The sequence below is a fragment of the Mesorhizobium sp. M0060 genome, assembly GCF_040323155.1.
In the GTDB taxonomy this organism is placed as follows: Bacteria; Pseudomonadota; Alphaproteobacteria; order Rhizobiales; family Rhizobiaceae; genus Mesorhizobium.
On record NZ_JAMYUP010000032.1, the window covers coordinates 1 to 55522 of the forward strand.

The following is a 55522-nucleotide window of genomic DNA, read 5'->3' on the forward strand; positions in this document are numbered from 1 at the left end:
GAAGAGGGGAGTTGGACGAAGCGAGACGTCATACTAGATTAGTCCATCACCGATCCCGAACTCGCGGAGTAACGACCCATGGCCGAAATCGTCGCCATCAAGCCGGCCCTTGCCGAAGGGCCGGTCGTCTCCGGGCTGGACAACGGCGTGCTGCGCCTGACGCTCGCCAATCCGCCGGCCAACGCTCTTTCGCTTGCAATGATGGCGGCGCTGACGGCGGAACTCGACCGCGCCGAGGCCGACAAATCCCTCCGCGTCATAGTGCTTGGGGCGGCCGGCAAAGTGTTCTGCGCCGGGCACGACCTCAAGGAGTTGAGCACGCACCGCGCCGATCCTGATCGCGGCAGGGCTTTCTTCGAAGAGACGTTTTCCGCCTGCGCCGCGCTGATGCAGGCGATCGTTCGCCACCCAAGACCGGTGATCGCCGAAGTCGATGGTCTGGCGACGGCGGCCGGGTTGCAGCTGGTCGCCAGCTGCGATCTCGCCATCGCCTCGCACGAGGCGACCTTCTGCACGCCTGGCGTCAATATCGGCCTGTTCTGCTCGACGCCGATGGTGGCGCTGTCGCGCAACGTCTCGCGCAAGCACGCCATGGAGATGCTTTTGACCGGCGAGACGATCGATGCGGCAACCGCCAAGGAATTCGGCTTGGTCAACCGCGTCGTGCCGCGCGAATATCTGAATCAGATTGTCACCAAATACGCGCAAACCATTGCGTCCAAATCGTCCTTGGTCGTCAAGATCGGCAAGGAAGCCTTTTATGAGCAGGCCGAGATGGGGCTGGCCGACGCCTATGATTACACTGGGCGCGTCATGGTCGAGAACATGCTGGCGCGCGATGCGGAAGAGGGCATCGGCGCCTTCGTCGGCAAGCGCAAGCCGGAATGGCCGGAGGAATAGGAGGCGGATATGGAACCGCGCATCTCCATCATCACCATCGCCACGGACGATCTCGACCGCGCCGTGCGCTTCTACGAGGCGATGGGCCTGAAGCGCCATGCCGGGATCACCGAGGGCGTTGCCTTCTTCCAGATGGGCGGCGCCATTCTCGGCCTGTTCCCGCGGCAAAGCGCCGAAGAGGATTCAGGCGTGACCTTCAGCAAGGCACCTTCGGCCGTCTACCTCGCCTACAACACCCGCTCCGACGCCGAGGTCGACGAAGTGCTGGCGATGGCCGAGAAGGCCGGCGGCCGTATCGTCAAGCCGGCTGGCCGCGCATTCTGGGGCGGTTGGTACGGCTATTTCGCCGATGCGGACGGGCATGTCTGGGAAGTGGCGCACAATCCGGCTTTTCCGATCGCCGAAGACGGATCGATTTCCCTGCCGGGCTGACGACGTTCTCCCTGGCCCATTGCAAGCCACTTGCTCGGCTGTTGGCACCTCACTCTGAAGCGCTGTATGACGAGGCATGAACCACGACAGCTACGACAATGCCTACATCGCCGGCATCCTCAATTCGGTGAAGACCATCGCCATGGTCGGCGCGTCCGCCAATGACGTGCGGCCGAGCTATTTCGTGCTGAAATATCTGCTCGGCAAAGGGTTTTCGGTGTTTCCGATCAATCCCGGCCAGGCCGGCAAGGAGATCCTCGGCCAGATGACCTATGCCAGGCTCGCCGATGTTCCCCAGCCGATCGACATGGTCGACGTTTTTCGCGCTTCCGCTGCCGTACCGGGCATTGTCGACGACGTGTTGCGGCTCGATCCGCTGCCGAAAGTCATCTGGATGCAGCTTGGCATACGCCATGACCAGGCGGCCGCGTGCGCCGAAGCCGCCGGCATCAAAGTGGTGATGAACCGGTGCCCCAAGATCGAATATGGCAAGCTGTCTGGCGAGATCGGCTGGACCGGCGTCAATTCCGGCGTTTTGTCGTCGAAGAAGCCGCTGATGCGGCCGGGGTTCCAGAGCTTCGGCGTTCGCCAGAAATAGAAACGCAATTAATTTCCGGCTCTGTCGGCATTTTCCGGCTAGCCCATTCGCAGATCACGCGCGGAGGGGCATTTTCTTCTTTGCATTCGGAGCTGAGCTCCGCCAAGAATGCGCCGCGCTTTTCAGAAGGTTTAAAAGGGAAGGTTTTCGATGGCCCGCACGCCCGGTTTCAACACGCTCGCCGTCCATGCCGGCGCCAAGCCGGATCCGGCGACCGGCGCGCGAGCGACGCCGATCTACCAGACCACCTCCTTCGTCTTCGACGATGCCGACCATGCCGCCTCGCTGTTCGGGCTGAAGGCGTTCGGCAACATCTACACCCGCATCATGAACCCGACGCAGGCGGTGCTGGAAGAGCGCATCGCCGCGCTTGAAGGCGGTACGGCAGGCCTTGCCGTCGCCTCCGGCCATGCCGCGCAGGTGCTGGTCTTCCACAACCTGATGCAGCCGGGGGACAATTTCGTTTCCGCGACAAAGCTTTACGGCGGCTCGATCAACCAGTTTGGCCACGCCTTCAAAAATTTCGGCTGGCAGGTGCGCTGGGCCGACACCAACGATATCTCGACCTTCGAGAGCCAGATCGACGACAAGACCAAGGCGATCTTCATCGAAAGCCTGGCCAATCCGGGCGGCGTCTTCGTTGACATCGAGAAGATCGGCGACATTGCCCGCCAGCACGGCCTGCCGCTGATCGTCGACAACACGCTGGCCTCGCCCTATCTGCTGCGGCCGATCGAGCATGGCGCCGACATCGTCGTGCATTCGCTGACCAAGTTCATCGGCGGCCACGGCAATTCGATCGGCGGCGCCATCGTCGACGGCGGCACCTTCGACTGGTCGAAGTCGGGCAAATATCCGATGCTGTCGCAGCCGCGCCCCGAATATGGCGGCCTCGTCCTTCACGAGACCTTCGGCAATTTCGCCTTCGCCATCGCCGCCCGCGTGCTCGGCCTGCGCGACATCGGCGCGGCGATTTCGCCGTTCAACGCGTTCCTGATCCTGACCGGCCTGGAAACCCTGCCGCTCAGGATGCAGCGCCATTGTGACAATGCAGTCACCGTGGCCGGCTGGCTCTCCAACCATCCCAAGGTTGCCTGGGTGTCCTATCCCGGCCTGCCCAGCGACAAAAACAATGCGCTGCAGAAGAAGTACTCGCCGCTCGGCGCTGGCGCGGTGTTCACCTTCGGCCTAAAGGGCGGCTATGCGGCGGGCATCAAATTCGTCGAGGCGCTCGAGCTGTTCTCGCACCTGGCCAATGTCGGCGACACCAAGTCGCTGGTCATCCACCCGGCATCGACCACGCATCGCCAGCTTTCCGACGAGCAGAAGATTAACGCCGGGGCAGGTCCGGACACCGTCAGGCTTTCGGTCGGCATCGAGGACGTTAACGACATCGTCGCCGATCTGGAACAGGCCCTCGTCAAGGTTTGATGGCCATGACCACGCCGAAATTTCTTTCCGTCGGCGTCGACACCGTCGAACCGGAACTTGGCGCACCGGCGCCGGATCGCCTGATTTCGGGCGATCCGAAATTCCGCACCTGGAACGTCGAGGAACAGGACGGCGGCCTCTATGCCGGTGTCTGGGAAGCAACGCCCGGCAAATGGCGCATCGAATATGACGAGTGGGAGTTTTGCCACATACTGTCGGGCGTTTCAGTGATCGCCGAGAAGGGTGGCGAGGCGCGCACCGTCAGGGCCGGCGACAGTTTTGTGCTCAGGCCGGGCTTTAGAGGAAGCTGGGAAGTGCTTGAAACGACGCGCAAGGAGTATGTGATCAAGCTTTGATCTCGCATCGCGCCGGACTTTACAAAAGGCGATCGATGTCCGTGTCGGAAAATCCGTATCCGCTCATCATGTCGCGGTGCCATGAAACTTCCCAGCAAATCATGACTGCCTCCGCTTCAGCGCTCAGACTAAGGCCTCATTCAGGGTGAATGTGACCGTCACGTTCGATCCGTTTCCGGCCGCGGGCCGGTGTAGCGGAGAATCCAGAGCCCCTGGTTCTTGTCACTTATGTAAATGAAGCCGCGCCGGTCCACGACCACGTCCTCGGTCTGAACAACCAGCTTGTCTTCCGGCATAGGGCCGTAGCGTCGGACTGGCTCCGGCGGGATGAAGTAGCCGACCTCGCGCGGAAGCCGAGTATTCGAGACGTCGTAGACCCTGAGCCCAGCGTTGAAGTGCGCGATGTAGAACAGATCGCCTTGTTTCTGGACATCGGGATGATGCTGGTGGTGGTTGATGTTGTGCGGCCCGCGCCAGCCGCCACGAGTTGTGAAATCCGAATAGGGAGCGCCTTCGGGTGGCACGGGTTTCGGGCACCAGCGACAGCAGGAAGGGTTCACTGGAATCGGAAATATCGACGATCGACGCGTGATGCATCGGACCACGTCCATAGGTGACGTTCTCCGAATTGGCGAAGGCAATGCCGCGCTCTGGAATCGGCAGCACGCTATGCACACCGAAGCGCGAATGAAACGGAGGGCTGAAGCTCAGGCCGCCGACCTGCCTCGGCTGGGAGACGTCGCTGATATCGAGCACAATGATACCCGCCGCACCATAAGGCAAATAGACAAGATCGCCGGTGACATAAGGCGGGCCGTGCAGCGAGACATCCTCGCCCGTGCTGGCGCAGAAGGCGCCGCACATGCATTGCGGCTTCAGTCGCAACCGGTAGCGATCGGCGGTCTCCTGGTCGGCGGTGGGCTTCGCGGCTGCAAAGCTCTCGCCGCCGGCCTCGTGCTGGCCCGGCACCCACCAGCGTCCGGCTTCGCGCGGACTCGAGCGATCCGAAACATCGAGGATGACGTAGATGTTGCCCCTGTAACCCGGCATGCCGGCGGCAAGGTGGACATAACGTCCACCGGGATAGAGGTTGCGATGCGTGCCGTTTCCGCCGGTACGGTAGTGACTGAGTTGTTTCGGATTGATGGGGTCGGCGATATCCCAGATCAGAACGCCTTCGCCAAACGGTGCGTCGGGGTCACCGCCGAAATGAGCAAAGGGCTTTTCGAGGGCGGTCACCATCGTGTCGCCGGACAAATCTATTTGTAGAGTCCAGGTATTCGTGCCGCGATAGGGCACGAACTTGACCGTCTCGGGCTTGGCCGGGTCGGTCACATCCACGATGCTCCAGCCGGAGTGCCAGAAATGCCCAGTGTAGAGATACCAACGTTCGCCAACCTGCCTGATCGCCATTTTGAAGGCTGGGCGATGATCGAGATCGGTATAGCCCACTGCTTCGACATTGTGGGCGAAAGCGCCAGGGGGCGCTGGCGACGAAGCTGGAACGGGTTGGGCAAGCGCCTCGCAGACAAGACCGGATTGAGATGCCGCCGCGATCGTCGCACCGATGAGTGGCACTTTCAGCATCTGGCGGCGTGAAATCTCGGAATCTTTCAAAGCGCGTCTCCCGGATTTTGCAGCTTTCCGGATTTTGCAGATTCCGATACTTTCCGTCCAATATCGTTTGAGCCATGAGTAATTCTATTTGGGAAATTAAAGGCTGAAGATGAACCACAAGCTGATGCGGTCCTTCCTGGCCGTCGCCGAAGAGCTGCATTTCGGGCGCGCGGCGGCGCGCTTGCATATCTCACAGCCGCCCCTGACAAAGCAGATCCAGCAACTGGAACAGGCGATGGGTGTGCGCTTGCTGGAGCGCACCAAGCGCAAGGTCGAACTGACTGCGGCGGGGCGTGTGTTCCTTGATGAGGTTAGGGCCGTGCTTCAGCAGACAGAGCAGGCGGTGGAGCTTGCTCGCAAAGCCGATCGTGGCGAAACCGGCCATCTTGCTGTCGGATTCATCGACGCGGCTATCTACAGCGTGGTGCCTTCTGTCGTCCAACGCTTCACCAAGCGCTATCCCGAGGTCGAGTTGAGCCTGACCGATCTGCGCATTCCCAATCAGGTCAGGGCAGTGGCCGAACGCCAGCTCGATATCGGTTTTGTTCATCCTCCCGTCGTTCACGAGGCATTGAGGGTCGAAAGCATACTGGTCGAACCCCTGATCGTCGCCTTGCCGGAAACGCATCGGCTGGCCTCGGAAGCAGAGGTCGCGCTGGCCGACCTGGCCTCCGAAGCGTTGATTCAGTTCCCGCGCAGCATCAGTCCATCCCTCTATGACGAGATCGTCGGGCTGTGACGTTCATCCGGGTTCAGCCCGAGGATCGTTCGAGAAGCAACGCCCAAGCAGACAATTATCGGACTTGTATCCGTCGGGCTGGGCGTCTCGCTGCTGCCCGCCTGTCTGCAAAATTTGCGCCGGAGCGGCGTCGTTTATCGCCCTATCCAGGGACGAACCTTGTCCATCGACACTTCAATCATCTACCGGCGTGAACAACCCTCGCCGGTGCTGAAGGCCTTCCTCGACATCGTCCGCGAGACGACGCAAACAGATTCAAATCCGGTCTCTCTTCAAGCTTCATGACCGAATTTCTATCGCCATCCGGAGATTGTTATGTGTGAGGTCCTGCTTCCGGTTAGCTTCATCGTTCGATCAGCGATTTTGGCACTCGCGACCTTGAGATGTTGCCTATTTGACCGGAATTCGCCGGAGCAGGCTTTCGAAGCCTGTCGTCGGAAGCCGTCCTCAGATTCTGACAGCAAGCGTTTCCAGCCCGTGGAAATGATACGTGTCGCGGAAGCGCGGCTGTTCCGCAAGACGAAGCCGCGGTAGCCGCTCGAACAAGGTTTTCAGCGACACCTGCAATTCGAGCCGAGCGAGCGGTGCGCCGATGCAGAAATGAATGCCGGCGCCGAACGACACGTTCTTCTGGTCCGCGCGGTCCGGCCTGAAGGCGAAGGGCTCGGTAAACGCAGAAGGGTCATGATTGGCCATGCCAAGCAGCAGCCCGATCGTCTCGCCCGGTGGGACGATGATCCCCGGCCCGGCCTCGACCGCGTGATAGGCGTAGCGCGTGAACATGTGCAGCGGCGCGTCGAAGCGCAGGCATTCTTCGACAGTCGCTGCGGTGGCCTCCGGCGAGGCGAAGAAGCGGCGCGGGTCGCCGCCTTGCGCAAGGATCGAACGCACCGCATTGCCGGTCTGGTGGACAGTTGCTTCATGGCCGGCATTGAGCAAAAGAATGGCCGAGGACACCAACTCGTCCTCCGAGAGTTTTTGGCCGTCCTCCTGTGCCGCAATCAGCAGGGACAGAAGATCCTCGCCGGGCCTCTTCCGCCGCTCAGCGACGTAGCCGCGCAGGAAATCGGAAAAGTCGCGTGCGGCCCGGTTGGCCGTCTCCTCCGTCGCGCGGGTGCGTCCATGCATGTACATGGTGACCATTTGATGCGACCAGTCGAGCAGTTGCGGTCCCATTTCGACCGGCACGCCGAGCATTTCGGCTATGATGGTGATCGGCAGGGGAGCGGCGAAGGCCGGCAGCAGGTCGACTTCTCCTGGCTCGAAACGGTCGATCAGTTCGTTGGCCAGCGCTTCGACACGCGGCCTGAGCCGCTCGACCTGGCGCGAGACGAAGGCGCGGTTGACCAGCGTTCTCAGTCGCGTGTGGACAGGCGGCTCCAATTCCAGCATCGAATTGGCTTCGACGCCGTCGAAAGCGCTGAGATGCGTACGGTTCTGGCCGATGCCTCGGCTGTCCGGAATGCCGGCCGGGTTCTGGCGGCCGAAGCGGCGATCGCGCAGCAGCCGGTTGACGTCGTCGAAGCCGCCAAAGCACCAGAAGCCAAACTCCTCCCAGAAGAAGACATTCGATGCGCCATGCAGGAAGGCGTAGGCCTCGTATGGATGCTGGAAGAAAGCAGGCTCGTGCGGATCGAGCCGCAGGCTGCGCGTGGCTGGATCAAAGGCAAGGCAGGGTGGTTTCAATTCGGTCATGCCAGACCATTAGCGCGGCTTGCCAGTCTGGTGCCAGACCGTATGTTGGCCCTCCCGTGAGGTGAGCAGCGGAAGCGGTTGCGGAAGGACGGTTTTCATGAATGTGATCGTGGTCGGTGCAGGCATTGCCGGGCTTTCCACGGCGTGGTCTCTGGTCAAGGCCGGTCACCTCGTCTCGATCGTCGAGCAGGGACCGATCCCCAATCCGCTTGCCGCGTCCGGCGACCATCATCGCATCATCCGCCGCGCCTATCGCGCCGGAACGGGCTATGGCCGGCTGATCACCGAAGCCTATGAAGCGTGGGACGAGATGTGGGCCGATCTCGGCGAAAGCCATCTCGACCCGCGCGGCTTCATCTGTATTTCGCGCGAGCCGGGCGACGAGGCCGAGGAATACCGCGAAGGGCTGGAGGAGGGGAACTATCCGTTCGAGCTGCTCGAGCCGGACGCCGCGGTCGAACGCTGGCCGTTCCTGCAGCCCGGTTCGTTCCGCTATGCGTATTTTTCGCCGGACGGTGGCGCGTTGCACTGCCGCAAGATCGCCTCGGGCCTCGCCAGATGGCTGCGCGCGAACGGCGCCAATGTCTACGAAAACAGCAAGGTGGCCGAGATCGACGCCGAGGCCGGACATATCGTGCTTGCGAGCGGCGAAACGATGCAGGCCGACCGGATCGTCGTCGCTGCCGGCGCCTGGGTGCTAAAACTATTCCCGGAGCTCGATGGGGAACTGAAAACCTGGCGCACCGCGCTCGCCTATGTCGAGCCGCCGGCGGATCTGAAAGAGGCGTGGCGGGCTGCACCAGTTGTTCTCGACATTGGCGGCAGTGTCGACGGCTACGTGATCCCGCCCTCCGGCGGCGCCGGCATGAAATTCGGCTCAGGCCTGCACAGGGTGCCAACCAGCGACGCCGACTGGAACCGCCAGCCGGTGCCGGGCGAAGGCGAGGCGATCCGCAACCTGTTTTCGCCGCCGATCGCGCACATTGAGGAGTACAGGGTCACCGAAGTGGTCACCTGCGCCTACACCTTTACCGCCGACGAGAAGTTCCTCGCGCATCAGAAAGACAAATGCCTGATCGTCTCGGCCTGCTCCGGCCACGGCTACAAGTTCGGCGCGGCGGTCGGCCGGCGCGTTGCGGCTTGCGTCGGCAATGGCGATGTCGCCGGCCTGAAGAAGTGGCTCAGGGCCGAACTGGCCTGAGCGGCTAATGTTGGCAATGCCTCGGAATATGCACGCGCCGCCAGCTGGATGAGCCTTCCCTGACCACCACGCGTCGGGCCACCGTCCGGTAGGAAGCGGGCACGTCGATGATGCGCCGTTGCTCGGGTCGCACGAGAACCTCTTCGGCGACGCTCTCATACTCGGCGGGGAGGACGACGCGCCGCCGGCGTTCCGGCTGCACCACAACGATTTCGGCCACGCGTTCATAACGCGCCTTGTGCCTGACCTTGCACAGCACCTTGCGGCCATTGATGATGCGCCATTCCCAGGAATAACCGCCGTCATCGACCCTCACGGTGCGACAGATGGTTCGGGTGATGGCGGGCACGATCTCGTAGCTGACGCGCGCCGGCGCGATCTGCACCACGCGCTCGCGCGTTCCGTAGATCGGTGCAACATACTCGACCTGCTGGCCGGCGGGACTGACGAGCACATCCTCATAGACCGTGTCGTAGACGGCCGGCCGGTTGAGCTGCTCGTAGCATTCGACCGCGCGTCCGCCGGCCGCCGTTTCGGACGCCATGCCGAGAACGGCGACGCCTGTAATAGCCAAGGAAGCTGTTTTCCTGATCATTGCACTCCCCCTGTTTGAACTGCGTGGAGCGGGTTCAACGTTGGATTGTAGGGCAAGCCGTGACAGGAAAAAGCGGTTTTACCGCTTTTCGTTAAGCGATGCGGTTAAGAAATCGCTAAACAACGGCCAGGCATGAGCGCCCTTCCGGCGGTAGCAGAGGGCTGCCGGCGCGGCGACGGGCGAAACTTGCTTTGGAAGCCTTGATTCGACTTAACCGGATGGCTAGGAGAGGCGGCCTTGCGCTAGGGTGAGCCGGCATCCTATTTACAGAACAACGATCCAGAACCGATTCTGCCCGATTGCAAATCTCCGGCGCCGGAATCCCATCCTCAAAAAGGGATAGTCCATGAAGAACCCCGTCGAAACCTACATGAACCTCGTTCCGATGGTGGTCGAACAGACCAATCGCGGCGAGCGGGCCTACGACATTTTCTCGCGGCTCCTCAAGGAGCGCATCATTTTCATCACCGGCCCGGTCGAGGACGGCATGGCGACGCTGGTCTGCGCGCAGCTGCTGTTCCTCGAGGCGGAGAATCCGAAGAAGGAAATCAACCTCTATATCAACTCGCCCGGCGGCGTCGTCACCTCCGGCATGGCGATCTACGACACCATGCAGTTCATCAAGCCTGCCGTGTCGACGCTCTGCATCGGCCAGGCCGCATCGATGGGTTCGCTGCTTCTCACCGCAGGCGAAAAGGGCATGCGCTTTGCCACGCCGAACGCTCGCATCATGGTCCACCAGCCTTCCGGCGGCTTCCAGGGCCAGGCTTCCGACATCGAGCGCCATGCGCAGGACATCATCAAGCTGAAGCGCCGCCTCAACGAGGTTTACGTCAAGCACACCGGCAAGAGCTACGATGAGATTGAAAAAACGCTCGACCGTGACCATTTCATGACTGCCGACGAGGCCAAGGATTTCGGCCTCATCGACAAAGTCATTTCGTCACGTGAACCGGTCGAAGGCATTGCCCTATAGGCCCGCGGTGGCCCCGCGGTGGCAGTGAGTGGCGGGATCACGCGCTTTTGGCGCGGCTTGCGGCATTTCGGCCACAATTGGCTGTTCCCTCGACGGGTGCAATTGCCTACGTTAAGGCTATGTTGATTTTCGACGGCTTAGCTTTGCGTGGGGTTGTTCGAATCGTTGCCCCGTTTTCCGATTTGTGTTTCGTACGGAATGCGTTGCGAGAGCCGGAACACTGGCGGCGGCGGATTCCCGCGATAGATTGAATTATGCGCCCTTTCAACCAGACCATCGGCGGGCGGCCATGAAAGGACATGAAAATGAGCAAGGTCGGCAGCAACAGCGGCGATTCCAAGAACACGCTTTATTGCTCGTTTTGCGGCAAAAGCCAGCATGAAGTGCGCAAGCTGATCGCCGGGCCGACGGTGTTCATCTGCGACGAATGCGTCGAACTGTGCATGGACATCATCCGCGAGGAGAACAAGACCTCGATGGTGAAGTCGCGCGAGGGCGTGCCGACACCGCAGGAGATCCTCAAGGTTCTCGACGACTACGTCATCGGCCAGCCCTACGCCAAGCGCGTGCTGTCGGTGGCCGTCCACAACCACTACAAGCGCCTCGCCCATGCCGGCAAGAACAACGACGTCGAGCTGGCGAAGTCGAACATCCTCCTGATCGGCCCGACCGGCTGCGGCAAGACGCTGCTTGCGCAGACGCTGGCCCGCATCATCGACGTCCCCTTCACCATGGCCGACGCGACGACGTTGACCGAGGCCGGCTATGTCGGCGAGGATGTTGAGAACATCATCCTGAAGCTGTTGCAGTCGGCCGACTACAATGTCGAGCGTGCCCAGCGCGGCATCGTCTATATCGACGAGATCGACAAGATCTCGCGCAAGTCGGACAACCCCTCAATCACCCGCGACGTGTCGGGCGAGGGCGTGCAGCAGGCCTTGCTGAAGATCATGGAAGGCACCGTCGCCTCGGTGCCGCCGCAGGGCGGCAGGAAGCATCCGCAGCAGGAATTCCTGCAGGTCGACACCGCCAACATCCTGTTCATCTGCGGCGGCGCATTCGCCGGGCTGGACAAGATCATCTCGGATCGCGGCCGCAAGACCTCGATCGGCTTCGGCGCCATTGTCGCTTCGCCCGAGGATCGCCGCACCGGCGATGTTTTCCGCCTGGTCGAGCCTGAGGATCTCTTGAAGTTCGGGCTCATTCCCGAGTTCGTCGGCCGTCTGCCTGTCCTGGCGACGCTCGAGGATCTCGACGAACCGGCGCTGATCCAGATCCTGACCGAGCCGAAGAACGCGCTGGTCAAGCAGTACCAGCGGCTGTTCGAGATGGAGAATGTCGACCTGACCTTCCACGAGAACGCGCTGTCGGCGATCGCCAAGCGCGCCATCGACCGCAAGACCGGCGCGCGCGGCCTGCGTTCGATCATGGAAGCGATCCTTCTCGACACCATGTTCGAACTGCCGGCGCTGGAAGGCGTGCGCGAAGTGGTTATTTCGGAAGAGGTGGTGTCAGGCAACGCCAGGCCGCTCTACATCTATTCCGAGCAGAAGGAAAAGAAAGGCAACGTCAGCGCCTGACGTGAGCCGGCAATGGATTTTTCTGAAACGGCGCCGCAGGGCGCCGTTTTGCTGTCGCACACCGCGTAACGGCGCCGCGTAATGGCTGCAGATTGGAGGGACGGACCGTGTTGACCCTTGATCTTTACCCCCCGTGCCTCCAACTAAAGGCAGAAGGCCGTGGTGCCGAATTCTGTGCTGTAAAACTCCCGTCACAAACGGTGGTAGGCGGAACGATCCCCGGTCGTTAATATGAGATTCGCGGTTGGCCCATTGGCGGCCGCGACATGAAAGGTTGGACAATGGCCAAAGTATCCAAGGCTCCCAGCGACGGCGTTTTCGCAGTCCTCCCACTGCGCGACATCGTGGTGTTCCCGCATATGATCGTTCCGCTCTTTGTCGGGCGTGAAAAGTCGATCAAGGCGCTGGAAGAAGTGATGGGTCAGGAAAAGCAGATCCTGCTCGCGACCCAGATGAATGCCGCCGACGACGATCCAGAGCCCGATGCCATCTTTGATATCGGCACGCTCGCCAATGTGCTGCAATTGCTGAAACTGCCGGACGGCACCGTAAAGGTGCTGGTCGAAGGCGCCTCGCGTGCGAAAATCGTCGCGTTCACCGACCGTCCCGACTTCCATGAGGCCCGTGCTGCGGCGCTGGTCGAACCGGAGGAGGAAGAGGTCGAGGTCGAGGCGCTGGCCCGTTCCGTCGTCACCGACTTCGAGAACTACGTCAAGCTGAACAAGAAGATCTCGCCCGAAGTGGTGGGTGCCGCCAGCCAGATCGACGACTATTCCAAGCTCGCCGACACGGTCGCTTCGCATCTTGCCATCAAGATCCCCGAGAAGCAGGAGATGCTCGCCACGCTGTCCGTCAAGGAACGGCTGGAAAAGGCGATGGGCTTCATGGAAGCCGAAATCTCGGTGCTGCAGGTGGAGAAGCGCATCCGCTCGCGCGTCAAGCGCCAGATGGAGAAGACGCAGCGCGAATACTACCTCAACGAGCAGATGAAGGCGATCCAGAAGGAGCTCGGCGAAGGCGAGGACGGCCGCGACGAGGCCGCCGAGATCGAGGCGCGCATCAAGAAAACCAAGCTCTCCAAGGAGGCCCGCGAAAAGGCGGAAGCCGAACTGAAGAAGCTGCGGACGATGTCGCCGATGTCGGCTGAATCGACCGTCGTGCGCAACTATCTCGACTGGCTGCTGTCGATCCCGTGGGGTAAGAACTCCAAGGTCAAGCAGGATCTGGCCTTTGCCCAGAATGTGCTCGATACCGATCATTTCGGGCTCGACAAGGTCAAGGACCGCATTGTCGAATACCTCGCCGTGCAGAGCCGCCAGAAGAAGCTGAAGGGGCCGATCCTGTGCCTCGTCGGACCTCCCGGCGTCGGCAAGACCTCGCTCGGCAAGTCGATCGCCAAGGCGACCGGCCGCGAGTTCATCCGCATGGCGCTGGGCGGCGTGCGCGACGAGGCCGAGATCCGCGGTCACAGGCGCACCTATATTGGCTCGATGCCCGGCAAGGTCATCCAGTCGATGAAAAAGGCGAAGAAATCCAATCCGCTCTTCCTGCTCGACGAGATCGACAAGATGGGCCAGGATTTCCGCGGCGATCCGTCATCGGCTTTGCTTGAGGTGCTCGATCCCGAGCAGAATTCGACGTTCATGGACCATTACCTCGAGGTCGAATACGACCTGTCGAGCGTGATGTTCGTGACGACGGCGAACACGTTGAACATCCCTGCGCCCTTGATGGACCGCATGGAGATCATCCGTATCGCCGGCTACACCGAGGACGAGAAGATAGAGATCGCCAAACGTCACCTGATGCCCAAGGTGATCCGCGACCACGCGTTGCAGCCGAAGGAGTTCTCCGTCGGCGAGGACGCGATCCGTGGCATCATCCAGACCTACACCCGTGAAGCGGGCGTCAGGAGCCTGGAGCGCGAGCTGATGAAGCTCGGGCGCAAGGCGGTGACCGAGATCCTGAAGACGAAGAAGAAGACGATCAACATCACGGCGGACAATCTTGCCGATTATCTTGGTGTTCCGCGCTTCCGCTTCGGCCAGGTCGAGAGCGACGATCAGGTCGGCGTGGTCACCGGGCTCGCCTGGACGGAAGTCGGCGGCGAGCTGTTGACGGTGGAAGGCGTCATGATGCCCGGCAAGGGCCGCATGACCGTGACCGGCAATTTGCGCGACGTGATGAAGGAATCGATCTCGGCGGCGGCCTCTTACGTCCGCTCGCGGGCCATCGATTTCGGCGTCGAGCCGCCGTTGTTCGACAAGCGCGACATCCACGTCCATGTGCCAGAGGGCGCAACCCCCAAGGACGGACCGTCGGCTGGCGTGGCGATGGCGACGGCGATCGTCTCGGTGCTGACCGGTATCCCGGTCAAGGCCGATGTCGCGATGACCGGCGAGATCACGCTGCGCGGCAGGATTCTGCCGATCGGCGGCCTCAAGGAAAAGCTGCTCGCCGCACTCCGCGGCGGCATCAAGAAGGTGCTGATCCCGGAAGAGAACGCCAAGGATCTGGCGGAGATTCCGGAGAACGTGAAGAGCGGCATGGAGATCATTCCGGTCTCACGGGTTGGCGAAGTGCTGCGCCATGCGCTGGTGCGCATGCCGGAACCGATCCAGTGGGTCGAACCCGTCAATGCGCCGGCGGTGGTGGATGTCGGAGACGACGCTGGCAAATCGCTGGCGCATTAGCTCCTGCTAAAGTTGCAATGCACAAAGAGAGAGCCGGGCCTTGAGCCCGGCTTTTCATGTGAAGAACCCCGGATTTCCGGGCTTTTTTCGACTTTCTTGGCGCTTTTCGACTTGGTTGCCGGAGCGCTTCTTTCTAAAGTCCGTTTCCTGCCGGATGAGTCGAGTGTTCCGGTTTTCTCATGGAAGGGAATTTTTATGAACAAGAACGAACTGGTGTCCGCTGTCGCCGATGCCGCGAGTATTTCGAAGGGTGACGCGCAGTCGGCGGTTGATGCGGTGTTTTCCGTCATCACCGGCGAACTGAAAAAGGGCGGCGATGTCCGGCTTGTCGGTTTCGGAAATTTCACCGTGTCACAACGCGCTGCGTCGACCGGCCGCAATCCGCAGACCGGTGCGGAAGTGAAGATCCCGGCGCGCACCGTGCCGAAGTTCTCGGCCGGCAAGGGCCTCAAGGACGCGGTCAACTAAGCGCCTCCTTAAGTCTTTCAGAGAAAAGAAAAGCCGGCTATCCGGTTTTTCTTTTCTAGGCCCCGCAGGGTCGTTGGAAAAGGCGGCGCTATGCCGTCGGCGCATCCGTGCGCATCAAGCCTTCTTTCTTGAGATCGGCCCACAGCGCCGGTGGCAGCTTCGCGTCGAGCAGCGAGCGATTACTTTCGACTTCGCCCGGCCGCTGGCCGCCGGGGATTACCGACACGACCGAAGGGTGCAGCAGCGGGAACTGCAGCGCCGCCTCGATCAGGCGCACGCCGTGGCGCTTGCAGACGGCCTCGATGCGGGTAACGCGGTCGATGATGTCCTGCGGCGCCTCCGAATAATTGTAATAGGCGCCTTGCTTCGGCCCGGTTGCCAGGATGCCGGAATTGTACGGCCCGCCGAGAACGATGCCGATGCCACGTTGCTGGCATAGAGGCAGGAAAGACTGCAGCGCTTCCTGCTCCAGCAGCGTGTAGCGCCCGGCAAGCAGAAACAGATCGAAATCGCCGCGCTCGGCCAGCGTCTGGGCAACCCGCCACTCATTGATGCCGCCGCCGAACGCCTTGATCACGCCTTGGTCGCGCAACGCCAGCAATCCGTAATAACCGGAGCTCATGAATTCCTGGATGCGCTGGTCCGAGGCTTCCTTGCTGCCATGGGTGAAAATGTCGACATCATGCACGAAGAGGATGTCGATGCGGTCGACGCCGAGCCGTTCCAGAGAGGCTTCGAAGGACCGCATAACGCCGTCATAGCTGTAGTCGTAGACCTCGCGGCGCGACGGCGTGTCGAAGAACTTGCCGATGCCGGTGCGCTGGTCCGGCGGGCAGGCGCGCATGATGCGCCCGACTTTGCTGGACAGCACGTAGTCGTCACGCTTCTTCGAACGCAGGAACGGATTGAGCCGCGTTTCGGCAAGGCCCAGCCCATAGAGCGGTGCGGTGTCGTAGTAGCGGCAGCCGACCCGCCATGCCGCCTCCAGCGTGGCATTGGCATCCTCGTCGGAGACGGCGCGGTAGAGATTGCCGAGCGGCGCCGTGCCGAAGCCGAGCTCGGTGAAATTGATGCCGCCATTGCCGATGCGGTCGAAACGCCGTGTCTTCATATGCTGCCGTTTCCTCATTTGCGATTTGCCGTGACACTATCACGGCTGTGGCGCATCAAAAGCACCGCGTGCCGTTGGACACCGATTTTCGCGGTGATAGCATGAATGAAAACAAGCTGTTCGAGGTAAATGTGACCGAGATATTCAAGTGGTTCTCCTGCACATGCAAGCTGGTGCAAATGTTATGATGGACGCCGGCGGAAACCTGTTTGGGATTGCGCTGAACGAGCTTGGCACCGTGCTGGAGCGCATCGACGAAAGCCGCATCGACGCCGCTTGCGCCATCTTGGCCGAAGCGAGAAAGATCGTCACCTATGGCTGCGGCCGCGAGGCGCTGCAGGTCAAGGGTTTTGCCATGCGGCTTTACCATCTCGGTCTGCCGGTGTCGGTCGTCGGCGACATGATCACGCCGCCGCTGGGCGCGGGCGATGTGTTCCTCGTCAGTTCCGGCCCGGGCGAGACGTCGACCGTGCTGACTTTGATGCAGATCGCGCGCGATGCCGGTGCCGCCGTCCTGCTGCTGACCGCGCAAGCCGGCAGCACTGCCGCAAAGCTGGCCGACTTCACACTGCTTATCCCTGCTCAGACCATGGCCGACGACCAAGGCCCGGAAAAGACATCCGTCCTGCCGATGGGCTCGGTTTTCGAAGGTGCTCTGTTCGTCCTCTTCGAAGTGATGGTGCTGAAGCTCAGGGCTCTGACGGGCGTATCGCCGGAAGCGATGCGCGCCCGTCACACCAATATGGAGTAGGCGTCATGCGCTACGAATTGATGCTGCCGCATCAGATCCGCAAGGCGATCGCCGAGAACTGGCCGGTCGTATTGCCGCTCGGTGTGCTCGAATATCACGGCGAGCACATGGCCGTCGGCATGGACACACTGGCGGTGGTCAAGATCCTGGAACTGTTCAAAACGGAGGCCGAAATCGTCATTCTGCCGCCCTTCTATTACGGCGCGGCAAGCTATGCCGTTGCGGCGCCGGAAGGCAGCGGCTCGGTGCAGGTCGGCGGCAATGTGTTGGCACCATTCGCGGAGGAATTGTTCTACAGCCTGCTGCGCATCGGCTTCCGCAACATCCACGCCATCATTCACCACCAGACCGAGAATTTTGCCGCCGGCATGCCGACCGATCTCGCCTTCAAGGCCGCCGGTCGGCAGGCCATTTTCCGCTTCCTTGAGAAAGAACGCGGCGAAGGCTGGTGGGGCTCTGCGGCGATGGCCGACTATTATGCCGAGCACGCCGAGGGCAGCAATTTCTTCAACTGGGTGCAGGTGCATCCGCTGATGCCGGCTTCAATGCACAGCCAGTACCCGTTCGACCATGCCGGCATCGGCGAGACGTCGCTGATGCTGGCGCTGTGCCCGGAAGCGGTCGATGCCGACCATTTCGCCGACAACACCGGCTGGTACACGGCAAGCGCCCTCGAAGCCTCGGCGGAATTGGGACGACAGGGCGTCGCTATGATCCTCGATCATCTGCGTGCAACGCTTTTGCGCTAGCGCGGCTTTCGCTTCCGCAACAAGGGGAGAAGGGAAGATCGGCCCAGTTACTTCACCGCGCCCGCCGTCATGCCCATGATCAGATAGCGCTCCAGCGCGATGCCGATGACGGCGAGTGGCGTGATGGCGGCGGTGGCGAGGGCCGCCATCGACCACCAGTTGATGCCTTGCGAGCCGGTCTGGCTCGCCACCATCACCGGTATGGTTTTGGCGTCGGTCGAGGTCAAAAGCGCGGCGAAGAAATACTCGTTCCAGCACAGCACCATCGCCAGGATGAAGGCGGCGACCATGCCCGGCAGCGCGATCGGCATGACGATGCGCAAGAAGGCGCCCCAGATCGACAGGCCGTCGACGAGTGCTGCCTCCTCCAGTTCCACCGGGATGGAGTTGAACTGATCGCGCATGATCCAGATGACGATCGGCAGCACCATCAGCGTGTAGAGCAGGATCAGCCCGACGCGCGTGTCGAGCAGCCCGACTTCCCGGTAGAGCACGAGAAAGGGCAGGGCCAGCACCACCGGCGGCAGGATCAGCTGCGACAGGAAGAAGAAGGAAATGTCCTCGTTCCTGAACCAGGCGAACTTGTAGCGGTAGCGGGTCAGCCCGTAAGCGGCGAGGCTGCCGATGACGATGGCTAGGCTCGACGCGCCGACCGAGGTGATGACCGAATTCATGAAGCGCTTGATAAATTCGTCCCGCACCGTCGATGTCCGAAAGATCGAGTCCGGCGAAAGGCCGAGCGAACGCCAGCCTTTCCAGTCGGGCTGGAAGTCGACGAACGGGATCAGATGGCCCTGGGTGACGTCGACCGCGGTCTTGAACGAGGTGGTTATCGTCCAATAGATCGGGAACAGGCAGATGAACGCCCAGAAGATGAGGGCGCCGTAGATGAAGACTCGGTTGGCGAAAAACGCCGCCGGCGAGCGGATTTCGGAGGCGGCATAGTCGGTGGTTTGAACGCTCATTTTGCCGGCCCGATCAATTGACGTTGCGCACGAAGCGGCTGGCGAATTTCAGCAGCCAGGTCACGAACACGATGATGATGATGAGGTAGGCCATCGCCAGCATGGTGCCGTAGCCGACATTCGAGCGGTCGCGATATTCGCGGTAGATGAAGCTCGACACCGAATCGGTAGCACCTCCAGGCCCGCCGGAGGTGACGGTGATGATGATATCGGCAAGCTTCAGCTTGAAGATGATGCGCAGGATGACCGCCGTGACCGACACCGGCAGCATCAGCGGGAAGGTGACCTGCCAGAAAGTCTGCCAGGCGGTGGCGCCATCGACACGCGCTGCCTCGAGCACCTCGCGCGACATCGCCTGCAGGCCGGCGAGCAGCATGATCATCATGAACGGGATGAAGGTCCAGGCATCGAGCACCATGATCGAGATGCGGGCGGTGATCGGGTTGGAGAAGAATGCCGGGTTTTCCCAGCCAAGATGCCGCGCCAGCGTTGCAGCCGGCCCGAAGCGATATTCCATCAGCGACTTGCCGATCATCCACGACACCGCCACCGGCGACAGCATCAGGGGCATGAGAAAGACGACGCGGAAGAATTTGCGTGCCCGGATCTGCGCGTTGAGCAACAGCGCCAGGCCGAACGCGATGATATATTCGACGAACACCGCCAGCACGTAGAGCACCATGTTGAACAGCGCGTTGCGGTAATAGGCGTCGTTCAGCATCTGCCAGAAATTGTCGAGCCCGTTGAACGTCCGCCCGGAGAAGGAGCTGAGGTTCCAGTCGGTCAGCGCGATATAGAAGCCGAACAGCGTCGGAAAGATCACCATGGCGATGGTGAACAAAAGCGCCGGCAGCAGGAACAGCGCGCGCTGGCCATCCTCGCCGCGCGTCAGCACCTGGCCGATGCCGAGTGCGACACCCCACAGCACATAGGCGTAGACGACCGGCCGCCAGGTCTCGAAGCCGATGGCGTCGATATCGCTCTTGTAGAGGATCTGCAGCGCAATCACTGCCAAAAGGCCGAGCGTGGCAACAGCCATCAGCGCCCAGCCAAGCCGCTTGCGGCCCGGCGGTAGCAGGTCGGATGGGACGGCGTTTGCCGGCCATTCACTTGTCGACAAAGTCTGGTCAGCCAAGGTCCGGTCAGCCACGCGTCTTGCCCGTTCACAGGAGTCTCGATGACCGACCGAGCCGATGAGGGCCAAGCGGGTCAAGGGAGGTCCGGCGGCCGTGCGCCGCCGAACCAGTTTCACTATCTCAGCCTACATGCCCAGCGAAGCCTTGTAGAGCTTGACCTGTTTGTCGCGGCCGATCTGATCGGTCAGCTTCTCCCAGGCGGCGGCGATGGCGTCGGCGCCTTCCTGCGCCTTCATCTTGCCGGCAAAGGTGTTGGCCAGAATGTCCTCGGCGGCGCTGTAATACTGAAAGATGCCGGGAATGCGCGGCTCGATCGCCGCGTTCGGATGATTGTAGCTGTCGGCTTCCGACTTGAGATACGAGGTGATGAACGCCTCGTCATAGCCGGCCGCCACCCATTCCGGAATGTTGAAATGGGAGTTGCGGTAGGGCTGGAAACCCGACGGATAGGCTGCGCACCAGAGCGACAGGTCCTTGCCGCCGAGATGGGCAGCGGCAGACCACGCCGCCTTCTTCTTCTTTTCATCGCTGTCGACCCGGGCCATGACATAGACGCCCCAGCCGAGATAGGCGCAGTTCGGCGCATGGTTCGGGCCGCTGGCGAGCTTGTCCCACTGGCCGGTCTTGGAATTATAGACATCGTCCGAGCCCGGCAGAATCGAGAAGCCGGTGACGTCGCCGACGACCGAGGAATCGTTGGTCTTGACGTTCGAACCGACATCGCCCCACCAGGTGACCATCGAACCGGTGCCTGCCAGGAACTGCTGGAAGGCGGTGGTGTTCGGGTCGGCGTTGATCTGGTCGGCAGGCTCGGAGGGCAGGGCGTCGATGACATCCTGGATCGCTCGCACCCATGCCGGATTGTTGACGCGCGGCTTCATTGTGTCGGCATCGAACAGCCAGGCCTTGTCATCGGGATGCTTTGCATAGGCGCTGGCGCGGCTGCCGAGGAAGTAGAAGCCGAAACCGCCCCAGGGCTTGGGTGCATCGAGATAGCCAAAGACGTCCTGGCCCTTCACCTGCTTGCCCTTGAGGAACTTGGTCACCGCCTGCACCTGCTGCCAAGTCTTCGGCACGCCCCATTCGCCTTCACCGCCGCCGTCCTTCCACGCCTTGGCGAGGTCGGCATCGGCGAACACGTCGGTGCGGTAATTGAAATTATGCGCGTCGCCATCGACGGTGACGCGATACTGCTTGCCGTCCCAGGTGCCGACCGGCGGCTGCAGATAGGCCACGACGTCCTTCATGTCGATCTGGTCCTTGACCCAGTCCGGCATTTCGGAGGTGAGACCCTTGCCGCAGACGTCGCCTTCGAACGGCGCGCCCATTTCGATGATGTCGAAATCGACGGTGCCGGTCGCGATCGACTGTTGCAGGCGGGCGTTGTAGTCAGCCTGCGCCAGGTCGATCCAGTTGATCTTGGCGCCGGTATAGGTCTCCCACGGCTTCAGAAAGCCGCGAAACAGCACATTGTGCAGGTTCTGGTTGTTGAGACCCATGAAGGTGAGTTCGACACCGGCGAATTCGCCTTCCTTGACATTGGCCTTGGTGGCTCCCAGGCAAAGCTCGCCGACCTGCTGGAAGTCGGAATCGGTCGGCTGGCCCTTGCCGACACCGGGGATCTGCAGGATTTGTGCGCGCAGATCATCGGCGGCCGCAGCAGGGCGCGTCAGGGCGCCAAGTCCGGCGCTTGAGGCCGCGGTGAGGGCGGCCATGCTGGCCGCTCCCTTCAGCACGTCGCGGCGGGTGGCCCCCGCGCGGACAAGTTGGTTATAAAGGCTGGTTTTCATCTCGTTCCTCCCAGAAGATCATTGTGAATTGGTTCGGATAGTGGAGCGCCGATCATGTTCCCCAAAAGCAGCGACTCCCGGAAATAGCGGCCCGAATTCTCCCTCCCGCGACGCTTCGCATTCATTGCCGGACAAGCGTGCCGGTGCGCCCGGAACAAGGTCATAACCCGAGCACCGTCACTATTCTCACAACGAAGTGCCGTGTCAACAGAATGGGTTTTTTATCTATAAGAGACTGACTTGCCCTCGCGGTTTGCGTTGTTTAGCTTCACGGCAACCGAAGGGGGAATGATGGCTCAAGTCGCGATCCGCAATGTGGCCAAGGCGTTCGGAACCGTCAAGGTTCTGCACGATGTCAGCGTCGACATCGCCGATGGGCAATTCGTGGTGCTGGTCGGCCCTTCGGGCTGCGGCAAGTCCACGTTGCTGAGGATGGTGGCCGGGCTGGAAACCGTTTCCGGTGGCACCATCGCCATCGGCGAGCGCGTCGTCAATCATCTGCCGCCGGCCAAGCGCGACATCGCCATGGTGTTCCAGAACTACGCGCTCTATCCGCACAAGACGGTGGAGCAGAACATGGCCTTTGCTCTCAAGCTGCGCAAAACCGACCCGGCGGTGGTCACTGAGCGGGTCAAGCGCGCGGCCGATATCCTCGACCTCAACCCCTACCTCAAGCGCTATCCGCGCCAGCTCTCGGGCGGCCAGCGCCAGCGCGTCGCCATGGGCCGCGCCATCGTCCGCAACCCGCAGGTGTTCCTGTTCGACGAGCCGCTCTCCAATCTTGACGCCAAGCTGCGTGTCCAGATGCGCACCGAGATCAAGGAACTGCATCAACGACTGAAGACCACCACCATCTACGTCACCCACGACCAGATCGAGGCCATGACCATGGCCGACAAGATCGTGGTGATGCGCGACGGTCGCATCGAGCAGGTCGGCGCGCCGTTGGAATTGTTCGACCGGCCGGCCAATCTGTTTGTCGCCGGCTTCATCGGCTCGCCCTCGATGAACCTGCTCAAGGGGGTCGTGCGCAAGGGCGACAAGCCCGTCGTCGAGATCGCCGGGACGCCGTTCCCGATCGCCTCGAGCAATACCGTGGAAGATGGCCGCAATGTCGTCTACGGCGTGCGGCCCGAGCATCTCGAAATCCATCCCGATGGTGTTCCGGCGAAGATTTCGGTGGTCGAGCCGACCGGTTCCGAAACGCTGGTCTTCCTGCGCTTCGGCGAGGGCGAGATGGTGGCATTGTTCCGCGAGCGCCACGACTTCAAGCCGGGCGACACACTGCACCTGAAACCGCGGCTCGACCAGGTGCATCTCTTCGACGCAGAGACCGGCAAGCGGCTCTGATTTCGCCCCCAGCAAGCCTCGCGAGGAATACCATGCTCAAAGGAATCAATCCGCTGCTCAATGCCGATGTGCTGCAGGCGCTGCGGGCGATGGGCCACGGCGACGATTTGATTATCGCCGACACCAATTTCCCGTCCGATTCCGTGGCGCGCCAGACCGTGCTTGGCAGACTGCTGCGCATCGATGCGCCGGCGGCCGACGTGGCCAAGGCGGTGCTGTCGCTCTATCCGCTGGACACCTTCGTTGACGATGCGGCTGCCCGCATGGAGATCGTCGGCAAGCCGGACGAAATTCCCGCCGTGCAGAAGGAAGTGCAAAAAGAGATCGACACCGCCGAGGGCAAGGCCTGGCCGATGATCTCGGTCGAGCGCTACGCCTTCTACGAACGCGCCAAGAAGGCCTATTGCGTCATCCAGACCGGCGAGCGCCGCTTCTACGGCTGCTTCGCATTCCGCAAGGGCGTCGTGCCGCCGGATGCGGAGTAGCGATATGCCGGGCAGACCGATCGTCATACTGGGCGTCTTCGTCGCCGACACCGCCTACCGCGCCGCCCGCCAGCCGCGCATGGGAGAGACGATCCTGGGTACGTCCTTCACACTCGGCCCCGGCGGCAAGGGCTCGAACCAGGCCGTGGCGGCCGGCCGGCTCGGCGCCGACGTCACCTTCCTGACCCGCCTCGGCGTCGATCCCTTCGCCGATATGGCGAGGCAGACCTGGTCGCAGGCGGGCGTGAAAAGCGCCGTCGTCGAGACGCCGCAGAGCTATACCGGTGCGGCCTATATCTTCATCGAGGAGACGAGCGGCAACAACGCCATCATCGTCAGTCCCGGCGCGGCGATGCTGATCTCGCCCGCCGACATCGAGGCAAATGCCGGGCTGATCCGCGCGGCCGGAATCTTCGTCACCCAGCTCGAACAGCCGATCGAGGCGGCGATGCGGGCGCTGGAAATCGCGCGCGGGGCAGGGGTGACCACCATCCTCAACCCGGCGCCGGCGGCAAAGCTTCCGGACCGCATCTATACGCTTTGCGACTATGTCACCCCCAACGAGACCGAGGCCGAGGAGCTGACCGGTATCAAGGTTTCCTCCATCGACGATGCCCGCCGCGCCGCTGACAATCTGCTCGAGAAGGGCGTTGGCGCCGCCATCGTGACGCTCGGCGAAAAGGGTGCGCTGCTGCACACGGCCGATCGTTCCGAGCATGCCGCTGCGGTCGCTGCCGGCCCGGTGGTCGAGACCACAGGCGCTGGCGACGCCTTCAACGGCGGCCTGGCGGCAGCGCTGTCGAGAGGGATCGAACCCTTGCAGGCGGTACGCTTCGCCTGCGCCGTCGCCGGCATTTCGGTGACGCGCCCAGGCACCGCGCCGTCGATGCCGACGCTGCAGGAAGTCGAGGCGCTGCTCGCCAAGGGGTGAGGCCGTAGCTGCGGGACCAGACTGTGGGCGGGGAGCTGTTGTCTTCTGGCTCGGCCGCAAGCAAGCAGGGCTGGTAGGTTGATGTATGAGAATCAATCTCAGATTCGAAAGCAATGAATCTGGATTACCTCATGAAAAAAGACGGTTTTTGACAATCAACGTCGACATTTCTCCGACATCAAGGGGCCGTGACCCCAAGGAGAAATGGCGCGAGTGACGGGGCTCGAACCCGCGACCTCCGGCGTGACAGGCCGGCACTCTAACCAACTGAGCTACACCCGCGCATTGACGAGCACGTGTCAGCCGTGTTCGTCGTTGGGGCGGTGGATAAGGGGTAAGCCACCGGGTGTCAAGCGGACCCGGACAGCATAACGGCAAACAGCAGAAGGTTTTTTGACAAGCAGAACTTTGTTGCCGAAACCGGCTCCTGGCCAAGCCGCTGGCCGCTCATTTGGCCTTGCGAAGCCGGTCCTAACTGCTTAAAGGTCCGCCCGGAGCGGGCGATTAGCTCAGTTGGTAGAGCGCTTCGTTTACACCGAAGATGTCGGCGGTTCGAGCCCGTCATCGCCCACCATTTTCCGCGATGTGTTCAATCCAGACATGTCCGTGCAACATCAGGTTCATATGCCTGCACTGCAGGAGAATCGCCCAATCGGCGTTGGTCGACGCAGCCCCACTGGCAGTCCATTTCTGCCAATCTGCGTGCACCGGGGCTACACCCCTCATGCTGACCGTCCCGGCGCAACCTCTGATCGCAACCAATGGATTCGTCGTTGTTGCCGTATCTTCCGCTCGCAAACGCTTCACGGCCCGGGTGAGACGCATCCGACCACTACGCAACTCGGACTTTGGTCTGATTCGAACTGTCTTTCCGTAAGACTTAAGTCTGACCTGCTTGCCTCCCATAAGGCAAACGATTGCCGAAAGTTAAAACTTGCAGTATTTTACTGCACATGGGCACGGGCGGGAGCGAAGATATTCCTGGATGGCTTACGAGTCATCTTCCTAATGATGCCGTGATCGCAGGAGATCTCGCGGATAAGATATCGAAGGAGGCTGAAAAAAACCGGCTTCCAGGCGAATGGGTTGTGAAGACAACCCCTAGCGAAGAAGACACCTTTAAGAAGGAAAAAGTTGAACCTCATCCCCGCGCCACGGTTGCAGGAATCTTTGCCAGAGGCTCATTCCTCGCGTTAGTGGTATTAACCATTTATCTGCTTTATGTGTTCTCCATTGTGGTCGGCGAAACAGTCGCGGATGTTCCTCTGCCCCACGCTGAACTAGTAGACGCTCCGCCAAGACTCTGATTAGCCGCACCGCGTTGATGCGGCGGCCCTTCAATGTCCGTTGCCGCGACGAAGGTTTGGTTCGTGCGGCAAAGGTGTTTCGCGCGGGGCAACTTGTTGCTGCAGCACCGCAGCATTGTACTTCTATAAACCTCCCGGTCACTGTGTTCCGTGCAACTCATGCAATTGCTTGCCGCGGCTCAGCCTGCAGCTTCCGCCGCATGAGCAAGCCGTTTTGCAACAAAGATGCAATGCTTCGGCGGATCAGCGTCCTGCAGCACCTCGAAGCCGATCGCCTTGTAGAACTTCAGCGCACCGTGATTGTGCGGCATAACTTCGAGGTGGACGCCGGTTGAGCCGCTCGCCGCAAGCCGCTGCTCGAGAAATTCCATCGCGCGCCTGCCGACGCCTTTCCCGCGCGCTTGCGGCAACAGGTCGATATGGCCGTGCGACGGGTAGGCGGCCAGCACAGGCGGGACAGCGAAATCGGGATGATGGATCTGGTGCCGCGCCCAATCGCTGCCGCGCCAATGCGAGCTGTCGGGTCCGGGTTCAGCCACGCGACCCTGCAGTGCCGGGTACCAGTTTGTCGCCAGGCTGGCATTGAAAGCGGCTGTGTCGGCTGCGCCAAGCAGATATCCGGCCGGACCTGTGGACCCATCGACAATGAGGGCCAGCTCGGGTTCGAGGACCTGGTAGGGGATGGTGTAGACGAGGCCGAGCAGATCCGGGTCGTCCTCGCGGCCGCTGGCGTCCTTGCCGGCGTCGCCGGTCTTGAGGCAGATCATCGCAAGTGCCGGATGATCGGCGGCGGTCGCCCGGCGCAGGAAGAAACCGCCGCCGAAATCGAGGATCATGGCGGCAGCAGCCGGAAATCCTTGCCCTCGGGCAAAAGCTGCCCGCCGTCGACGATGATGGTCGTGCCGGTGATGTAGCTGGCGTCGTCCGAGGCCAGGAACAGGAAGGCGTTGGCCACGTCGCGCGGGCTGCCGAGGCGGCCGAGCGGGATCGCGTCTTCCATGTTCTTGATGAAGGCCGCACCGCGATGCTGCTCTATGCCTTCGGTGAGGATATTGCCGGGCTCGACGCCGTTGACGGTGATGCCATAGCCCGAGAATTCGAGCGCGGCCGAACGGATCAGCCCGTTGATGCCGGCTTTGGTCGCCGAATAATGGCCGTGACCGGGGCTGGTGACATGCGGGCCGGTGATTGAGGAGGTGAACAGCATGCGGCCAAAATGCTGCGCCTTCATCGGCACCAGCGCCGCGCGTGCGGCGATGAAGCTGCCACGCAAGTTCACCGCCATGACCCGGTCCCAGTCGTCGGGACTGGTGTTTTCCAGCAATTGCCAGGGATAGATGCCGGCATTCTGGACCATGATGTCGAGCCGGCCGTGACGGTCGAGCGCCAGCGCCACGGCGGCCTGCGCATCGGCCATCTGCGAGATGTCGGTGCAGATGAATGCGGCACCGAGTTCATCCGCGGCCGCTTGCCCGGCCTCAACCTCGGTATCGGCCAGGACGAGCTTCGCGCCCTCCTCGGCAAAGCGCTGTGCGATCGCCTTGCCAATGCCGCGGGCCGCGCCGATGACCAGCGCCACCTTGCCAAAAAGTCTCACGGTTTGCGGTCGGCTGCTCATGCCAGCCTCTGGCGGATGGTTTGCTTGAACGCGTCGAGCAGCACTGCGGCGAGCACCAGCAGGCCGTGGATCACCTGGGTGAAGTTGGCCGGCAGACCCATCAGGTTGATCGCCGTATTGATGGCCGAGAGCAGCAGCACGCCGGCATAGACGCCGGGCAAGGTGCCGACGCCGCCTTTCAGGCTGACGCCGCCGATGACGACCGCGGCGAAGGCGTTGAACAACAGGCCGACACCGAGATTGGCGGTGGCGCCGGAGGTGCGGATCGCCAGCAGCCAGCCGGCAAGGCCGGCAATGGCACCGGCGAGAACGAAGGCTATGACCAGGTTGCGATTGACGCGGATGCCGGCGCGGAAGGTCGCCGTCTCGTTGCCGCCGATCATGACGAGATGTCTGCCAAAAGGTGTCTTGGCCATGATCAGCGAGAAGACGATGAAACAGGCGATGGCGATCCAGGCGGTCAGCGGCAGGCCGCCCAGGCGCTGGATGGCGAACCAGCGGATTGCCGGCGCAAGGTCCTGTGCCGAGCGGCCGCCGGAAATGACCAGCACCAGGCCGCGCACCCAGATGTAGGAGGCCAGCGTGATGATAAAGGCGCTCATCTTCACCTTGACCACCAGGTAGCCGTTGATGACGCCGATGAGGCCGCCGACGGCAAGGGCGATGAGTAGCGAAACCGGAACCATCAGCCATTGCGGCTGCAACTGGATGCCAAGGCCGATGCCCGATGAGCAGAACAGGATGCCGACCGCCATGGCGCTGAGCGCCGCCACCGATTCGACCGACAGGTCCATATGGCCGGCGATGATGACCAGCGCCAGGCCGATCGACATGACGCCGAGCACGCTCGACGCCTCGATGATGTTGGCGAAGATGCCGAGTTGAAAATAGTTCGGGATGAGGATGGAAAAGACCACCAGTACGAAGACCAGCATGAACCAGACGAGATTGTCGAGGATGAACTCGAGGGTTTGGCGCGTGCGGGGGTTCATCTGCGGATCCGGTTGGCGCGTCACCCCGAAAAACCACTCGGTCTTCGGAAAGATCAGGCGCGGTTGAAAATTGCTGCAGCGTTCCCATGCGCGTCCGTTCTAACGCGCACAGCTGCAGGGCTGGACTCCGGGCCGGCGTGGCCCGGAGCGCTTGGCGACTTTGCTATTCGACCGGCTTTACGGTGTCCGAGGGCGGCTTCATGTTGCCCCAGAAGGCCGGGTTATCGACATTTTCCTTGGTGATCGCAGCGCCGGGGATCTTGATGTTCGGCCCCCAGGCTTCCTTGGTCACGGTCGACTTCAGGCCGAGCACGTCGTATTCGCCGGGCTTGATCTCCTGCTTGTTGACCGCCTTGTCCATGAACATGGCGACGGCAGCGGCCTGGGCATAGAGCGGCTGCTCGACTTCGACGTTGAGCCAGCCCTTGCGGATCAGGTCGAGGCCGACCGGAGCGCCGTTCGAGCTCATCAGCATGACGTCGCCTGGTTTCTTGCCGGCCGCCTCGAGCGAGGCGACGGCAGCGACCGAGAGGTGCGCCGCATGGCTGAAGATCAGGTCGATATCAGGGTTGGCGAGAATCTGGTCGTTGACGATGGTCCCGGCCGCATCCGCCGCCCATTGCATGGCCGGCAGCGAGATGATCTTGACGTCCGGGAATGCCTTCATCTTCTCCTCGAAACCCTTCTGGATATCGAGCGTGTAGGGGTCGCCCGGATCGCCGAGCACCTGCAGGATCTTGCCCTTCACCGAGCCGTTCTTCGCGGTCAGGAGTTTTTGCGCCTGATCGGCGGCGACGTAGCCGATCTCGACGGTTCCGGCCACCGAGGTAAAGTCGGACGGGGTCGAAGTGATCTGGCGGTCGAACTCGACGACCGGGATGCCGGCGGCGCGGGCGGCCTCGATCGATGGTTTCAGCGCATTGAAATCGACGGCGGCAAGGATGATCGCCGCCGGCTTCAGCGCGATGACGTCGTTCATCTGCGATTGCTGAGCGTCGGTCTTGTTGTCGGCGTTCAGCGTCTTCATCTCGTAGCCGACCTGCTTCAGGAACAATTCCAGCGCGCTCACCGAGCCGGTCTGGAACTCATCGAGCAATGTCGGCACCATATAATAGACGGTGCCCTTGGACTGGGCGAATGCCGGCGTGAGCGTGGCAAAGGCCAGTGCCAGGATACCGAAGACGGAAAGAAGTATTTTCTTCATGTCGTTCGCTCCTCTTGCGCCGGACCCCTCATTTGTCCCTCAGCTCGCCGGTCCGGCACCGGCGAGCGTCTCTCCGGTGATCATGTTGATCACCGCGTCGGGACTTGTTTTGCTGCGTGCGACGTCGCCCGCCACGACGCCTTGCCGGATCACCACGATCCGGTCGGCGACCTGGAAGGCCTGTTGCATGATATGGGTGATGATGACGACGCCGATGCCCTGGCTCGCCACCTGGCGGATCATGTCGAGGCCGCGCCGCGTCTGCTCGACGCCAAGGGCTGCGAACGGCTCGTCGAGAAGCACCAGCTTGCCGCCAAAATGCACGAACCGGTTGAGTTCGATGGCCTGCCGCTGACCGCCCGAGAGGTGCTCGACATTGGTTCTGAGTGATGGGATGCGCGTGCCGGCGCTGGCCAGCGCCTTTTCGACGACCTGCTCCATGGCGGGTTCGTCGAGCACCGGAATGCCGAGAACCTTCCTGGTGATCTCGCGGCCCATGAAGAAATTGGCGACCACGTCGACATTGGTGCAAAGCGACAGGTCCTGGTAGACGGTCTCGATCCCCGCGGCCTTGGCCTCGGCGGGGGATTTGGCGAGGAATTCCTTGCCTTCGAACAGCATCCGGCCGGAGGTCGGCTCGAGGCCGCCGGCGATGATCTTGACCAGCGTCGATTTGCCGGCGCCGTTGTCGCCGAGAAGCGCCACCACTTCGCCCTTGCCGATCGAGAAGCTGATGCCTTTCAGCGCTTCGATCGCGCCATAGTTCTTGGTGACGTTGTCGAGCACCAGCAGCGGTTCGCTCATGCGGCGATCCCCTTATTATGCAGGAGGTCTCGCCCGCGCTCGCGCTCGGCGGTGAAGATCTGGCCAAAGCGCGGCGAAAGCACCCCTGAGACGGCAAGTGCGGCGGCGCCGCGCAACACCGCATGCTGGCCGCCGCGCGCGACGCTGACGCGAGGCGTTTTGCGGTCGCTTCGCGCCGAGACCGAGTTGGGCAGGTTCACAGCCGCGCCGGCCAGCCTTTCGAGCAGATCGGTGGAGGCCAGCCCGCCGAGGATGATGGTTTCGGGGTCGAACAGGTTTTCGATGATGGTGACGGCGTTGCGGAAGATCGGCGCGATTTCGCTGACCCAGTCGGCGTCGGCGATGTTGCGGCGGCGCAGCGCCTCGAGCGAGAGATACCGTTCGAGACAGCCGCGATTTCCGCAGGGGCAGGGTTCGCCGCCCGGCACCGCGGGGATGTGCCCGATCTCGCCGGCATTCCCCCAGGCGCCGCGTAGTGCGGCACCGTCATGCACCATGACGCCGCCGAGGCCGACGCCGAAATAGAGATAGTAATATTCGGAATATGCCGTCCCAAGGCCGTAGAGGCGCTCGCCGATGGCCGCGGCCGCCATGTCGGTTTCGAAAAAGGCGGGCAGCCCGGTCGATGCGGCCAGCCGCTCGCGCAGCGCCACGTCCTTCCAGCCGGTCATGGTGGTCGGCCCGACAAAGCTCATGGACTCCACGCCGAACGGGCCGGGCAAGGCCATGCCGATGCCGAGAACGCGGCCTCCGGGCCGCAACGCGGTCAGTTCGAGCACCATGGCGCCGATCAGCTCGAAGGCGTGGTTGGGCGTTGCATTGGAGGCTTGGCGGTAGGTGCTCTCGATCACGTCGCCGCTGAGGTTGATCAGGGCGGCGTTGATGCCCAGCGGGGTGACGTGGATGCCGACGGCATAGCCGCCTTCCGGATTGATCCGCAGCGTGGCCGGAGGCAAACCGCGCCCCTTGGGCTCTTCGCGCAGCGACAGCACGTAACCGTGCTCTTCCAACTCGCGAACGATGGTCGACACGGTCTGCACGGTGAGCCCGACCCGCCTGGCAATGTCGCCGCGGGCGATCGGCCCGTGAAGGCGGATGGATTCGAGCACGATGCGCCGATTATACGGCCGCCCGAACTCCTGATTGGTTCCCCGCAGTGCCATGCCTTGCGCCCTCGAGAGAGGCCAGACTGGCACCGAAGATTTATTCAGTCAAATGGAATTCAAAAATAATTGAGAGCCGTGCGGAGCGAACCTAGCTGATGGCCGCTCACGACATGGTCAGTAGCGGATGGCACGTCGCTCCAGCAGCACCACGATTGAGAACATCGCGATTGACAAGGACGACGACAGCACGATCGCCGCATAGAGCCGGTCCGACTGATAGTTGAAGGTCGCTTGGATGATGAGCGCGCCGAGACCTTTGTCCGACCCGATCCACTCGCCGACAATGGCGCCGATCACCGCCGTCGCCGAAGCGATTCTCAGCGAGGAGAACAACATCGGCAATGCTCTTGGCAGGCGCAGACTCCAGAATATTTCCCACCGCGTAGCCGATAGCACGCGGAACAGTTCGTGCTCGTTGTCGCTGGCCGAGTCCAGCCCCCGGATCATGTTGACCAGTGTCGGGAAGAAGCAGATCACCGCCGCGATCACGATCTTCGGCGTCATGCCGAGCCCGAAGATCAGGATGATGATCGGCGACAGCGCCAGGATGGGAATGGTGTTGAAGAACAGCACGATCGGAAAATACGCGGCCTGCAGGATGCGGCTGTGCACGAACAGCACCGCCAGCAGCACACCGGCGAGATTGCCGATGAAAAATCCTGCCAGCGCCTCGATCAGCGTCGGCCAGAGGTTGCTGAGCAGCAAAGCAAGACTCCTCTGGAACACGCCTGATATGGCCGTCGGCGTCGGCACGATATAGGCCGGCACGCCGAGCCATGGCAGCACGAACTGCCAGGCGATCAGGATCGAGGCCGCGCCAAAAACGGGCAGAGCGACGGCCAGCGCCGATGGCAAGGGCGCCTGCCTCATGAGGCCTGCTCCAGCGCGCCGCGCAGTTCGGCCATCACGGCAACGATCGCCGGATCCTCGCGCGAACAGCGGTTGCCCTCCTGCTTGAACGGCCGCATATCGAGGTCCCTGGCCAGGCGGCCCGGATTGGCGGCGAGAACGATGACCCGTTCTCCGAGATAGACGGCTTCGGCGATCGAATGAGTAACGAAAAGGATGGTCGCGCCGGTGCGCCGCCACAACGACAGAAGCTCGTCGTTGAGACGGTCGCGGGTGATCTCGTCCAGCGCGCCGAAAGGCTCGTCCATCAAAAGCAGCCTGGGTTGCCCAAGCAGTGCCCGGGCTATCGCCACGCGCTGGCGCTGGCCGCCGGACAATTGGTGCGGCAGACGCTCGCCGAACCCGGCAAGCCCCATCAGATCAAGCAGTTCGTCGGTTCGGTCGTCTATTGTCCGGGTAAGCCGGCCTTGTCCGACATCGAGCGGCAGGTGCACGTTGTCGCGCACGGTGCGCCAGGGCAGCAGGGTCGAGTCCTGGAAGACGAAACCGACGTCGCGCCGCGAACGGACCGCATGCGGTGTGTCGCCAAGCACGCTGATCGAGCCGCTGAGCGGATCGAGCAGGTCCGCAACCACACGGAGCAGGGTCGACTTGCCGCATCCCGAAGGTCCAAGGATCGACAGGAAGGAGCCGGCCGCGACCGACAAGTCGAGACCGGTGAGCACTTTCACCGCCGGCTGCCGGCCGCCATAGCCGACATCCAGGCCGCGGGCCTCGATCGCGTTCGCCATCAAGCGGCGGGCGCGTCGAGCTTGGGTCGGTCGGCGGCCGACAATTCGAGTATTTTGGTGGTGTAGACGTCGGCTGCCGCGGGCCGGCCGTTCGGGTATTGGCCGACCTTGTCCAGCAGCGCCAGCTGCTCCTCGATCGAGGCGGGATCGAAGGTTCCCCATCCGTCCTTGGCGGTTGCACCGTCGAAGGAGAGTTTCAGCACCAGATTGATCGTCTTCTGCTCCCACCCAAGGTCCATCTCCGGATAGGCCTCGACCATCTTCTTGACTGCTTCCTGCGGATTGGCGTGCACCCAGCCCCAGCCCTTGGCGACGGCGCCGATGAATTTCGCCAGCGTTTCCGCATCCTGTTCGATCGCGGTGTCGCTAGCGAAATAGACGTCGGCATAGGAGTTCAGCCCGAGATCGCGCACCAGAAGATCGATCCTGTCATCGCCGACGACGCTCAGCGCCTGGGTGTTGGTGATCCATCCGCCAATCGCGTCGACGTCGCCGCGCACCAGCGGCGCCTTGTCGAAGCCGACATTGACGACAGTGACCTCGGACGGATCGATGCCGTTCTTGGCCAGGATCTCATCGATGACGAAGCGCGCCGTCGGCTGGATGCCGATCTTCTTGCCCTTGAGATCGGCCACGCCGCGGATCGGCTTGGCAGGCTTCGAAGTGAAGGCATAAGGACCGGTGCGGAAGCCGCAGGCGATGATCTTCACCGGCACGCCGCTGGCGCGCGCCGCGTAGAGCTGGGGCGTTTCGGAAAACTGGCCGAGTTGCGCGGCCCCCGAAATCACCGGCGGCACCGTCGCTGCATTGGGACCGCCCGGGCTGAATTCCACCTCGAGGCCCACCTCCTTGAAATAACCGTTGGCGACCGCGGCGATGTCGCCGATCTGTCCGTTGGACATCAGCCAGTCGTACTGGATGACGACCTTTCCGGCAGCCCTGGCGCCCGGCGTCAGCACGAGCTGCATTCCGGCCGATGCTGCCGCGACGGCGGCGAAGCCGGCTTTCATGAAGCTGCGGCGGTTCATGTCGTAGTGCCTGTTCCCACTCATTTTTCGCTCCTGTTGCAAGACGTTCTCGTCTCTTCATTGCGCGCCGTTTCCCAGTGGCGCGGCGTCGTCTACGGCTGTTCGTCGTGATAGTCGCCGGGGCCGCCGTCGAGCCAGGCGTATAGTTCCCAAAGCGTGTCATCGGGATCGGTGAAATAGGCGCAGCGCGCATTCCAGACATAATCCTCCGGCGGGCCGTAGAAGGGCACGCCCTTGGCCGCCAGTTCGCCGTGGAGCCGGTCGATCTCGCCGGGCGCGTCAAGCCTGACCGCCACGCAGACCTTGTGCGCCTGGCGCGGCGACCTGAGTTTCGAGATGCCGGCGTGCCGGCTGATATGGTCGATCTCCCAGGCCGCCAGCGTGATCCCCTCGCCATGGAAGTCGGCAAAGCCCTCGGCGCGGCGCCGCAGGCGGAAGCCGAGTTTTTCGACATAGAATTCAACCGTCCGCTCGATATTCTCGACGAGCAGGCAGACGTCCGAAATCGCATGTGCGCCTCCGACCGGCATGGCTACCTCCCTGTGCTGCGCGCGAGGCGCGATGCCGGCAACTTGACGCCGACGCGACCGGCGGCGCCGACGATGTGGGCGCGCATCGCCGCCTCGGCGGCCGCGGGATCGCCGGCGACCAGTGCCTCGTAGATGCGCACATGCTCCCCGACATTGACTTCGACCAAGTCGTGCAGCGGATTGGTGAGGCGCGCGTAGTGGATCGAGCGGCGGATCTGCTCGCAAACGAAGGAAATAAAGGTGTGGATGTAATTGTTGCCGGTCGCCCGCGCGATCTCGCGATGAAACAGCAGGTCGGCGTCGATGCTGCCTTCTTCCCAGCGCTCCTCGCCGCTCATCCGGTCGAGCGCCGCCTTGATTGCGTCGAGGTGCTCCTGCCCGCGCCGTTCGGCGGCGAGCGCGGCTGACTCGGCTTCCAGTATGCAACGCAGCTCGAACAGCCGCTCCATATTCCCGGTCGCTTTCAGCGCCTCGCCGTCGATCCGGATCGACGCGCGCTGCTCTGGCGCCAGCACGAAGGCTCCGACGCCTTGCCTGGCTTCGATCATGCCATCGGCCCTGAGCTGGGCGATCGCCTCGCGCACCACGTTGCGGCTGACTCCGAATTTTTCCGAGAGCTGCTGCTCGGTCGGCAGCCGCGTGCCCGGATTGAGCTCGCCGGATTCGATCTCGCGGCTGAGGAATGCGGCGACGCGATGCGGCAGCGCCTCCACCGTGCCGATAGCGGCCAGTCTTTGCTTCATGGAAACGTCTCCGTCGATGGCAGAAGGCAGCCGGGATTCATCAACCCCTGAGGGTCGATCGTTGTTTTGAGCGCAGTGATGAGCCGGCGATGGGCAGGCGCCAGGCCGGCCCAGAAAGTGCGATGACGGGTGCGGCCGATACCGTGCTCGGCGCTGATCGAGCCGCCAAGCGCGCCGACGATCTGGTAGAGTCCGGCGGTGATCTCCGCGCCTTCGGCACGAGCTTCAGCCTCGGCGAGCCCGTGCGGTGGCAGGACGTTGAAATGGATATTGCCGTCGCCGGCATGGCCATACGCCTGCGGCAGCCAGCCGGGATGTTCCAGCACCACGAATTGGCGGGCCTGACCGATGAGGGCAGGGATGTCCGATATCCTGACCGCAAGGTCGGTGCGCACATGGTAGCCGCGCTTTGCCTGGCCCTCGACCAAGCCCTCGCGAATGGCCCAGAACGCGCTGGCCTGCGCGATGCTTTCAGCAAGGACGGCGTCGGCCACCAGACCGCTCTCCATGGCCCCGGCCAGGAAATCGGCCAGCATGGAGCGCAGGTCGACCGCAGCACTTGCGGAGAGTTCGATCAGCACGTGGACGGGAGCTTCGACCGGCGAAACGACGTCGGCGTCGATCAAGCGCGCGAGCTCGATGCACTCCGAACCAATGATCTCGAAGGCCGAAATCAGATCGGATGAGGCCCGGCGAGCCTGCCGGAACAGGGTGATGGCCGCTTCGAACGAAGCGAGACCGAGATAGGCGGTCTCGACCCGGATCGGTTTCGGAAACAGCTTGAGCTCGACGCCGGTGATGATGCCGAGCGTTCCTTCGCTGCCGATGAAAAGTTGCTTCAGGTCGTAGCCGCGATTGTCCTTGCGCAGGCCGGAAAAGCCGCTCCACAACTCGCCGTCGGGCAGGACGACTTCGAGGCCGAGGATGAGATCGCGCGCCATGCCATAGCGCAGCACGTTGGTACCGCCGGCATTGCTGGCCGCATTGCCGCCGATCTGGCAGCTTCCCTGCGCGCCGAGCGCCAGCGGAAACAGGCAATTCTGTGCCGCTGCCGCATCCTTGATGTGCTGCAGGATGCAGCCGGCGTCGGCCTGCAGGATGAAATTGTCGGCGTCGACGAGACGGATGCCGTTCAACCGCTCCAGACTGACGACCACCGCGCCACGGGTGTCGAGGTCGATTGCGCCCGCCACCAGTCCTGTGTTCCCGCCCTGTGGGATGATTCCGAGGCCGAGCGTACCGCAGAGCCGCACCACAGCCTGGACTTCGCTGACGCAAGCAGGCTTCAGCACCGCAAGGGCTCCGCCGCGATGATCCCCGGACCAGTCCCCAAGGTATTTCGCCATGCCGGCAGCGTCGGCGGCCACGCCGCTTTGTCCGACAGCGCCCTCCAGGGCATTCAGAATTTCAGGCGGGATACCATGAACGGTCATTACAAGCCTGTTGAGCTAAGGCATAGGCTTATACATATCATCCTACAACTGCATCGGAGTCAACGCCGTGGGCACAAGCCCTCAAGGGCTGGAGCCGAATGTTTGCTGGGGAGGACAGAGCGAAGGGCGATCGCCGGCGGATGCTTAGGCGAGGTTGCCACTCAATTGCTGGTCCGTCTGAGGAGCAGCCCGGCTCCTAGAGGTACCGCTCGACCTTCTTGCCGACGGTCAGGAACCGCAGCGGGTCGATCGCCTCGCCATTGTGGCGAACCTCGTAGTGCAGGTGCGGGCCGGTCGAGCGGCCGCTGTTGCCGGTCTTGCCGATGATGTCGCCGGCATCGAGCTTCTGGCCGACGGCGACGTCGATTTCGCTGAGATGCCCGTAACGCGTCACAAAACCATTGCCGTGGTCGACCTCGATCATGCGGCCGTAGCCGCCGTTCCAGCCGGCCTTGACGACCACGCCGGCTGCCGTGACCTTGGCCGGCATACCGATCGGCGCCCTGAAATCCATGCCGGAATGCAAGGCGGCCGTGCCGAGGATGGGGTCGGTGCGCACGCCGAACGGGCTGGTGACGCTATGGCCGGGCGCGGGGTTGGCGAGCGGCAGCCGGCGCGCTTCCTTTTTAAGATGATCCAGCGCGTCAAGCGCCTCGTCCAACTCCTTGACCTTGCTGTCAAAGGTCAACGAACTGTCAAGTGGTATCAGCGGGCCGCCGACGTCGCTCTTTTCGAATTCGCTGGTGGGCGGCAGGCCGGCGGCCTCGAGCGCCTGCGAGATCGCGTCGGCGCTCTTATAGGCATTGTCGGCAAGTGTGGCGATGCGGGTGAGTTGCTGGCTCTCGATCGCCTTGAGCGAGTTGTTGATCGAAACGAAGAGCTTGTCTGCCCGGTCGGCCGTGCTCTCGCTCGGCAGCGGATCAGCGCGGGTCGACCACAGCGAGAACGGCCTCGTGTCGTCGACGTCCACAGGGCCGGCAAGCGGGGCAGCAAGGCTGGCGACGGAATAGGCCGTCGGCCGTGCGATGCTGCCGGTCGCATCGGCATGTTCGTCCGGCTTTGCCGTCGGTTCGGGCGGCGTTCCGGCCTCATTTTCGGCTCGTTCGAGGATCGGGCCGAGGCGGCCGTGACGCAGGCTGAGCTGGCTCTGCCGCTCCAGCAACTCGCTGACCTTGGTTTCCATCAGCTGCTGGTCGAGAAGCTGTCGGCTGGTGATGCGGTCGACCTGGCTGCGCAGTGCCGAGATGCGGTCTTCGTAGGCCTGCTGCATGCGCGCCTGCCGCGCCGTCGTGGCGCCGATCAGATCGTCGCGCAGCACCAGATAAGAGGTCGCCAGCAGGTAGCCTATGACGATCGCCGCCAGCGCCGAGCCGCAAAATGCGGCCAGCCACGGACGTATGGTGAAATGCCTTATCTGGTCGCCCCGGGCGATGATGACCGTGTGGGGCTCTCTGCGCCTGCCGAAGACCGCTGACTGACTGGTTACGTTCACGGGACCAAGCTTTCGTTACGATACCAACGACGAGCCTGATTACACATTATTAGGGTTAACAAAGTTTTGCCGGATCGAACGCCCAGGCAAAGGTCTTCGCGCAAAACGCGCATCGAGTTGCAGCGGCGTGCCGCAGCACTCAAAGCGCGCGAACCGCCTCCAGCACCTCTTCGGCATGACCCTTGACGCGGACGTTGCGCCAGATCCTGGCGATGCGTCCGTCCCGGCCGATCAGGAACGTCGCGCGCTCGACGCCCATATAGGTGCGGCCGTAGAGCTTCTTTTCGACCCACAAATGGTAGGCCTCGATCACCTTGCGTTCCTCGTCGGCGACCAGATCGATGCTCAGATCGTATTTCGCCTTGAACCTGTCGTGCTTCCTGACGCTGTCCGGCGACAGGCCGATCACGACAGCGCCGGCCTTTTCGAATTCCGGCTTCGACTGCGAAAAGCCGATCGCCTCGTTGGTGCAGCTTGTGGTGTCGTCCTGTGGGTAGAAATAGAGTACGATGGGTTTTCCCAGCAATGCGGCGAGGCTGAGTGAGCCGCCGCCGTCGCGCGGAAGATCGAATTGCGGCGCAATATCGCCCACGTCGAGGTCAGCCATACCGATGCCCTTGTTTGAGGTTACGCGCCAGGCTGCACCGATATAATGTCGAGCGGGGATTCGTCCACGATCGAATTCGTTTCAACGGAAGATTGCGTGGATCAGGAGCTACCGCAGCACGAGAAGATCAGGTTCAGGCGTGACGAGATCACCGACCTGGGGACCTTTCCGTCCGCATGCCGCGTACCGCCGCTCGGCCAGGCGTCGATCGGTCGCGGCGTTCGTTTGATGGCGCGGCTGTTTGCCGGCCTTGTCGCCCTTGTGCTGCTGGCTGCGGCCGGCGTCTATGCGATCGGCGTGTCAGGCTTCGGCTCGGAGCGGCTTCGTGCGGAGGCCGAAACGGCAATCGAGAGGTTGGCCGGCTTCGATGTCGACGTTGCCGTCGGGCCGGCCCGGCTGACGCTTGACGGGTCGAGTTTCATTGCGCTGCAGGTCAGCGACGTCAGCCTCAAGACCGCCAAGGGCAAGCCGATGGCCGATGCCGGCCAGGTTCGCTTCGGCATCCGGCTGATCCCGCTGCTTTCGGGCGAGGTGCGGCTGACCAGCGCCAGGATTTCCGACGCGCACGTCGTTATGGCGGCAATGCCGTCCGGCGGCGACTGGACGGCCGGGCTGCGCAACCAGGACGGCCTCATCGATCCGGAAAAACTTTCCGCCGCCGTCTTCGCCAACATCAATCGCGCGCTTGATGCGGTGCGCGAGGATTCGATGCGCCAGATCGATCTGCGCAACGTCGAGCTGGCACTGCCCGAGACCGGATCGGTCAAATCGGTCACCATCGCCGACGCCTCCGTGTCGCAGTCGGGACCGGGAAGCATGGAGTTTTCATCCGACGCGGATGTCGACGGCAGGGCGCTCACCATCGCCGCTTCCGCCACCCGCGATCCGGCGACGCGACGCATCACCGCGCTGGACGCCAGCGTCGAGGCGGCGGACCCCGACACTGCGGCGGCAGGTGGCAAATTGGGTGCGATCACCTTGAAGCTGGCGGGGTCGGAAGGCGTCGGCGACAATGGTTCGCGGCTGACCGCTGCCTTGTCGCTGACTGGATCGGTGCTCGATCTCGGGCCGCGCGGCCTGCTTCCGGCCGACGTCGATCTCGATGCAACGCTCGTCGCCGGCTCGAACAAGATCCAGGTCGACAGTTTGCTGGTGAAGACCGGCCGCTCGACCTTCGATTTCGCCGGTTCGATCGGGCCGAAGCCGGCTACTGGCACAGCCGGCGAGGAGCCATCCTATCGTTACGACCTGACCAGCGACGGTTCGACCCTGGCGCCTTCGGATTCGCCGGAGCCGGCGCTCAGCTTCATTGCCCGTATTGCCGGCGTCTACCAGCCGACGAGCCAAAAGCTGATCGCCGAGCAGATCGGCGTCCGGTCCGGGCCGGCCAGCGAAGTGCTGGGCACGGCCTCGGTTTCATTTGTCGCCAACCAGGCGCCGGGCATATCGGTCGCGCTCAACGTTCACGACATGCCGGTCTCGCACGTCAAGCAATTATGGCCATGGTTTTCGGCGCGGAATGCCAGGCTGTGGGTGCTTAAGAACCTGTTCGGCGGCCGCGTCGTCGACGGCAGCCTGCAGTTCCAGGTCGTACCCGGACGGCTCGGCAACGGCGTGCCGCTTTCCGCCGATGAAGTGTTCGGCCGATTCCAGGTTGAAGGATCGCGCTTCGACACGGCCGGCCGCATCCCGCCGATCCGCGATGCCGTCGGCGTCGTCGGCTTCCACGGCAACGACGTCGACGTCGCGCTGTCCTCGGGAAGCGTCTATATGCCGAGCGGCCGTACCGTGGCGGCGAGCAACGGCACGCTCACCGTCAAGGCGGCGAATCATCCGCCGGTGATCGGCGCGCTCGACATCGATGTCGCCGGCGAGGCGCCGGCAATCGCCGAACTGGCATCGTTTGACCCGATCAACGCCATGCGCCATGTCGGCCTGCTGCCGGACGACCTGTCCGGAACGGTGACCGGCCACGTCAAGGCCGATATTCCGCTGCAGTCCGGCGTCGACTCGTCCAAACTCGATTGGCTGGTGGCACTCGACTACAAGGATCTGTCGCTGGGCAAGCCGTTCGAGGGCCAGACGGTCAGCCATGCCGACGGCTCGATCACGGTCGCGCCCGACCGGGCGGTGATCTCGGCCAAGGCGCTGCTCAACGGCATTCCGGCCGAGCTCGACCTGATCGAACCGCTTAGGGATGGCGGCCCGCCGCGCAGTCGTAAAGTAGCGCTGGTGCTCGACGACAAGACGCGCGCCACCGCCATGCCTGGCCTGTCGACGCTGCTTTCCGGAACCATCAAGGTGGCGATCGACAAGAGCGGCGCCGGCAACCAGAACGTGTCGGCCGACCTGACCAATGCCAGGCTGGACATTCCCTGGGCCGGCTGGAGCAAGGGCCCCGGCATTCCCGCCAAGGTCGTCTTCGCCATGGCGAAGACCGGCGACACCACGACGCTGTCCAATTTCGAACTCGACGGCAAGACCTTCTCCATCGACGGCAGCGCCGTGCTGGTCAACGGCGCCTTGTCCTCGGCCCGGTTCAGCAAGGTCACCTTGAACAGGGGCGACGACGTCGCCGTCTCGGTGAAGCGGTCGGGCAAGGCCTATGCGGTCGAGGTCAGCGGCAGCGCGTTGGACGCACGCTCGCTGATCAAGCAATTCACGTCCGACGTCGACACCGCCACCAAGACCACCGGCGTCGATGCGATCTCGGTCAGCGCCGACGTCAGTTCCCTGACCGGCTTCCACGACGAGGTGCTGTCGAATTTGAAGCTCGACTACAGCGGCGCCGGCTCCAGGGTGAACGGGCTCAAGGTGAGCGCCACGGCAGATTCGGGAGCCGCGATCACCATCAGCAACACGACCGGCGGCGGCTTGCGCACACTCAACATGAAGTCGGCCGACGCCGGCGCCATACTGCGCTTCCTCAACATCTACGAGCATATGGAAGGCGGCTCGATCACGCTGGCGCTCACTGGGGCCGGCGACGGGCCGATGAAAGGCCAGGTCGACGCCAAGAACTTCTTTATCGTCAACGAGCCGAAGCTCGCCTCGATCGTGTCGACGACGCCGGCCGGCGACAGCCGCAGCCTCAATGAGGCGGTCAAGGGCAATCTCGACACGTCGAGGGTGAAGTTCGAGCGCGGTTTTAGCGAAATCGACAAAGGCAGCGGCTATCTGAAGCTGCGCAACGGCGTGCTGCGCGGCTCGCGCATCGGCACCACCTTCCAGGGCACGCTCTATGATCAGAACAACAATATGGACATGACCGGCACGTTCATGCCGGCCTACGGTGTAAACCGCATCTTCGGCGAACTGCCGCTGATCGGCGCGCTGCTCGGCAATGGCCGCGACCGCGGCCTGATCGGCGTCACCTACAGGCTCAGGGGCAATGCCAACAAGCCGACCCTCGACGTCAATCCGCTATCGGTGATCGCGCCCGGCATTTTCAGGTCGATCTTTGAATACCGGTGAGGCGGGTGGGTCGGGGTTCGGAATAAAGTCGCTCTGTAGCGATCCTTCGCGCCCCCCTCTGTCCTGCCGGCATCAAGGGCTCTGCACAGCATCTCAGACACTCAAACCGGCCGCACCAGAACGTGCTTTTTCTTGCCGAGCGACAGCTTTGCGACGTTTTCCGGGCCGAGATCCTGCAGCGTCACCATCCGGCGGTCGTCGGATACCGGCTGGTCGTTGAGGCGCACGGCGCCGCCCTGGATATGCCGCCGCGCCTCGCCGTTGGACGCTGCCAGCCCGGCGGTGACGAACAGCGACAATATGCCGACGCCGGCTTGGAGATCGGCCCTGCCCACCTCGACGGTCGGCAGTGTTTCGGCGAGCGCCCCTTCCTCGAACGTCTTACGCGCCGTTTCGCTGGCCTCCTCTGCCGCCTCGCGGCCATGCAGCATGGCGGTGATCTCGGTGGCGAGGATCTTCTTGGCTTCGTTGATCTCCGAGCCGCCGAGCCGTTCGAGGCGCGCGACCTCGGCGAGCGGCAAGGTCGTGTAAAGCTTCAGGAACCGGCCGACATCGGCGTCCTCGGTGTTGCGCCAATATTGCCAGAACTCGTATGCCGACAGCATCTCCGCATCGAGCCAGACCGCGCCCGATGCCGACTTGCCCATTTTTGCGCCGGACGAGGTAGTAAGCAGCGGCGTCGTCAGCGCGTAAAGCTGCGCGCCTTCCATGCGATGGCCGAGATCGATGCCGTTGACGATGTTGCCCCACTGGTCGGAGCCGCCCATCTGCAGCCGGCAGCCGAGGCGCTTGTAGAGCTCGACGAAGTCGTAGGCTTGCAGGATCATGTAGTTGAATTCCAGGAACGACAGCGACTGCTCGCGCTCCAGCCTGAGCTTGACCGAATCGAAGGTGAGCATGCGGTTGACCGAAAAATGCCGGCCGACATCGCGCAGGAAATTGACGTAGTTGATATCCATCAGCCAGTCGGCATTGTTGATCATGACGGCGTCGTTCGAGCCGCTGCCGAATTTGAGGTACGGAGCGAAGTTGCGGCGGATGCCGGCCAGATTGTTCTCGATGTCCTGCGGCGTCAAAAGCTTGCGCGCCTCGTCCTTGAACGACGGATCGCCGATCATCGAGGTGCCGCCGCCCATCAACGCGATCGGCCGGTGGCCGGTCTGCTGCAGCCAGTAAAGCATCATAATCTGGATCAGCGACCCGGCATGCAGGCTCTTCGCGGTGGCATCGAAGCCGATATAGGCGCTCACCGTTTCCGTGGCGAAAAGCTGGTCGAGGGCGGCATCGTCCGAGGTCTGGTGGATGAAACCGCGCTCGCTCATTGTGCGCAGGAAATCGGATTTGAAGGCGGACATCGTTTCTTTCCCGGAAGCGCCCGGCCGCAGCGGCTCGGGATGTGCATGAAGGCGGGCGTTTAGCATCCAAGCGCGATCAGCAAAAGTGGAATCCGGTTTTGCGTCCGATCGCGCTTCGGATGGGTTTGCGCGATCAGCAAAAGTGGAATCCGGTTTTGCGTTCCCGCGGATGACATTCCCTATGCTTGCGTCCTCGTTTCGGCTGGCGTAATGAGGCGCCGCGCCAGCGGGGCTCTTCCGCTGGACCGCGCGGCATCGATCGAATGCCATATCCTGTGACAGAGTCGAGATGCCGGAGATATCCATCGTCATTCCTTGCCGGAACGAGGCGGCGAACCTGCCGCTTCTGCTCGACGAGATCGGCGCTGCCATGGCCGGGCGCGACTTCGAGGTGATCGTCGTCGATGACGGCTCGACCGACGACACGCCTTCGGTGCTCGCCGCCCAAGCGGCACTTCGCGCGTTTCCGCTGCGCCACCTCAGGCATGAAAAATCTGCCGGCCAGTCGCTCTCGGTGCGCTCCGGCGCCTGGGCAGCGCGCGGCGATATCGTCGCCACCATCGACGGCGACGGCCAGAACGATCCCGGCTACATCCCAATGTTGATCGATGCGCTGCGGCAGGCTGGTCCCAACGTCGGGGCCGCGCAGGGACAGCGGCTGAAGCGCCGCGACAGCAAGATCAAGCAGCTGGCGTCGCGTTTCGCCAACGGGCTGAGAAAGGCCATCCTGCACGACGAGACGCGGGACACGGGCTGCGGCCTCAAGGCGATCCACACCGACATCTTGAGGAAATTGCCGTTCTTCGACGGCACCCACCGCTTTGTTCCGGCGCTGGTCATCCAGGAGGGCTACCGCGTCGTTCATTGCGACGTCGTCGACCGCTCCCGCCGTCACGGCAAATCGAACTACGGCATCTTCGATCGCGGCCTGCAGGGCGTCCTCGATCTTGCCGGTGTCTGGTGGCTGCGCCGCAGGCGCCGCAGAATGCCCAAAGTAGAGGAAATCACGCATGGGTAACGTGCTTCAGGAATTGGCGACCTGGCTTCACGATGTTTTCGTCAAGCAATTCGATGCCTGGGTACTGCTCGGCTTCGTCGCCCAGTTCTTTTTCACCATGCGGTTTCTGGTGCAGTGGGTGGCGTCGGAAAAGGCCAAGCGCAGTGTCGTGCCGATCGCCTTCTGGTTCTTTTCGCTGTTCGGCGGCGGCCTGCTGCTGGTCTATGCCATCCAGCGTCAGGATCCGGTGTTCATCGCTGGCCAGGCCATGGGCCTGTTGATCTATATCCGCAATCTCTGGCTGATCGCCAACGAGCGCAAGGCGGCGATGACGAAGGTCGATTGAGCCCGCTTCCGGCCCTAAACCGGTCGAGCAAGCAATCCAGATTACTTGCTGTCCAGCCCGCCGTAGGATCTTACCAGCCGGACCATGTCGGCCGAACTGGCAGCCTCGCTCTCGAGCCCCTCGGCGACACCGATGCGGTCGGCGGCCGGCCGGTTCTGGCTGACCTTCCATTTGCCGCTGATTTCAGTGATTTCGATTTCCAGGCCGACAATGCCCTTGATCTGCGACTGGATGAAGGGTGCTGGCGCGTCGGTCACCGCCCACGGCGTCGCGCGATTGCCCTCCTGCGACATTGTCAGATCGGAAATCTGCTCAGCCAGCCAATCCTGGTCCTCGACCACCGTAACGATGCCGCGCACCTGGACGATGGCGTAGTTCCAGGTCGGTACCACCTTGCCGGTTTCGCGCTTGGTCTTGTACCAGGACGGCGTCACATAGGCGTCCGCGCCCTGGAAGACGACCAGCACGGGCGACAGGGGATTGTCGGCCAAAAGCCGCCATTGCGGATTGGCCCTGGCTAGATGGGCGCGTAGCCTGCCGTTCGGCGGCACTTCCTCGTTGAGCAGGGAGGGGGCGTCGAGCAGGAAGGGAATTGCGTTGGCGACCGGCCCCTCGGCACCATTCGAGACCAGCAGGCCAAGCGGATGCGCCCGGATCAGCCCGTGCAGGACGTCCTGCCGGGTTTCCTGGAAATGAGGCGGCTGGTACATCGTCGTTCCCGATTATCTCAGCCGCTTCGGCCGTGGGTCGGACAGTTCCCCGGCCAGCCGGCGATCGAGATAGTCCGCGCATTCCTCGATCAGAAGCTCGGCATGGTTGGCAAAGAAATGGTTGGCGCCGGGCAAGGTCTTCTGGGTGATGGTGATGCCCTTTTGCGTGTGCAGTTTGTCGACCAGGCCCTGTACGTCCTTGGGCGGCGCGACCTTGTCGGCGTCGCCATGGATGATCAGGCCGGACGACGGGCATGGCGCCAGGAACGAGAAATCATAGGTATTGGGCTGCGGCGCGATCGAGATGAAGCCTTCGATCTCGGGCCGGCGCATCAAGAGCTGCATGCCGATCCACGAGCCGAACGAATAGCCGGCGACCCAGCAGCTCTTGGAATCTGGATGCAGCGACTGCACCCAGTCGAGCGCCGCGGCGGCGTCAGACAACTCGCCGGTGCCGTGGTCGAATTCGCCCTGACTGCGGCCGATACCGCGAAAATTGAAGCGCAGCGTGGTGAAATTGCGCTTCTGGAACATGTAGAAGAGGTCGTAGACGATCTTGTTGTTCATCGTGCCGCCGAACTGGGGGTGCGGGTGCAGGACGATGGCAATCGGCGCGCTCTTTTCCTTCGAGGGCTGATAGCGACCCTCCAGACGGCCGGCCGGACCGGTGAAAATGACCTCAGGCATGAAATACTCCACTTGGCATAAATTGCGCGGCGCCCGGAACAACTCTTCCTCTGGCCCCACTCTTCCCTAGGCCTTGACGCAGGGCGAGCGTCTTTCTAGAAGCTAGTTTAGAATTGTTCAAAACTGGGCGGCCAAAAATTGTGGCTCGGCCACCCGCGCCGCAAGCCGCGTAAATAGGACGTCTTGCCTTGCAATTTCAAGGAAATAACGCGCTATCTTCGCGGAACAGCTTTTGAAGGGACCAGTTGGACGGAAATGGCCGGAGCACGCGCCTATCTCGACTACAACGCCAGCGCGCCGCTGCTTGCCTCGGCGCGCGCGGCGGTGGTCGCTGCGCTCGACGTCGCCGCCAACCCGTCCTCGGTCCATGCCGAGGGCCGCGCCGCGCGGCGGCTGATCGAGGATGCCAGGCGCGTCGTGGCGCGACTGGTCAACGCCAGGGCCGAGCATGTCGTATTCACCTCCGGCGCGACGGAAGCTGCCTCGACGCTGCTGACGCCGGACTGGCGGATGGGGCGCGGTGCCGTCCGCATGAGCCGGCTCTATGTGTCCGAGGCCGATCATCCTTGCCTGCTGAATGGCGGGGGCTTCCCGGCGGCGCAGCTGGCGCGGATCGGCGTCGACGCCGACGGCATCGTCAGGCTCGACGCCTTGGCGGCAGCGCTCGCCGCACATGACAAGGCCGAAGGCTTGCCGCTGGTGGCGATCCACGCCGCCAACAATGAAACCGGCGTGATCCAGCCAGTCGGCCGCATCGCCGAAATCGTCAAGGCGGCGGGCGGCGTCCTGGTTGTCGATGCGGTGCAGGCGGCGGGCCGCATTCCGCTCGATATCTCGGCGGGTTACGGCGACTATTTGATTCTGTCCTCGCACAAGATCGGCGGCCCCAAGGGCGTCGGCGCCATTGTCGCGGCGTCGGACCTGATGATGCCAAAACCGCTGGTCAGCGGCGGCGGCCAGGAAAAGGGCCATCGCGGCGGCACTGAAAACCTGGCGGCGATCGCCGGGTTTGGCGCGGCGGCGCGTGAGGCGCTTGCCGGGTTGGAAACGATCGATGCGGTGCGGCAGCGTCGCGAGGAAATTGAGGCGATCGTGAAAACGCTGGTGCCGGATGCCGAAATCTTCGGGACCAGCGCTGCAAGGCTTGCCAACACCACGTTCTTCGCTATTGCCGGCATCAAGGCCGAGACGGCGCAGATCGCCTTCGACCTGGCCGGCGTGGCGCTGTCGGCCGGATCGGCCTGTTCGTCGGGCAAGGTCGGCCCGAGCCATGTGCTGAAAGCCATGGGTTATGGTGACAGCCTTGGCGCGTTGCGCGTGTCCATCGGCCACGCGACCAGCGCCGAAGATATCGAGCTGTTTCGCGCGGCGCTGGCGACGATCGTCGCGCGGCAAGCCGGTAAGGAAAAGGCAAGCAGGGAACGAGCCGCCTGAGCGCGGCAGACGAAATGTAGGGCCTTGCGGCCTGGTAGAGCCGTGCGTTCGCATTTGGCCGGGTGAATTTCCGGCATGAACGCACTATATGAAACTTACGCCGCCTCGGGTGCCTGATGGGTGCACGTTTGCGGTGCCATAGTTTGAAAACTGCCGGGCCTTGACCCCGGCGTGGATGGAGAACGCTGATGCCTGCTGTGCAGGAGACGATCGATCGAGTTCGAAAGATCGATGTCGACCAGTATAAATACGGATTCCAGACCGAAATCGCGATGGACAAGGCCCCCAAGGGCCTGAGCGAAGACATTATCCGCTTCATTTCGGCGAAGAAGGACGAGCCGTCCTGGATGCTGGAATGGCGCCTGGAAGCCTATCGCCGCTGGCTGACGCTGGATGAGCCGAAATGGGCGCGCGTCCATTATCCCAAAATCGATTTCCAGGATCTCTACTATTACGCCGCGCCCAAGAGCACGCCGGGGCCGACTTCGCTCAGCGAGGTCGATCCCGAACTGCTGAAGGTCTACGAGAAGCTCGGCATTCCGCTCAGGGAACAGGAAATCCTTGCCGGCGTGCAGAAGACCGATGCGTCGGAGCTCGAGGAAGCCAGCGACAACGTCTACAAGTCAGGCCGCGTCGCCGTCGATGCGGTGTTCGATTCCGTCTCCGTCGTCACCACCTTCAAGAAGGAGCTGGCGCAGGCCGGCGTCATCTTTTGCTCGATCTCGGAAGCGATCCGCGAGCATCCGGAGCTGGTGAAGAAATATCTCGGCTCGGTCGTGCCGACCTCCGACAATTTCTACGCGACGCTGAATTCGGCCGTGTTCACCGACGGCTCCTTCGTCTTCGTGCCCAAGGGCGTGCGCTGCCCGATGGAACTGTCGACCTATTTCCGCATGAACGAGAAGAACACCGGCCAGTTCGAGCGCACGCTGATCATCGCCGAGGAGGGTGCTTACGTCTCCTATCTCGAAGGTTGTACGGCGCCGCAGCGCGACGAGAACCAGCTTCACGCCGCGGTGGTCGAGCTGGTCGCGCTCGACGATGCCGAGATCAAATATTCGACGGTGCAGAACTGGTATCCCGGCGACGCCGAAGGCAAGGGCGGCATCTACAATTTCGTCACCAAGCGCGGCGACTGCCGCGGCCATCGCTCGAAGATTTCGTGGACGCAGGTCGAGACCGGCTCGGCCATCACCTGGAAATATCCGAGCTGCATCCTGCGCGGCGACGATTCCAGCGGCGAGTTCTATTCGATCGCGGTGTCGAACGGTTATCAGCAGGTCGACAGCGGCACCAAGATGATCCATCTCGGCAAGAACACGTCGAGCCGCATCATCTCCAAGGGCATTGCCGCCGGCTTTTCGCAGAACACCTATCGCGGCCAAGTTTCGGCGCACCGCAAGGCGACCAACGCCCGCAACTTCACCAATTGCGACTCGCTGCTGATCGGCGACCAGTGCGGCGCACACACCGTGCCCTACATGGAAGCCAAGAATTCGACGGCCCAGTTCGAGCACGAAGCGACGACGTCGAAGATTTCCGAGGACCAGAAATTCTACGTCATGCAGCGCGGCATCCCCGAGGAAGAGGCGATCGCGCTGATCGTCAACGGCTTCGTCAAGGACGTCATCCAGCAGCTGCCGATGGAGTTCGCGGTCGAGGCGCAGAAGCTGATCGGGATATCGCTTGAGGGCTCGGTCGGCTGACCGGAATAGAATTTTCAGGAAAAAGAAGAATGCTTGAAATCAGAAACCTGCATGCCCGCATCGTCGATGACGGCACCGAGATCATCCGCGGCCTGAACCTGACGGTCAGGGCCGGCGAGGTCGCCGCCATCATGGGCCCGAACGGCTCGGGGAAATCGACGCTGTCCTACATCCTCGCCGGGCGCGAGGACTATGAGGTCACCGAGGGCGACATCCTCTATAACGGCCAGTCGATCCTCGACATGGATCCGGCCGAGCGCGCTACCGCCGGCATCTTTCTCGCCTTCCAGTATCCGATGGAGATACCGGGCGTGGCGACGATGGAATTCCTGAAAGTTGCGATGAACGAGCAGCGCAAGGCGCGCGGCCAGGAACCGCTGAAAATCCCGGAATTCCTCAAGCGCGTGAAGGAGGCGGCCGCCTCGCTCAACATGGACATGGCGATGCTGAAGCGGCCGCTCAATGTCGGCTTTTCCGGCGGCGAGAAAAAGCGCGCCGAGATTCTGCAGATGAAGCTGCTGGAGCCAAAGCTCTGCGTGCTCGACGAGACGGATTCCGGTCTCGATATTGATGCGCTGAAGATCGTCGCGGACGGCGTCAACACGCTGCGCTCGCCGGACCGCGCCATCGTCGTCATCACCCACTACCAGCGCCTGCTCCAATACATCGTGCCTGATACCGTGCACGTGCTCTACAGGGGCCAGGTGATCAAGTCGGGCGACAAGTCGCTGGCGCTCGATCTCGAGGCCAATGGCTATGCCGGCGTGATCGGGCAAGCCGCGTGAGATGCCGGAAGGCAGGACGAAACTGATGAATATGCACACGACACCCCAGCGAACATTAGCCGAAACGGCGCTGATCGACGCCTTCGGCGAGCGGCTGTCGCTGCTGCCGGGCGACGGCGCGGTGATGCTGAAGCGCGACGACGCCATCGAGGCGATCAAGAGCGGCCTGCCGACGCGGCGCATCGAATCCTGGCATTATACGGACCTGCGTCGTCTGCTGACTTCGGTGCCGGACTTCGATCCGGCAGCGGTCGCGAAAGCCATTGCGCCGATCGTCGAAGGCTCCAGCGTTTTGCCGGTGCTGAACGGCGTTTCGAGCGCGAAGCTCGCTAGCATCGATGGCGTTGCCGTGCAGCGCCTGTCGGAAAAGCTGACCGACGGCAGCGCAGCACCTGGGCTCGATTCTTATGGCAGCGACGACGCCATCGGCGCGCTCAACACCGCCTTTGTTGCCGACGGCTATTTCGTCGACATCGCCGACGGTGCCCAACTGGATAAGCCGCTCGAATTGCAGAATTTGCAGGCCGGTGGACAGACGCATGTGCGCCTGGACGTCCGCGTCGGCACCGGCGCCAAGGCTGTTATCGTCGAGCGCCAGGCTGGCGAGGGGGCGGCGCTGGTCAGTTCGGTCAGCCAGCTTCTGCTTGACGAGGGCGCCGAAGTGACCTGGCTGATCGTGCAGGAGCAGCCGGATACGGCAACGCACCTTGCCCAGTTCAAGGCGCATCTCGGCAAGAATTCGAAGCTGACGCTGTTCGTCATGAATGCCGGCGGCAAGCTTGTGCGCCAGGAAGTCGTTGTGAAGACGACCGGCGAAGGCGCCGAATTCACCTTGCGCGGCATCAACCTGTTGGCCGGCGACACCCATACCGACGTCACCATGGTGCTCGACCACGCCGTACCGCACACCGCCTCGACGGAAGTGATCCGCAACGTAGTGACCGGCAAGGCGCGCGGCGCCTTCCAGGGCCGCATCAACGTCCATCAATATGCGCAGAAGACCAACGCCAAGATGGCCTGCAATACGCTGCTTCTGTCGGATGACGGCGAGTTCTCGACCAAGCCCGAGCTGGAAATCTTTGCCGACGACGTCGTCTGCGGCCATGGCGCGACCGTCACCGAGATCGACCACAGCCATCTGTTCTACCTGATGGCGCGCGGCATCGACGAGAAGACGGCGCGTGGCCTGCTGGTCAAGGCCTTCGTCGCCGAAGTGATCGAGGAACTGGACGACGAAGCCATCGTCGAGGCGCTGGAGGCGAGGCTCGACAACTGGTTCGTGGCGCACGGGTAGAGCGGCATAGGGCGAGGCCCCCTCATCCGGCCGCTTCGCGGCCACCTTCTTCCCAAGGGGAGAAGAGACAGGCGGCGACGCTGGCGATCTCCTCTCCCCAGCGGGGAGAGGGTGGCCGTAGCGAAGCGGAGGTCGGGTGAGGGGGAGCCACATTGGAAGGTTGATTGCTGTGGACCAGAAAGTCGAAAACATCCCCTATGACGTCGAGGCGATCCGCCGCGACTTCCCGATCCTGTCGCGGCAAGTCTACGGCAAACCTCTCGTTTATCTCGACAATGGCGCCTCGGCGCAGAAGCCGCAGGCGGTGCTCGACGCCATTCAGCACGCCTATTCCCAGGAATACGCCAATGTCCACCGTGGCCTGCATTTCCTGTCGAATGCGGCAACCGACGCGTATGAAAAGGCGCGCGAGACGGTGCGCCGTTTCCTCAACGCGCCTGATACCGACAACATCGTCTTCACCTCGAACACCACGGCGGCGATCAACACCGTCGCCTACGGTTTCGGCATGCCGAACATCGGCGAGGGCGATGAAATCGTCCTGTCGATCATGGAGCATCATTCCAACATCGTGCCCTGGCATTTCATCCGCGAGCGGCAGGGCGCCAAGCTGGTCTGGGTGCCGGTCGACGATCTCGGCGTCTTCCACATCGAGGAGTTCGAGAAGCGGCTGACCGACCGCACCAAGCTCGTCGCCATCACCCACATGTCGAATGCACTCGGCACGGTGACTCCAATCAAGGAGATCGTGCGCATCGCCCATGCGCGCGGCATACCGGTGCTGGTCGACGGCAGCCAGAGCGCCGTGCATATGCCGATCGACGTGCAGGATCTCGACTGCGATTTCTTCGTCTTCACCGGCCACAAGGTCTATGGCCCATCGGGCATCGGCGTGCTCTACGGCAAGAAGGACATTCTGGAGCGCATGCGCCCGTTCATGGGTGGCGGCGAGATGATCGAGGAGGTGACGCAAGACATCGTCACCTACAACGATCCGCCACACCGCTTCGAGGCCGGCACGCCGCCGATCGTGCAGGCGATCGGGCTTGGTGCAGCGCTGGAATATATGGAAAAGATCGGCCGCGAGCGCATCGCCGCGCACGAGGCCGATTTGAAGGACTATGCGCATCAGCGGCTGCGCGCCATCAACTCGCTGCGCATCTTCGGCGATGCCCCCGGCAAGGGCGCTATCATTTCCTTCGAGCTGCAGGGCATCCATGCCCATGACGTGTCGATGGTCATCGACCGGCAGGGAGTGGCGGTCCGCGCCGGCACCCATTGCGCCCAGCCGCTGTTGAAACGCTTCGGCGTAACATCCACATGCAGGGCATCGTTCGGCATGTATAATACCAGGGCCGAAGTCGATGCTTTGGCCGATGCGCTGGAAAAAGCGCGAAAGTTCTTCGGGTGACGATCATGGACGATGCCAGCCACACCGCCGAGACAAATTCGGAAGCGACGACCAATGCGGCGGTTTCCGGATCGACAATCCCCGCCGACGAATTGGCGCGGCTGACCGACGACATCGTCTCGGCGCTGAAAACGGTCTATGACCCGGAAATCCCGGCCGACATCTACGAGCTCGGCCTCGTCTACAAGATCGACATCGAGGACGACCGCTCGGTCAAGATCGACATGACGCTGACCGCGCCGGGCTGCCCGGTGGCTGGCGAAATGCCTGGCTGGGTGGAAAACGCCGTCGGCGCCGTCGAAGGCGTCTCCGGCGTCGAGGTCAACATGACCTTCGACCCACCCTGGTCGCCGGACCGCATGTCGGAAGAGGCGCAGGTGGCGGTTGGGTGGTATTAGCATCCGACCGGACAAAGATCGGCGGACTTGCGCCGGGCAGGAAACTTCACCATTTTAGGTGAGAATCATTCGGCAGGCCTTGAACCTGCAAGGAATGGAGAAAGAAAAAGATGGGACGCTTCGCCGTCATCACCATGACCGAAAAGGCCGCCGACCGGGTTCGCGAGATCGTCGCGACCCGTGAGAATGCACATGGCATTCGCCTGGGCATCAAGAAGGGCGGCTGTGCTGGTATGGAATATACGGTCGATCTGGTGACCGAGCCCAACACCAAGGACGACCATATCGAGCGCGACGGCGCGCATGTCTATGTCGCGCCGGAGGCGGCACTTTTCCTGTTCGGCACCGAGATGGATTTCGAGCAGACGACACTGCGCACCGGCTTCACCTTCCGCAACCCGAACCAGAGCTCGGCCTGCGGCTGCGGTGAATCGGTCGAATTGAAGCCGGCTGATTTGAAGGCACTGGCCGAGGCGCGCGCTTCAGCCTGAGAATTTTCTTTTCTTTAAGTAGGCTTTCGCGAGACCCCCTCATCCGGCCGCTTCGCGGCCACCTTCTCCCCGGAGGGGAGAAGAGGTCGGTCGAGCCAGTCTCTTCTCCCCTCCGGGGAGAAGGTGGCCCAAGGGCCGGATGAGGGGGACTGCCGAAGAACCCTAATCCACCCACATCCCCGTCCTCTTGTGCCAGTCGGCGATTGATTCCTCGGGATAGACGTCGAAGACCTTGTCGCCCTTGCCGATATCGGGCTCGACCCAGTTCGCCTTGTATTTCAGCATCAGATGAACCTTCTCCGGCGGCTTTGGCAGGTCTGTGTCGATCGCCGAGGCGAAGGGGTGCACCAGCTCCGGCCAGGTCGGGTCGTAGAGCCAGAGTGCTGCCCCGCATTTCCTGCAGAAATTCCGCTGGCCTGACGAGATCTCGCGTTGCGGGTGCTCGTCGTCCTCGATCTCAGCCCGGTAGACGCCGAGATGGCGCTTGCCCTCGATTTTCAGCGTCTCGTAATCGGCGCCGAGATTGATGGCAAAACCGCCGCCGCCCTGCTGCTTGCGGCAGATCGAGCAGTAGCACAGCATGAACGGCACCGGCGTGTGGCTCTCCACCTCGAAACGCACGGCATTGCACCGGCAGGATCCCTTGAGCAGAAGCGGCATGAAAAACTCCGACGAAATTGATTCTGAACTTGTCAGGATGGTGCCGGTTGCGGCGATGACAAGGGGAAATCCCGATGACATGATCGCCGCATGGACAACGAGCGCATAGAAGAGCTTTTCGAAGGCCTCGGGCCGGTCAGCATCCGCAAGCTGTTCGGCGGTAAAGGCATCTACTTCGACGGCGTCATCGTCGCCATCGTCATCCGCGGCGAATTGATGCTGAAGGCCGACGCCGAAAGCGCCCCGGATTTCGAAGCGGCCGGTTGCCGGCAATGGACCTATACCGGCTCGCGCCATGGCAAGCTCGTATCGATGCCCTATTGGAGCGTTCCAGAAAGCGCTTTCGACGATCCCGATGAGATGGCGATCTGGGCGCGCCGGGCCTATGAGGCGGGACGGCGCGCCGGCAAGTAGGCTGCGCCGGTCCGCTAGCTGCCGCCGGCAATCCAGGGCGCACTTCACGCCAGTTCGCGCGCCTCGGGCACCAGCGCCAGTGCCTCGGCAAAGCCGGTGCCGCTGAACGCCGCAGCCGTATCGGCGCTCTCGACGACGGCGAGCATCGCCGCGGCGACGCCTTCACGCAGCGCCGCGCGCAGCGTCAAGCCGCGCAGCAGGGCGGCGATCGTCGCGCCCGCCAGCACGTCGCCGGCGCCGGTCACGT

The 55522-nt window shown here is 62.6% G+C and carries 55 protein-coding genes, 2 tRNA genes and 1 pseudogene (1 of these 58 cut by a window edge); 31 read left to right on the top strand and 27 right to left on the bottom strand.

Features of this window, described 5'->3' with window-relative positions:
* Positions 1 to 78: 78 nt before the first annotated feature.
* The 5 genes from NKJ94_RS24690 (at position 79) to NKJ94_RS24710 (ending at position 3717) form a co-directional block, all read left to right on the top strand.
* Entirely contained in the window at positions 79 to 900 is an 822-nt protein-coding gene (locus tag NKJ94_RS24690; protein WP_352528711.1) for an enoyl-CoA hydratase, read from the top strand.
* Positions 901 to 909: 9 nt separating this feature from the next.
* Positions 910 to 1332, top strand: coding sequence for a VOC family protein (locus NKJ94_RS24695; protein WP_352528713.1), 423 nt, complete (start codon positions 910 to 912; stop codon positions 1330 to 1332).
* Between the two features lie 76 nt (positions 1333 to 1408).
* The gene (locus NKJ94_RS24700; RefSeq protein ID WP_352528715.1) at positions 1409 to 1930 is read left to right on the top strand and encodes a CoA-binding protein; all 522 of its coding nucleotides are present in this window, start codon (positions 1409 to 1411) and stop codon (positions 1928 to 1930) included.
* A gap of 150 nt (positions 1931 to 2080) precedes the next feature.
* On the top strand, positions 2081 to 3361 hold the full coding sequence (locus tag NKJ94_RS24705; protein ID WP_352528717.1) for an O-acetylhomoserine aminocarboxypropyltransferase: 1281 nt from the start codon (positions 2081 to 2083) through the stop codon (positions 3359 to 3361).
* Positions 3361 to 3717, top strand: coding sequence for a cupin domain-containing protein (locus NKJ94_RS24710; protein WP_352528719.1), 357 nt, complete (start codon positions 3361 to 3363; stop codon positions 3715 to 3717). The genes NKJ94_RS24705 and NKJ94_RS24710 overlap by 1 nt, the downstream gene beginning before the upstream one ends.
* Positions 3718 to 3875: 158 nt before the next feature.
* Here the strand turns inward: NKJ94_RS24710 and NKJ94_RS24715 are convergent, their stop codons facing one another.
* Entirely contained in the window at positions 3876 to 4328 is a 453-nt protein-coding gene (locus NKJ94_RS24715) for an LVIVD repeat-containing protein (protein ID WP_352528721.1), read from the bottom strand.
* Positions 4329 to 4386: 58 nt separating this feature from the next.
* On the opposite strand from NKJ94_RS24715, the gene NKJ94_RS24720 reads away from it, so the two are divergent.
* The 3 genes and pseudogenes from NKJ94_RS24720 (at position 4387) to NKJ94_RS24730 (ending at position 6358) form a co-directional block, all read left to right on the top strand.
* Positions 4387 to 4986: a hypothetical protein gene (locus tag NKJ94_RS24720; RefSeq protein ID WP_352528723.1), complete on the top strand. Its 600-nt coding sequence runs from the start codon at positions 4387 to 4389 to the stop codon at positions 4984 to 4986.
* A gap of 96 nt (positions 4987 to 5082) precedes the next feature.
* Positions 5083 to 5316 carry a hypothetical protein gene (locus NKJ94_RS24725; protein WP_352528725.1) on the top strand — a complete coding sequence of 78 codons (234 nt, stop codon included), beginning with the start codon at positions 5083 to 5085 and terminating at the stop codon, positions 5314 to 5316.
* A 142-nt stretch (positions 5317 to 5458) separates the two neighbouring features.
* Positions 5459 to 6358: pseudogene (locus tag NKJ94_RS24730) on the top strand (LysR family transcriptional regulator).
* Between the two features lie 162 nt (positions 6359 to 6520).
* On the opposite strand, the gene NKJ94_RS24735 reads toward NKJ94_RS24730, so the two are convergent.
* Positions 6521 to 7768, bottom strand: a complete 1248-nt coding sequence (locus NKJ94_RS24735; RefSeq protein ID WP_352528727.1) for a cytochrome P450 — start codon at positions 7766 to 7768, stop codon at positions 6521 to 6523.
* Positions 7769 to 7865: 97 nt separating this feature from the next.
* On the opposite strand from NKJ94_RS24735, the gene NKJ94_RS24740 reads away from it, so the two are divergent.
* Positions 7866 to 8969 (top strand): NAD(P)/FAD-dependent oxidoreductase, encoded by a 1104-nt coding sequence (locus NKJ94_RS24740; RefSeq protein WP_352528729.1) that lies wholly within the window; start codon positions 7866 to 7868, stop codon positions 8967 to 8969.
* Between the two features lie 4 nt (positions 8970 to 8973).
* Here NKJ94_RS24740 and NKJ94_RS24745 read toward each other — a convergent pair whose 3' ends face one another.
* Complete coding sequence (locus NKJ94_RS24745) at positions 8974 to 9564, bottom strand: hypothetical protein (RefSeq protein ID WP_352528731.1); 591 nt, start codon at positions 9562 to 9564, stop codon at positions 8974 to 8976.
* Between the two features lie 346 nt (positions 9565 to 9910).
* On the opposite strand from NKJ94_RS24745, the gene clpP reads away from it, so the two are divergent.
* From clpP to NKJ94_RS24765, 4 genes are all read left to right on the top strand, one after another.
* Entirely contained in the window at positions 9911 to 10540 is a 630-nt protein-coding gene (gene clpP / locus NKJ94_RS24750) for an ATP-dependent Clp endopeptidase proteolytic subunit ClpP (RefSeq protein WP_352528733.1), read from the top strand.
* Positions 10541 to 10845: 305 nt separating this feature from the next.
* Positions 10846 to 12120 (top strand): ATP-dependent Clp protease ATP-binding subunit ClpX, encoded by a 1275-nt coding sequence (clpX, locus tag NKJ94_RS24755; protein WP_352528735.1) that lies wholly within the window; start codon positions 10846 to 10848, stop codon positions 12118 to 12120.
* A 281-nt stretch (positions 12121 to 12401) separates the two neighbouring features.
* A complete protein-coding gene (lon, locus tag NKJ94_RS24760; RefSeq protein WP_352528805.1) occupies positions 12402 to 14813 on the top strand; it encodes an endopeptidase La in 2412 nt (803 codons plus the stop codon).
* Positions 14814 to 15008: 195 nt separating this feature from the next.
* Positions 15009 to 15281, top strand: coding sequence for an HU family DNA-binding protein (locus NKJ94_RS24765; RefSeq protein WP_023674657.1), 273 nt, complete (start codon positions 15009 to 15011; stop codon positions 15279 to 15281).
* Positions 15282 to 15369: 88 nt separating this feature from the next.
* On the opposite strand, the gene NKJ94_RS24770 is transcribed toward NKJ94_RS24765, so the two are convergent.
* Entirely contained in the window at positions 15370 to 16392 is a 1023-nt protein-coding gene (locus NKJ94_RS24770; protein WP_352528737.1) for an aldo/keto reductase, read from the bottom strand.
* 184 nt (positions 16393 to 16576) lie between these two features.
* Between NKJ94_RS24770 and hxlB the strand changes: the two genes are divergently transcribed.
* Positions 16577 to 17143: a 6-phospho-3-hexuloisomerase gene (hxlB, locus tag NKJ94_RS24775; RefSeq protein ID WP_352528739.1), complete on the top strand. Its 567-nt coding sequence runs from the start codon at positions 16577 to 16579 to the stop codon at positions 17141 to 17143.
* A gap of 5 nt (positions 17144 to 17148) precedes the next feature.
* Positions 17149 to 17892, top strand: a complete 744-nt coding sequence (locus NKJ94_RS24780; RefSeq protein WP_352528741.1) for a creatininase family protein — start codon at positions 17149 to 17151, stop codon at positions 17890 to 17892.
* Between the two features lie 47 nt (positions 17893 to 17939).
* On the opposite strand, the gene NKJ94_RS24785 is transcribed toward NKJ94_RS24780, so the two are convergent.
* The 3 genes from NKJ94_RS24785 to NKJ94_RS24795 all read right to left on the bottom strand — a co-directional run bounded on the left by NKJ94_RS24785 (position 17940) and on the right by NKJ94_RS24795 (position 21783).
* Positions 17940 to 18857 carry a carbohydrate ABC transporter permease gene (locus NKJ94_RS24785; protein ID WP_352528743.1) on the bottom strand — a complete coding sequence of 306 codons (918 nt, stop codon included), beginning with the start codon at positions 18855 to 18857 and terminating at the stop codon, positions 17940 to 17942.
* A 13-nt stretch (positions 18858 to 18870) separates the two neighbouring features.
* Entirely contained in the window at positions 18871 to 19992 is a 1122-nt protein-coding gene (locus NKJ94_RS24790) for a carbohydrate ABC transporter permease (protein WP_352528807.1), read from the bottom strand.
* 126 nt (positions 19993 to 20118) lie between these two features.
* Positions 20119 to 21783 carry an ABC transporter substrate-binding protein gene (locus tag NKJ94_RS24795; protein ID WP_352528745.1) on the bottom strand — a complete coding sequence of 555 codons (1665 nt, stop codon included), beginning with the start codon at positions 21781 to 21783 and terminating at the stop codon, positions 20119 to 20121.
* A 291-nt stretch (positions 21784 to 22074) separates the two neighbouring features.
* Between NKJ94_RS24795 and NKJ94_RS24800 the strand changes: the two genes are divergently transcribed.
* From NKJ94_RS24800 to rbsK, 3 genes are read left to right on the top strand one after another with little or no spacing between them, the layout of a single operon-like run.
* Entirely contained in the window at positions 22075 to 23133 is a 1059-nt protein-coding gene (locus NKJ94_RS24800) for an ABC transporter ATP-binding protein (RefSeq protein ID WP_352495328.1), read from the top strand.
* Positions 23134 to 23165: 32 nt separating this feature from the next.
* Positions 23166 to 23618 (top strand): RbsD/FucU family protein, encoded by a 453-nt coding sequence (locus NKJ94_RS24805; RefSeq protein WP_352528747.1) that lies wholly within the window; start codon positions 23166 to 23168, stop codon positions 23616 to 23618.
* A 4-nt stretch (positions 23619 to 23622) separates the two neighbouring features.
* Complete coding sequence (rbsK, locus tag NKJ94_RS24810; RefSeq protein WP_352528749.1) at positions 23623 to 24549, top strand: ribokinase; 927 nt, start codon at positions 23623 to 23625, stop codon at positions 24547 to 24549.
* Positions 24550 to 24754: 205 nt separating this feature from the next.
* Here rbsK and NKJ94_RS24815 read toward each other — a convergent pair.
* Positions 24755 to 24831, bottom strand: a tRNA-Asp gene (locus NKJ94_RS24815).
* A 216-nt stretch (positions 24832 to 25047) separates the two neighbouring features.
* Here NKJ94_RS24815 and NKJ94_RS24820 point away from each other — a divergent pair.
* A tRNA-Val gene (locus tag NKJ94_RS24820) sits at positions 25048 to 25123 on the top strand.
* Between the two features lie 343 nt (positions 25124 to 25466).
* Complete coding sequence (locus NKJ94_RS24825) at positions 25467 to 25856, top strand: hypothetical protein (RefSeq protein ID WP_352528751.1); 390 nt, start codon at positions 25467 to 25469, stop codon at positions 25854 to 25856.
* A gap of 179 nt (positions 25857 to 26035) precedes the next feature.
* Here NKJ94_RS24825 and NKJ94_RS24830 read toward each other — a convergent pair whose 3' ends face one another.
* The 14 genes from NKJ94_RS24830 to NKJ94_RS24895 all read right to left on the bottom strand — a co-directional run bounded on the left by NKJ94_RS24830 (position 26036) and on the right by NKJ94_RS24895 (position 39113).
* Positions 26036 to 26692 (bottom strand): GNAT family N-acetyltransferase, encoded by a 657-nt coding sequence (locus NKJ94_RS24830; protein WP_352528753.1) that lies wholly within the window; start codon positions 26690 to 26692, stop codon positions 26036 to 26038.
* The gene (locus NKJ94_RS24835) at positions 26689 to 27474 is read right to left on the bottom strand and encodes an SDR family oxidoreductase (protein WP_352528755.1); all 786 of its coding nucleotides are present in this window, start codon (positions 27472 to 27474) and stop codon (positions 26689 to 26691) included. Before NKJ94_RS24835 ends, NKJ94_RS24830 begins: the two co-directional genes overlap by 4 nt.
* A complete protein-coding gene (locus tag NKJ94_RS24840) occupies positions 27471 to 28466 on the bottom strand; it encodes an ABC transporter permease (RefSeq protein ID WP_254817612.1) in 996 nt (331 codons plus the stop codon). Before NKJ94_RS24840 ends, NKJ94_RS24835 begins: the two co-directional genes overlap by 4 nt.
* Before the next feature lie 163 nt (positions 28467 to 28629).
* Entirely contained in the window at positions 28630 to 29670 is a 1041-nt protein-coding gene (locus NKJ94_RS24845) for a sugar ABC transporter substrate-binding protein (RefSeq protein ID WP_352528757.1), read from the bottom strand.
* A gap of 39 nt (positions 29671 to 29709) precedes the next feature.
* Entirely contained in the window at positions 29710 to 30474 is a 765-nt protein-coding gene (locus tag NKJ94_RS24850) for an ATP-binding cassette domain-containing protein (RefSeq protein WP_352528759.1), read from the bottom strand.
* Positions 30471 to 31637, bottom strand: a complete 1167-nt coding sequence (locus tag NKJ94_RS24855; RefSeq protein ID WP_352528761.1) for an ROK family transcriptional regulator — start codon at positions 31635 to 31637, stop codon at positions 30471 to 30473. Before NKJ94_RS24855 ends, NKJ94_RS24850 begins: the two co-directional genes overlap by 4 nt.
* 117 nt (positions 31638 to 31754) lie before the next feature.
* Positions 31755 to 32510, bottom strand: coding sequence for an ABC transporter permease (locus NKJ94_RS24860; RefSeq protein WP_352528763.1), 756 nt, complete (start codon positions 32508 to 32510; stop codon positions 31755 to 31757).
* Positions 32507 to 33280 (bottom strand): ABC transporter ATP-binding protein, encoded by a 774-nt coding sequence (locus NKJ94_RS24865; RefSeq protein ID WP_352528764.1) that lies wholly within the window; start codon positions 33278 to 33280, stop codon positions 32507 to 32509. The genes NKJ94_RS24860 and NKJ94_RS24865 overlap by 4 nt, the downstream gene beginning before the upstream one ends.
* Positions 33280 to 34308 (bottom strand): ABC transporter substrate-binding protein, encoded by a 1029-nt coding sequence (locus tag NKJ94_RS24870; protein ID WP_352528809.1) that lies wholly within the window; start codon positions 34306 to 34308, stop codon positions 33280 to 33282. The genes NKJ94_RS24865 and NKJ94_RS24870 overlap by 1 nt, the downstream gene beginning before the upstream one ends.
* Positions 34309 to 34400: 92 nt before the next feature.
* A complete protein-coding gene (locus NKJ94_RS24875) occupies positions 34401 to 34838 on the bottom strand; it encodes a VOC family protein (protein ID WP_352528766.1) in 438 nt (145 codons plus the stop codon).
* 2 nt (positions 34839 to 34840) lie between these two features.
* Positions 34841 to 35581 carry a FadR/GntR family transcriptional regulator gene (locus NKJ94_RS24880; RefSeq protein WP_352528768.1) on the bottom strand — a complete coding sequence of 247 codons (741 nt, stop codon included), beginning with the start codon at positions 35579 to 35581 and terminating at the stop codon, positions 34841 to 34843.
* Entirely contained in the window at positions 35578 to 37014 is a 1437-nt protein-coding gene (locus NKJ94_RS24885) for an FAD-binding oxidoreductase (protein WP_352528770.1), read from the bottom strand. Before NKJ94_RS24885 ends, NKJ94_RS24880 begins: the two co-directional genes overlap by 4 nt.
* A gap of 196 nt (positions 37015 to 37210) precedes the next feature.
* Complete coding sequence (locus NKJ94_RS24890; protein WP_352528772.1) at positions 37211 to 38506, bottom strand: M23 family metallopeptidase; 1296 nt, start codon at positions 38504 to 38506, stop codon at positions 37211 to 37213.
* 139 nt (positions 38507 to 38645) lie between these two features.
* Complete coding sequence (locus NKJ94_RS24895) at positions 38646 to 39113, bottom strand: peroxiredoxin (protein WP_352528774.1); 468 nt, start codon at positions 39111 to 39113, stop codon at positions 38646 to 38648.
* Between the two features lie 96 nt (positions 39114 to 39209).
* Between NKJ94_RS24895 and NKJ94_RS24900 the strand changes: the two genes are divergently transcribed.
* Entirely contained in the window at positions 39210 to 42587 is a 3378-nt protein-coding gene (locus NKJ94_RS24900) for a hypothetical protein (protein ID WP_352528776.1), read from the top strand.
* Between the two features lie 101 nt (positions 42588 to 42688).
* On the opposite strand, the gene tyrS is transcribed toward NKJ94_RS24900, so the two are convergent.
* A complete protein-coding gene (gene tyrS / locus NKJ94_RS24905) occupies positions 42689 to 43942 on the bottom strand; it encodes a tyrosine--tRNA ligase (protein WP_352528778.1) in 1254 nt (417 codons plus the stop codon).
* Positions 43943 to 44231: 289 nt separating this feature from the next.
* On the opposite strand from tyrS, the gene NKJ94_RS24910 reads away from it, so the two are divergent.
* The gene (locus NKJ94_RS24910; protein ID WP_352528780.1) at positions 44232 to 44960 is read left to right on the top strand and encodes a glycosyltransferase family 2 protein; all 729 of its coding nucleotides are present in this window, start codon (positions 44232 to 44234) and stop codon (positions 44958 to 44960) included.
* On the top strand, positions 44953 to 45285 hold the full coding sequence (locus NKJ94_RS24915; protein ID WP_023717355.1) for a lipid-A-disaccharide synthase N-terminal domain-containing protein: 333 nt from the start codon (positions 44953 to 44955) through the stop codon (positions 45283 to 45285). The genes NKJ94_RS24910 and NKJ94_RS24915 overlap by 8 nt, the downstream gene beginning before the upstream one ends.
* A 41-nt stretch (positions 45286 to 45326) precedes the next feature.
* Here the strand turns inward: NKJ94_RS24915 and NKJ94_RS24920 are convergent, their stop codons facing one another.
* Both NKJ94_RS24920 and NKJ94_RS24925 read right to left on the bottom strand, forming a co-directional pair.
* Positions 45327 to 45995 (bottom strand): FMN-binding negative transcriptional regulator, encoded by a 669-nt coding sequence (locus NKJ94_RS24920; protein ID WP_352528782.1) that lies wholly within the window; start codon positions 45993 to 45995, stop codon positions 45327 to 45329.
* A 12-nt stretch (positions 45996 to 46007) separates the two neighbouring features.
* Complete coding sequence (locus tag NKJ94_RS24925) at positions 46008 to 46682, bottom strand: alpha/beta hydrolase (RefSeq protein WP_023717356.1); 675 nt, start codon at positions 46680 to 46682, stop codon at positions 46008 to 46010.
* Positions 46683 to 46937: 255 nt separating this feature from the next.
* On the opposite strand from NKJ94_RS24925, the gene NKJ94_RS24930 reads away from it, so the two are divergent.
* The 7 genes from NKJ94_RS24930 to sufA all read left to right on the top strand — a co-directional run bounded on the left by NKJ94_RS24930 (position 46938) and on the right by sufA (position 54201).
* On the top strand, positions 46938 to 48116 hold the full coding sequence (locus NKJ94_RS24930) for a cysteine desulfurase family protein (protein WP_352528784.1): 1179 nt from the start codon (positions 46938 to 46940) through the stop codon (positions 48114 to 48116).
* Between the two features lie 188 nt (positions 48117 to 48304).
* Positions 48305 to 49822 (top strand): Fe-S cluster assembly protein SufB, encoded by a 1518-nt coding sequence (gene sufB, locus NKJ94_RS24935; RefSeq protein ID WP_352528787.1) that lies wholly within the window; start codon positions 48305 to 48307, stop codon positions 49820 to 49822.
* A 29-nt stretch (positions 49823 to 49851) separates the two neighbouring features.
* Positions 49852 to 50607: a Fe-S cluster assembly ATPase SufC gene (gene sufC / locus NKJ94_RS24940; RefSeq protein ID WP_352528789.1), complete on the top strand. Its 756-nt coding sequence runs from the start codon at positions 49852 to 49854 to the stop codon at positions 50605 to 50607.
* Between the two features lie 25 nt (positions 50608 to 50632).
* Positions 50633 to 51901 carry a Fe-S cluster assembly protein SufD gene (gene sufD / locus NKJ94_RS24945; protein WP_352528791.1) on the top strand — a complete coding sequence of 423 codons (1269 nt, stop codon included), beginning with the start codon at positions 50633 to 50635 and terminating at the stop codon, positions 51899 to 51901.
* A gap of 169 nt (positions 51902 to 52070) precedes the next feature.
* Entirely contained in the window at positions 52071 to 53312 is a 1242-nt protein-coding gene (locus NKJ94_RS24950; protein WP_352528793.1) for a cysteine desulfurase, read from the top strand.
* A 5-nt stretch (positions 53313 to 53317) separates the two neighbouring features.
* Positions 53318 to 53710, top strand: coding sequence for an SUF system Fe-S cluster assembly protein (locus NKJ94_RS24955; RefSeq protein ID WP_352474719.1), 393 nt, complete (start codon positions 53318 to 53320; stop codon positions 53708 to 53710).
* A 110-nt stretch (positions 53711 to 53820) separates the two neighbouring features.
* The gene (gene sufA / locus NKJ94_RS24960) at positions 53821 to 54201 is read left to right on the top strand and encodes a Fe-S cluster assembly scaffold SufA (RefSeq protein ID WP_006206001.1); all 381 of its coding nucleotides are present in this window, start codon (positions 53821 to 53823) and stop codon (positions 54199 to 54201) included.
* A gap of 162 nt (positions 54202 to 54363) precedes the next feature.
* Here the strand turns inward: sufA and NKJ94_RS24965 are convergent, their stop codons facing one another.
* Positions 54364 to 54861, bottom strand: coding sequence for a GFA family protein (locus NKJ94_RS24965; RefSeq protein ID WP_352528795.1), 498 nt, complete (start codon positions 54859 to 54861; stop codon positions 54364 to 54366).
* Between the two features lie 90 nt (positions 54862 to 54951).
* Here NKJ94_RS24965 and NKJ94_RS24970 point away from each other — a divergent pair, with 90 nt between their 5' ends.
* Entirely contained in the window at positions 54952 to 55275 is a 324-nt protein-coding gene (locus NKJ94_RS24970; protein WP_352528797.1) for a TfoX/Sxy family protein, read from the top strand.
* A 44-nt stretch (positions 55276 to 55319) separates the two neighbouring features.
* On the opposite strand, the gene NKJ94_RS24975 is transcribed toward NKJ94_RS24970, so the two are convergent.
* Positions 55320 to 55522: the 3' end of a carbohydrate kinase family protein gene (locus NKJ94_RS24975; protein WP_352528799.1), read on the bottom strand. It continues 745 nt past the right edge of the window; only the last 203 of its 948 coding nucleotides appear in the window; its start codon lies beyond the right edge, outside the window — the gene reads right to left on this strand; it ends in the stop codon at positions 55320 to 55322.

Excerpts from the sequence above, each read along its gene's own strand:
- NKJ94_RS24690 (WP_352528711.1), top strand. The coding sequence starts at position 79 with ATGGCCGAAATCGTCGCCATCAAGCCGGCCCTTGCCGAAGGGCCGGTC.
- NKJ94_RS24695 (WP_352528713.1), top strand. The coding sequence starts at position 910 with ATGGAACCGCGCATCTCCATCATCACCATCGCCACGGACGATCTCGAC.
- NKJ94_RS24700 (WP_352528715.1), top strand. The coding sequence starts at position 1,409 with ATGAACCACGACAGCTACGACAATGCCTACATCGCCGGCATCCTCAAT.
- NKJ94_RS24705 (WP_352528717.1), top strand. The coding sequence starts at position 2,081 with ATGGCCCGCACGCCCGGTTTCAACACGCTCGCCGTCCATGCCGGCGCC.
- NKJ94_RS24710 (WP_352528719.1), top strand. The coding sequence starts at position 3,361 with ATGGCCATGACCACGCCGAAATTTCTTTCCGTCGGCGTCGACACCGTC.
- NKJ94_RS24715 (WP_352528721.1), bottom strand. The coding sequence starts at position 4,328 with ATGGACGTGGTCCGATGCATCACGCGTCGATCGTCGATATTTCCGATT.
- NKJ94_RS24720 (WP_352528723.1), top strand. The coding sequence starts at position 4,387 with ATGCACACCGAAGCGCGAATGAAACGGAGGGCTGAAGCTCAGGCCGCC.
- NKJ94_RS24725 (WP_352528725.1), top strand. The coding sequence starts at position 5,083 with ATGCCCAGTGTAGAGATACCAACGTTCGCCAACCTGCCTGATCGCCAT.
- NKJ94_RS24735 (WP_352528727.1), bottom strand. The coding sequence starts at position 7,768 with ATGACCGAATTGAAACCACCCTGCCTTGCCTTTGATCCAGCCACGCGC.
- NKJ94_RS24740 (WP_352528729.1), top strand. The coding sequence starts at position 7,866 with ATGAATGTGATCGTGGTCGGTGCAGGCATTGCCGGGCTTTCCACGGCG.
- NKJ94_RS24745 (WP_352528731.1), bottom strand. The coding sequence starts at position 9,564 with ATGATCAGGAAAACAGCTTCCTTGGCTATTACAGGCGTCGCCGTTCTC.
- clpP (WP_352528733.1), top strand. The coding sequence starts at position 9,911 with ATGAAGAACCCCGTCGAAACCTACATGAACCTCGTTCCGATGGTGGTC.
- clpX (WP_352528735.1), top strand. The coding sequence starts at position 10,846 with ATGAGCAAGGTCGGCAGCAACAGCGGCGATTCCAAGAACACGCTTTAT.
- lon (WP_352528805.1), top strand. The coding sequence starts at position 12,402 with ATGGCCAAAGTATCCAAGGCTCCCAGCGACGGCGTTTTCGCAGTCCTC.
- NKJ94_RS24765 (WP_023674657.1), top strand. The coding sequence starts at position 15,009 with ATGAACAAGAACGAACTGGTGTCCGCTGTCGCCGATGCCGCGAGTATT.
- NKJ94_RS24770 (WP_352528737.1), bottom strand. The coding sequence starts at position 16,392 with ATGAAGACACGGCGTTTCGACCGCATCGGCAATGGCGGCATCAATTTC.
- hxlB (WP_352528739.1), top strand. The coding sequence starts at position 16,577 with ATGATGGACGCCGGCGGAAACCTGTTTGGGATTGCGCTGAACGAGCTT.
- NKJ94_RS24780 (WP_352528741.1), top strand. The coding sequence starts at position 17,149 with ATGCGCTACGAATTGATGCTGCCGCATCAGATCCGCAAGGCGATCGCC.
- NKJ94_RS24785 (WP_352528743.1), bottom strand. The coding sequence starts at position 18,857 with ATGAGCGTTCAAACCACCGACTATGCCGCCTCCGAAATCCGCTCGCCG.
- NKJ94_RS24795 (WP_352528745.1), bottom strand. The coding sequence starts at position 21,783 with ATGAAAACCAGCCTTTATAACCAACTTGTCCGCGCGGGGGCCACCCGC.
- NKJ94_RS24800 (WP_352495328.1), top strand. The coding sequence starts at position 22,075 with ATGGCTCAAGTCGCGATCCGCAATGTGGCCAAGGCGTTCGGAACCGTC.
- NKJ94_RS24805 (WP_352528747.1), top strand. The coding sequence starts at position 23,166 with ATGCTCAAAGGAATCAATCCGCTGCTCAATGCCGATGTGCTGCAGGCG.
- rbsK (WP_352528749.1), top strand. The coding sequence starts at position 23,623 with ATGCCGGGCAGACCGATCGTCATACTGGGCGTCTTCGTCGCCGACACC.
- NKJ94_RS24830 (WP_352528753.1), bottom strand. The coding sequence starts at position 26,692 with ATGATCCTCGATTTCGGCGGCGGTTTCTTCCTGCGCCGGGCGACCGCC.
- NKJ94_RS24835 (WP_352528755.1), bottom strand. The coding sequence starts at position 27,474 with ATGAGCAGCCGACCGCAAACCGTGAGACTTTTTGGCAAGGTGGCGCTG.
- NKJ94_RS24840 (WP_254817612.1), bottom strand. The coding sequence starts at position 28,466 with ATGAACCCCCGCACGCGCCAAACCCTCGAGTTCATCCTCGACAATCTC.
- NKJ94_RS24845 (WP_352528757.1), bottom strand. The coding sequence starts at position 29,670 with ATGAAGAAAATACTTCTTTCCGTCTTCGGTATCCTGGCACTGGCCTTT.
- NKJ94_RS24850 (WP_352528759.1), bottom strand. The coding sequence starts at position 30,474 with ATGAGCGAACCGCTGCTGGTGCTCGACAACGTCACCAAGAACTATGGC.
- NKJ94_RS24855 (WP_352528761.1), bottom strand. The coding sequence starts at position 31,637 with ATGGCACTGCGGGGAACCAATCAGGAGTTCGGGCGGCCGTATAATCGG.
- NKJ94_RS24860 (WP_352528763.1), bottom strand. The coding sequence starts at position 32,510 with ATGAGGCAGGCGCCCTTGCCATCGGCGCTGGCCGTCGCTCTGCCCGTT.
- NKJ94_RS24865 (WP_352528764.1), bottom strand. The coding sequence starts at position 33,280 with ATGGCGAACGCGATCGAGGCCCGCGGCCTGGATGTCGGCTATGGCGGC.
- NKJ94_RS24870 (WP_352528809.1), bottom strand. The coding sequence starts at position 34,308 with ATGAACCGCCGCAGCTTCATGAAAGCCGGCTTCGCCGCCGTCGCGGCA.
- NKJ94_RS24875 (WP_352528766.1), bottom strand. The coding sequence starts at position 34,838 with ATGCCGGTCGGAGGCGCACATGCGATTTCGGACGTCTGCCTGCTCGTC.
- NKJ94_RS24880 (WP_352528768.1), bottom strand. The coding sequence starts at position 35,581 with ATGAAGCAAAGACTGGCCGCTATCGGCACGGTGGAGGCGCTGCCGCAT.
- NKJ94_RS24885 (WP_352528770.1), bottom strand. The coding sequence starts at position 37,014 with ATGACCGTTCATGGTATCCCGCCTGAAATTCTGAATGCCCTGGAGGGC.
- NKJ94_RS24895 (WP_352528774.1), bottom strand. The coding sequence starts at position 39,113 with ATGGCTGACCTCGACGTGGGCGATATTGCGCCGCAATTCGATCTTCCG.
- tyrS (WP_352528778.1), bottom strand. The coding sequence starts at position 43,942 with ATGTCCGCCTTCAAATCCGATTTCCTGCGCACAATGAGCGAGCGCGGT.
- NKJ94_RS24910 (WP_352528780.1), top strand. The coding sequence starts at position 44,232 with ATGCCGGAGATATCCATCGTCATTCCTTGCCGGAACGAGGCGGCGAAC.
- NKJ94_RS24915 (WP_023717355.1), top strand. The coding sequence starts at position 44,953 with ATGGGTAACGTGCTTCAGGAATTGGCGACCTGGCTTCACGATGTTTTC.
- NKJ94_RS24920 (WP_352528782.1), bottom strand. The coding sequence starts at position 45,995 with ATGTACCAGCCGCCTCATTTCCAGGAAACCCGGCAGGACGTCCTGCAC.
- NKJ94_RS24925 (WP_023717356.1), bottom strand. The coding sequence starts at position 46,682 with ATGCCTGAGGTCATTTTCACCGGTCCGGCCGGCCGTCTGGAGGGTCGC.
- NKJ94_RS24930 (WP_352528784.1), top strand. The coding sequence starts at position 46,938 with ATGGCCGGAGCACGCGCCTATCTCGACTACAACGCCAGCGCGCCGCTG.
- sufB (WP_352528787.1), top strand. The coding sequence starts at position 48,305 with ATGCCTGCTGTGCAGGAGACGATCGATCGAGTTCGAAAGATCGATGTC.
- sufC (WP_352528789.1), top strand. The coding sequence starts at position 49,852 with ATGCTTGAAATCAGAAACCTGCATGCCCGCATCGTCGATGACGGCACC.
- sufD (WP_352528791.1), top strand. The coding sequence starts at position 50,633 with ATGAATATGCACACGACACCCCAGCGAACATTAGCCGAAACGGCGCTG.
- NKJ94_RS24955 (WP_352474719.1), top strand. The coding sequence starts at position 53,318 with ATGGACGATGCCAGCCACACCGCCGAGACAAATTCGGAAGCGACGACC.
- sufA (WP_006206001.1), top strand. The coding sequence starts at position 53,821 with ATGGGACGCTTCGCCGTCATCACCATGACCGAAAAGGCCGCCGACCGG.
- NKJ94_RS24965 (WP_352528795.1), bottom strand. The coding sequence starts at position 54,861 with ATGCCGCTTCTGCTCAAGGGATCCTGCCGGTGCAATGCCGTGCGTTTC.
- NKJ94_RS24970 (WP_352528797.1), top strand. The coding sequence starts at position 54,952 with ATGGACAACGAGCGCATAGAAGAGCTTTTCGAAGGCCTCGGGCCGGTC.